The sequence below is a fragment of the Deinococcus hopiensis KR-140 genome (assembly GCF_900176165.1).
GTDB lineage: Bacteria > Deinococcota > Deinococci > Deinococcales > Deinococcaceae > Deinococcus > Deinococcus hopiensis.
In genome coordinates this window covers 173,015-215,207 of record NZ_FWWU01000010.1, presented here as the reverse complement: position 1 = coordinate 215,207, position 42,193 = coordinate 173,015, and the positions used below count along the sequence as shown (strand labels likewise).

Genomic DNA, 42,193 nt, shown 5'->3' with positions numbered 1-42,193 from the left:
CCGCCAAAACCATGCCGAAGGTCACGTGTTCGCGCACCCGGTCCAACTCCTGAAAAGCCAACGCCCATTTGGTCTGTGGCTGCTGGTGTTCCACTGGAACACCAGCAGCTTGAAGACGCACCGGATCACTGGTCCACTCCTGCGGGAGGAAGAGTCGTAGGGCCAGGGAAGGTCAGGGAGACCAGACACTGACAGGACGTGATCTTGCCCACCTGTCCTGAATATTGACGGGCCACGCCCACAGACTTCGTTCCAAACTTGGTCAGGCAGATATCGTCAATGATCAGGACAGCGTCTTTGCCTCCAAGCATCTGCTGGGCCCGCTCAGCCAGCAGCGTTTCGAGGGGATGAGTCGTCCAGGGACTGTCGGTGATGAAGTGCTGAACGTGGTCTTCTTTCCCAGGAGCGACCACGGCAGTCAGAGGATGCATGCTTTTCCGCGACGCAGCGCTGCACAATCCTCGGACGTACAACGGTGCCCAAGTCCGTTGTGCTGTGTGGCGAAAGTGCGTTAGAAAGGGCGCAAACCAAGTGGGAAAGTGTCGGACCCAGGGCGACATAGCACCTGGCATAGCTGGAGGCCAGCATCGGTCATGCTGGCCTCCCTGGTCCTACTCTGGATTTCCCCGAAGTACAGCTAAGGTTGAGTGAAAATATAAAGTAACTGCTCACCAGGATGCTGGGCGACGTAGTGAGTAATTATGACATGAGCAACTTGCCTGCCGCTCTATGCTGACGCCAACTGCGCGAGTACGGTCTACCGAACGATAAAGAGAGCGAGAACGGGCCATAGATAGGCAAGGGCGAGTGGAATGGGCATTCCAAGAAGTCCCCATGCTACTCCACGCATCACACCCCAGAATAACGACCCCAGAAAAAAGGCCAGAAGTGCCGTTCCGGTCCACAGGATGAAAGCATAGGAGATGCCTGGGCTCCCATCTTCTTGCAACCACATGCAGTTAAAGAACGCCATCAGGAGGAGAACCATGCCCCCAGTGCCCAGAAGTTGTCTCCGTTGTCCCCGACTCAACCCGCCGTTGAGGCCCAGGGCCAACCAGAGGAGGTAGAGCCCAAAAGGGGTGAGGACTTCCCAGGCCATGACGGCAACATACGTTCCACCCACGCAGGTGGGAACGCCATGACAAATCCCCCTCTCCGCGCTGGCTTCGGCCGCTGGGGGGAGGGATAGTCAGGGCGGCGACACCATGGTCACCGTCCTTGGGTCTGTCCTCTACACGCGAGTTTGGTTCTGCCGCCCCACGAGCCATAAGCTGCCAAACACCAGCAGCGCTACGATGAAGCCCACCGCTACCGCCACCTGCACAAAACGCACCGTCTTCAGCTGAAGAGGATAGATGTTCTGCGCTTTCAAATACGTGTCACTCACGTACCGGGCTCCCTCAGCCGTGCGGCCCTCCAAAAAAGCACCTGGATCGTGGATGACCATCTGCTGCGGCGAGCCGATCAGCGTACCTGGCCCACTGTTCCCAAACAGGGTATTGGAGGTTACACTCACCGGGGCAACCAACTGCACCAGCTGCGCTCCACGGCCAAACCACCAGCCGACCAGGAGCGTGGCCAGCAGTGCCAATAGGCAGAGCAGCGCCAGCATTCCCAGAAAACGGTGAAAACGGACGAGCATCTGGAGATCAGCTGCCGCTGCTGGCAACGAACTTCAGGTTGATGGTCAGGGTGTCGTTGACCTGGCCGCCGATCCTGCTATTTTTGACCCCGTACTCACTCAATTTCACCGGGAAGCTGGTGGTGACGGCCAGCACGTCTCCCTTCAGGCCTGCCGCCGCAGTAGCGCTGCCCGCTGGGGTCAGCTTGACGGTGGCAGTGCTGGTGACGTTCTTGGTCACGCCATTCATCGTGAGGGTACCGGTCACCGTGTATTTATTACCGCTGATAGGTTTTACAGCGCTGGTTTTGAAGGTAACGGTGGGGGTCTTGACAAAGTTCAGCCAGTCAGCGCTCTTCATATGGGTGTCGCGCATACCGTTGCCCGTGGTGATGCTCGCTCCATCTACGCTCACCGTGCCGCTGCCACTTTTCGTCACGGCGTCGTAACGGAGCGTACCGCTCACTTGACTGGTGCGGCCCGTGAAGTTCTCGACGCTCGTTTGGCTCTCGACCGTCATCAGGTTGAGCTGGGTGGCTCTGGTGACGACGGTGTAGGTCACGGGGGTGGCGCCGGCGACAGGCAGGGCAAGCAAGCCAATTGGGATAAACCGCTTCATAACGTCCTCCAGAAGATGTGCAACTGAGCAGAAGAAGACGGTCAGGCGGGTGCCCGTGGGGTCTCCTTCGCCTCACAGTAGATAGGCTGGCTGTGCAGACCCTGTGCAGTGCAGTGCGGGGCGCACAGGGTCCGCACAGCCACGCGTGCTATGCCAGGTAATGTGAGCCTGCCCCTCTCCCTCCCCCGCCTGCTGATCGTCGAAGACGACCCAGGCATCCGGGATTACCTGCAGATGGGGCTGCGCTACGAAGGCTTCGAGGTGAGTACGGCGCCCACCGCAGGGGAAGGTCTCAGCCGCTACGCCGAAGAAGGCGCGGACCTCATTATTCTGGACGTGATGCTGCCCGGTCCCGACGGGTTTGCCTTCCTCCGCGACTTGCGCAGCCGGACCCCAGTCCCCGTGCTTATGCTTACGGCGCGCGACAGTGTAGAAGACCGCATCCGGGGGTTGGAGGGCGGCGCCGACGACTACCTCGTGAAGCCCTTTGCTTTCGGGGAGTTGGTGGCCCGCATCCGTACCGTACTGCGCCGCGCCCGCCCCGACATCGTGGAGCTGGCACGCTACGCCGACCTGGAACTCAACGCAGCCACCCGTGAAGCGTTCCGCGCTGGACGGCGGCTGGACCTACGCCCCACCACTTTCGATCTTCTGCTCTTTTTAACCCGTCACAGTGAACGCGTGCTCCCCAAGCAGATCATCCTGGACGCGGTGTGGGGTCAGGGCTTCTTAGGAAGCGATAATGTCGTTGAACTCTACGTGGGGTACGCGCGCCGAGCGCTGGGTGATCCGCCACTGCTGCATACGTTACGCGGTGCGGGTTACCTGTTGCAGGAGCGGCAGTGACTTTACATCGGTTGAGGCGTGCCCTGCTGAGACTGCCGCTGGAGCTGCGGCTCTTCTTGGCGCTGCTCACCACGATTCTGATCGTGACCACCAGCATGTACGGCCTGGTGCTGCTGCAAGCCCGCAATTATGCTGAAGATCAACTGAGGCAAACGCTGCAGCAGGAACTGACGCACCTGGGTCCACCAGGCAGTCCGTTGGGCCACCGTCTGCGGGCCGCTGCACAGCTGGGGGGCGGCTGGGGCGTATGGGTGACGCCGGGCGAGCCGCCTCAATTCACTGATGGTCTACAGCACCCTGGGCCGCCCCCAGCCGCGGTGGAACGGGCGCGCCAGGGGCTCCCGGCGGAGTACCGTACCCCGCACGCGCTGGTGCGGCTGCGTGCGGTACCGGGCGGTGTGGTGGGCTTGTCGGCCGATCTCGATAGCATCTCAGACTTCGTGCTGCGTTTGTGTCGGCTGAACCTGCTGATCGCAGCCGTACTGGTGACGCTGGCTTGCAGCGTTGGTGTGATCCTGATCCGGCTGGGGCTGCGCCCCCTGCGCCGCATCACCGCTCAGGCCAGGGGGCTTTCGGCCAGCCGACTGCACCAGCGCCTCGCCGTGCCGGAGAGCCATGACGACGTGCGGGCACTTGCGCAGAGCCTGAACGGGATGCTGGACCGGTTGGATCAATCGTTCAGTGATTTGCAAGCGGAGGAGGCGCGCACCCGTGCTTTCGCGGCCGACGCCTCTCATGAGCTGCGAACACCCCTTACAGCGTTGAGCGGTTACCTGGAAGTCCTTGCCCGCGCCCCGGAGAACCAGCAGATGCGGCTGGAACTGCTGCTCTCCGCGCGGCGTGAAGCGGACCGAGCGGGCCGACTGGTGGAGGACCTCTTGACCCTGACCCGCCTGGATTCCGGTGAGACGTTTCGCCCAGAACCGCTGGAAGTGCGTGGCTGGCTGGTTCAACTGGTCGGGCGGGTACAACCCATCATGCCGGAGCACCGGGTGGTGATCGAGGTGCAGGGCCTGACGCAGCTCTGGGTGCACGCCGATCCGTTGCGACTCGAGCAGGCGCTCTGGAACCTTTTGAGAAACGCGGCCCGACATGCGCCGCACGGCTCCACCATCTCGGTGCAAGCGGTACAACAACTCGATGCGGTGACCTTTGAAGTGCAGGATGAGGGGCCGGGCTTTACCTCAGAGGGACTGCAGCGCGGTTTTGAGCGTTTCTACCGCGCCCAGCGCGACCCGATTGGGGCAGGACTGGGGCTTGCCATTGTTCAGAGCATCGCTCAGGCGCACGGCGGCTCGGCAGGGTTGGGAAATCGGCCGAACGGTGGGGCTTGGGTGCGCTTCACAGCCCCAGCATGGCCTCGTAGGAGCCGGTTGTCCAGCGGACAGTAGTGGGGGGGTTGGACTGACCGGTTATAGGCTGGGACATTCTCGCAGAGTGCAGCTGGAGGACTTGGCGGCGCATGCACAGCGTGTCCGGCCTCCCTAAGCCCCAGGCACTCTGACAGCAGCGAAGTATTCTCCGCGCCCCTGTCGGGAAGCGGGCGAGATCACACCGGTGACTCGGCGGAATTCCCCAAGGTCCATCCGATACGTCATCTGGCCCTCTTCAGCGGAGGGCCAGATCTGGTACACGTAAGGCGAATGCTTCATCACCCTTTTGCCAGCACCCACGTTACTGTTGAGCCCGTCACTTCAGACAACTGGAGAGCAGTCGTAGCGCTTCAGGTCAAAGCTGACCAGCGGGACTTTGTAAACCCACCCGTGTTCAACCTTGTTCTTTGCCGGTATAGCCCCATTGGCTGGTCACCGCTGGCAGTTCGGGCCGAGGGGCAAATCATTGGTTTTCTGATGTGGGCCATTGACCCTGAGGATGACAGTTGCTGGCTGGGTGGTGTGATGGTCGATGGCACCTTCCAGGGCCGTGGGTACGGCAAACAAGCCGTGGAGGCGGCTCTCGCAGCGATTGGGCAACAGCATGGACACCGCCGCTTCGCCTTGTCGTATCACCCGAGCAACACGGTGGCGCGCAGTTTGTACCTGGGGTTGGGATTCCAGGAGACAGGAGAAATGGAAGACGAAGAAGTGGTGGCCCGGTGGACAACAATGCAGTCGTCCATGTGAAGGTTGAATGCTGCACTCTAAAGTACGTTTGAAGACTCTGTCTCCTGGCGAGGAAAATCAGGGGAAGTCTACACTGGGACAGTACTTTCTTGTTTTAAATCTCGACATATGGGTTTCTTGCTCAATCTGAGAGCGTGCCGCCCACTGATACCCCTATTTAGCTCTAAAGACGCCAGGGAACGTTTTGCTGCCATGTCGTTTCGGCTCGAGAGCAGCCCGGTTTTCTTGCTGACGGATTTTTTCAGGCGCGCTTTGGCTGTAACTCGGGTAATTATTCGGCACGTAAGCAGACCGCATTCTGAATAATTACCTTGAAATTTAAGATGTGCAACCAATACACAAAATTTTACCAGAATTAATAGTATGCATATCCCACCTTTGTATGTAAGTGGCTAGCGGGAGAAGAAAGGGTCATATGGCGACGCCCCAGGCGGCCCCTCGAAGATTGGCTTTGGAAGTGTGATGTCGGTGTGGGAGGTCGTGGTATTTGAGCTTGCGCCACTGTCTCTCCATCGGGTTGAGTTCTGGGCTGTAGGGCGGAAGATAAGCGACGACCAGGCCCTGTTCTTTCCACCGCTGTCGATGTTGTCCCACCTCGGCACTGGTGTGAATGCTCGCTTGGTCCATCAGGAGCACCGTGGGGTAGGCCGCGCCCGGCCCGCTGGGCCAGAATATCCACAAAAGCGACGGTATCGGCAGCTTTGGTGTTGCCTTGGATCTCACGGTAGAGGACTTTGCCACTGGCAAAGTCCACACAGCCCATGAGGTTCAGACGCGCCGTAATACCGCGAGCCTTGCTCGTGGGCACTTCCATCGGACAGCCGATAGGCCGCCAAGTGTAGGTATGGGGTTGGGTCAGCCAGAGTGCGGCTTCACCGAGAAAGAGCAAGCGGTTCAGGTCGTTCAGCGCCCCTTTTTTACCGCCTCGAGGTCGTCTCGGAACGCTGCTTTCTGTTCGGGGTCCACTTGCCCAGCGACGACATATCGGGTCCGTTGCCAGCTCATCCCTGCTGCACGCCATTGGTCGCGCAAGGCGGTTCGACCGATGGTGACATCATACTTCTGGGCGATGTACTCGGCCAGGGTTCGTGAGTTCCAAGTCCGCTCGCCGCTCGCCAGTTGTGCCCGTATATCCGCCAGAATCCCTGGGGTCAAGCGGCTTTGTTGCCCTGGCTGGACGCGCTCTTTGAGCGCGTCCAGACCCCCTTGCTGGTAGAGCCGGCTTACACTGAGCAGGCCAAGGTCTTCGATCTGGAGCGCCGAGAGGCCCTGGTGGGCGTGCCATAGGGCGAGATACCTTTTCCGTTCGCAGGGCAACGAGGTCGAAGCCCACATCAAGCGCCGGAGCACTGTCACATCTTCAGGTCAGAGGGGGCAAGACGTCTGATGTCCCATTCTCCTCCCGCTCGCTACTTAGTCATGCTTGTATGTTGGATTCGGGACTGAGACTCGGCAGATCGCTTTCGTGCGAGGTCGAAAAGACCGTTACTCAGCTTTGATCGCCGGGTCACACCCGTTCCGCCTTCGACGCCGAACAATTGCTTGAACCCTGGAGTTCGCATGAGCAAGCCTGGCGATGGCCGGAACCTGTCCCACCTGACCGTGATGGAGGTGGATGCGTATGCCAGAACAGATGTTTGTCGGCATTGATGTCTCGAAAGCCCGCCTGGATGTGGCCGTGCTCCCCAGCGGTGAAATCTTCGCCGTAGAGAATACCGCTGCTGGACTCACCGAACTCCTGATTCGCCTTTCTGAAGTTCAGCCCCACCTGGTCGTCCTCGAAGCGACCGGCGGCCTGGAACAGGCTGCGATGTTGGCCCTGCATGATGCTGGATTGGCCGTGACGGTCTTGAATCCACGGCAGGTCCGTCATTTCTGTCGCGCGTTGGGCAAGCATGCGAAAACAGACCGAATGGATGCCGTGCTTTTGGCCAAGTTCGCTCAGACGCTGCAACCCCAAGCCCAAGTCCCCGGAGATGCCCCGCAACGTGCGCTTGAGGCGTTGCTCGCCCGTCGTCGTCAGATGGTCGATCTCCTGACCATGGAGCGCAACCGACTGCACAGCAGTCGGGATTCATATGTACAGCGTGATGTCCAAGAGGTCATCCAGTATCTCGAAGGGCGCCGAGAACAGCTGGATCAGGCTCTCCAGGAGGCCATTCTGAACAGTCCGAAGTTCCAGGGGACATACGCGCTGTTGACTTCAACCCCGGGGGTCGGTCCGGTCGTGGCCCTGACGTTGCTCGCCCAACTCCCGGAGTTGGGCTCGCTCTCGAGGCAGAAAGTTGCCAACCTGGTTGGGGTCGCCCCTCTGAACTGGGACAGTGGCAAATCAAGAGGTCACCGCTGTATCTGGGGTGGACGCGCTGAGGTGCGCCAAGTGCTGTATATGGCGGCTGTGACCGCTGTACGTTGGAATCCAACCTTGAAGACAGTGTTTAATCATTTGATTCAGAAGGGCAAACCGAAGAAGGTCGCGTTGGTCGCATGTATGCGCAAATTGCTCGTCTACCTCAATGCCATGGTGCGTGATCAGACCCCGTGGCATGCTCCATCCGCTGCCTAACCCATGCCTCCATGACCGCTTGCCTCCTTCTCAACCGAGGGGGTGGGCGTGCGTTGTACCGGCACGTTTTGTGTGTCGGTGCAACCACCGCTCATCCCCTCGGCCCTTACTCCCTTGACGACCAACACAATTGCTGAGTAGTTACCTCTTTTTGACTCATGCTCCAGGTGTATTCGTGCCCCTCGCCAACCGCGCGTTCTTGAAGGACGCACCTGAGCAAAGGCTGACTCGCTGGAGCTCTAAGCGGAGTGCGGCAGAAGCCGGCATCGACTGAGCAGGTGGGCCGCACGAGTGAAGAACTCTCGCTCGGCTTCATTCCATGCTCCGTATGTTGCTGATCTGCGCACCTCGAGGAGAAGCACACTTCCATCACTAAGGGGTATGGCCTCTGCACCGACCACTTCCTCCCCTGTGTCCTTTTCTGATTCCACCTGACTCCAGTGCTCGCCGATGAGTTCTGCTCCGCTGTTCTGAGGAGCGCGGGCGTTGTACACCACCGTCACCTCCATCTGATTCAGGTGGCTCACCTGGCAGGAGGAGGCGTGCAGGAACGCCAGGCACCGCTCACCTGTAATTGCTACAGCGTCCTTAAGAGAAGTCGCGGCCAGGAGGTGTTCAGAGAGTTGCAGAAGCAGGGGTAATGCTGAGGAGACTGCCGAAGCGCTTTGAATCGAGGTGGATTGCAGTGCGAGTTTTGGACAAGGCAGATTGCTCCCCATATGGCGGGGACAAATGTGGCCCCGCTGTTTGATGCCCTCGGCGAGTTCCTCTGTTTCCCGCATTGGGCTGTCACCCAAATCGTGCTGCAGGAAGCGTTTGAACTGACGGTAGTGCGCGACAGCTCCGTAGGAATCCCCCGTCGCGGCCATACAGCACATGAGGTCACGGTGCAATTGCTCATCAAGAAAGGGGTCAACTCGCAGCGCCTCTTTCAGCTGAGTGATGGCAGGGGTGCACTCCGCACTGTCGCAATGCAGGGCGGTGAGTTCGAGCAGGACTTGCACGTACTGTTGCCGGAAGTGTTCGCGCGTGTGGTCCGTCCAGCTGTGATGCATGTCCGGCAGGAAATCACCCCGGTATTGCGCAGCGGCATGCTGAAGCGCCGCCTTCTTGAGTGCGGGCTGGGCAGTGATCCGCGCACGGTGAACGCTGGTTAGAAAGGTTCCCAGGTCCGATTTGGAGACGATATCCGGATGCAAGTGGTATCGACCGTCGTGTTCCTGAATAACGGTGAGCCCCTTGAACAGGCTTTTGAGTCGGTGTAAGGTGACGCGGAGTCGGTTGAGAGCTGCGGCGTCTTCGTCCGCACCCCACACGTCTTGGATGATCTGCTGTCTTGTACGGCCTTCAGGAGCGCAGAGGAGATAGTAGAAGAGGTCATGGACTTGTCCGTCGGAAGTCAGCAGACGGGCACCATGACGTTGCACGTATCCGTGCCCGGTGCCGAGGGTAGAAATAGAGAGGGTAGCCGTCACGTTCGCCTCCTCAAGCGTAGGCGTACTCTCTCATCTTAATACTTTCTAAATTCTTTCATCATATCTAAAGGTCCTGAATGAGGAATATTAAAGCTTGATGGCGAGCTCGGAGGGCCCTGAACTGTGTGCCTGGGCACAACGAGGGCACCAAAAGTAGAGATCATCGGGGAATAGGTCACGGTTTTGGCTGGGAGTCGTGTGGAACGCAAAAAAGGTGCGATCGACAGGCGAGCCATGGTCCATCCTCGCTCCCTCCACCCGAAAGGCAAACCCAACGCGGATGTCTGCGTCGGGGAGCTAAAGAACGCCCCGAAGGCATGGAATGAGTGCTGAAAACAGGAGCGTAGTGGGCAGAATTTCCTCGCCCCGATTATCCACCTGGAGCATTTGTCCGAGTAGAGACGTGAGGGGCGCCCTTTCACTCACGTCTCCACTCTCCTCAATGCGCATTCAAGTTCATCTGCTGGGCTGAGTCAAAAAGAAGTCTCCTTCTTGACAAGTGCTCTAGAGTCTGGGCTTCATACGTTTGAATGCGTTTCGCCGTCAAGAAAAATCCCCTCTCTTCAGTATCCTATCGCAGCGCCTTCGCGGTGTCCTGGGAAATGTGCAAGAGACGGAACGCGCGTCAAAGATTAAGGTCTTGTACTAAGTGCACAGCTTATACCGCGCCATTGCCAAATTGGACTGGCCCTCGCTCAGTACCAAATACATGAACAGCTTCTTATCCGGTACGACGGACAGAATGCGATACTGCTCCTCCAGGCCAATGAGAATGTCCTCGATCCCGCCTGGAATGCCGAGCATCTCTATCGTGCGCATCAAGGCCCGCATCACTTCCGTATTCCCGGGGATGGCCATCTCTAAATCGGCGCCACCGCTGCCCAGACTCCCTAAGGCCGTCCCGCTCCCGTAGTGCAGCAGGGTGGCCGCCACCGCTCCATCAATCGTTCCGAGGGCTGAATCCAATGTGTCTCTGACGTTCTCCACGTTGTGCTTCTGTACAGCCACAGAGGAAAAATCATCTGTAGAAAGTAGGGGAGGCGCGGGGAACGGCGTGGTGGGCACGGCCCCCTGCGCGTGGCCCTTGTCAAGGATGAAGTCGTCCAGGCGGAGCGCCCCGGAGTGCTGGCCCTCGTCTCTGCGCTTCATGGCTTCCATCAGCAGGGACGTGAGGGGTTGACCGATCACGTCATGCTCGTTGCGGTAGGAACGCTCGATGGTCACCGCGGTGTCCTGCCAGTTCAGAATCTCGAACACGGCCGCTTCCCCGTACTGTTGTTGCCGGTGGACGTAGGCGTCCACCAGGCGGCCCTGCTTGAGGTGCAGCCGCCCCCAGTCGTGCTCAGACTGCACGCGAATCGCCAGGCTCCTGGCCTCCCACTCCATCATCTGCAGGAAACTGGGCAGCGACAGACCCCGCAGTGAACCGTGGCTGAGCGTGGTCACCTCGTGGGCAACCGCGGCGCACAGCGGCCCGGGATGGGGCGAGGCGAGGGGCATATCCCCATACCGGGAGAACAGCGGCTGCACGTCCTCGCGCGTGCAGGAGGTGCTCAGCAGGAAAAAGGTCTGCGGCCACACCTCCCGGGCGTACTCGAACAGCGGGTGGATCTCCGGAACAGGCGCCTCCACCTGCAGCACAACCAGATCGGGTGCCTGGGGGAGCCCCAACCCGATGGCGTCCTCCGGGCCGGCGGTGGGGTCGACTTTGATTCACCTCACGCTGCTGATGCACGTCGTCCCCTTCGCTGGTCCATGGTGATTTGCCCGCATGACCCCCGCCAGGAATGGCTCCGTCCCGCACCGGCAGGCGGAATGGGACCCGCCCAACACGGGTGGTTGAGGCGAAGCGGGGCCTGAAGTGAAGCCGAGGCGCCGTTGGTTTAGACCGTGAGGTTGTCGGCGAGGGCGCGGAGTTTGAAACGGGCCATCGCCAGGTTGGCCTGATCCTTGTTCAGCACCAGGTACATGAACAGCTTCTGACTCGGCAGGATAAACAGGATGTGGTACTGCTTGTCCAGCGTGATGAGGATGTCCTCGATGGACCCCGTAATGCCGAGCATCTCCATCGTGCGCATCTTGGCCCGCACGACTTCCGTGTTGCCCGCGGCGGCGATCTCCAGGTTGACACCGCTTCCCAGGGTGCCCAGGGCCATTCCACTGCTGTAGTCGACCAGGGCGGTCGCGATGGCCCCATCAATGGTGCGGAGGGCGGCGTCGAGTGTGTCTTTGACGTTGGTCATGGTGATCTCCTCAGGGAATGCAGCAGGCTCGGCCTCTGCGAAAAGGGGCGGGCGACGGTACTTCTCGGTTCCTCTGTGACTGCGGTTGTGCTTGAACAGAGACTGACAGGCCCCCATTACTTGAGCATTACACCTGGAAAGTGCGTCTGGCACTGCAAAAAGGCGTTCAAGACGAAGCGCTGTGCGCATGGTGGTTAACGCCTCAAGCGTGCACCTCCCCGATGTCGGTCATGGTTGTTTTCAGGAGGTGTTGGGCACGTACAGCCGTACGCCCTGCATCAAAGAGCGGAAGGCTGATCTGCTGAATGAAGTACCCCTGACGGACGGTTCTGCTCGGTGAACAGGCCGACCGAACATTCCCACCACCCCACACGACGACAGGAACGTCAGCAGCGGGGTTTCTCGGTCACGGCACCGGGCGCAACGTTTTATCACCTCCATGCCCGCATCGCCAATCTTCACCACCCGGCTCACTCCACCCTTCCTGCACGCCACGGCCGGCACCATCGACAAGCCGCCTGCCTTCCCACAGCCCCTCTGCCTTCTGAAGTCCAACCGAGGAAAGGTGATCTTGGACTTTGCTCCAGGCTTTCAGTCACCCACCGCGGTCAGGTGGCCTATTCCGTTGCGGTGACGGGCCAGCCCTTTCCCGCTTCTGCTGGGCGGCCAAAGAAGAAGCCCTGGCCATCCACGCAGCCCAATTCGCGTAACAGCCGCCACTCTTCTTTCGTCTCGATGCCTTCTGCAACCGTGCCCAGACCCAGGTGTTGCGCCAGCGCAACGATGGCCTTCACCACACCCAGGGCGCTTTCTACGCCGGACACTTGCTGGACGAAGGAACGGTCGATCTTCAAGACATTCAGCGGAAGGCGCTGAAGGTAGCTCAGACTGGAGTGCCCAGTTCCAAAATCATCGACGGCCAGCCTGACGCCCAAGGCGCGTAGGGCTGTCATTCGCGCGCTGGACTCCTGGATGTCTTGCATCACCACACTCTCCGTGAGTTCAAGTTCCAGCTGTTCAGGCTCAAGGCCACTGTCGTGCAGGCAAGCCGCCACAATGGAGACGAAGTCCGGCCGTTCAAATTGCAGGGCGGACACGTTCACGGCGATGCGGAGCGTCGCTCGGCTGGCGGCTGTCCACCTGACGGCTTGCCTACAGGCTTGTCGGAGCACCCACTCGCCCAGGGGAACGATCAGGCCCGTTTCCTCAGCCAATGGAATGAACTGTGCTGGGGAAACCATGCCCAGCTGTGGATGTCGCCAGCGGAGGAGCGCTTCTGCGCCCACCACCTGTCCTGCGGAAAGGTTGACTTGCGGCTGGTAGTGCAGTTCAAGTTCTTGGTTCTCAACGGCGTGGCGGAGGTCACTCGCGAGTTGCAGGCGCTCGAGCGTCCTCCGGTTCATTTCCTGCTCGAAGACGGCGTACCCCAACTTCCTGCTTTTTGCGCGGTACATGGCCAGATCCGCGTGACGCCGTAAGGAACTCGCGTCTCGTCCAGCTTGTGGAGAGACGCTGATGCCGACGGAGGCAGCAACGTACAGTTCGCGGCCATGCAACGCAAACGGCCGGCGGAGGACCCCCAGAACCTGCTGCGCCATGTCCACCGCTGCGCTTTGAGGTGTACCGGGCAGGACCAGGGAGAACTCATCCCCACCGGCGCGCGCGAGCAGGTCTCCTTCTCGGCAGCAAGTGCTCAACCTTCGGGCCACTTCAATGAGGACGTCGTCCCCCACCGTGTGTCCCAGGGTGTCGTTGATCGCTTTGAAATCATCGATGTCGACGAACAGCAGCGCCACGTCTCCCCCCCCGTCTTCCGCTTGCCGTAGGGCGTGGTCGAGGTACTCTGCCGCCAACGCCCGGTTCGGGAGCTGCGTGAGCGGGTCGTGCTGCGCCTGATGCGTGAGCTGCTGGTGAAGTCGGCGCTGCTCAATGGCAAGAGCCGTCAAGTGGCGGGCTTTTTCCATAAGCTCAATGTCTTTGGCCTGGATCTGCTTCGGTTGGCGCGCGTAGAGCGCAAAGGTTCCCAGCACTTCACCCGCGCCGTCGAGAATGGGCAGGGAGGCACAGGAATGGAGGCCACACAGGGCCGCAAGGGCGCGGAAGTTTTGCGTGGCCGGATGCGTGGCAACGTCATCAATCACCACGAGTTGCCGGGTGAACGCTGCGGTTCCGCAGACACCACTGTTCAAACCGACCCGCAGACCCTCCACGGCTTGCGTGAATACCGGGGGAAGGGTTGGACTGGCGCCCGTGTATAAGCGTCCGTCCCGGAGGAGCAGGACCGAGCACAGGGTACCCGGACGCTGCCGCTCAACCATGAGCGAAACCTCCGTCAGAATATCTGGGAGCGGCGCACCTTCCACCGTCATTTGCAGGATGCGAAGCCGGTCGCGTTCCAGCTGCTCGTGGACCTTTCGAGCAGTGATGTCCTGAATCACGACCGATAATCCCTGCGCTGAGGGGTACAGGTTAATCTCCCCCCACACCTGTAATGGGGGATACCAGGTCTCAAACGAGAAAGGTCGCTGCGTCTGAACCGCTTCACGGTACCGCTCTTCAATATCGGTGCCGACAGATTCCGGAAAGACCGTCCATTTGACTTGCCCGAGCAACTCCTGCGCGGGCCGAGCGAGCAGCGTGGCAGCGCGGTCATTCACGTAGGTGAAGCGCCAGGAGGAATCCAGGGAGTAGAAGGCGTCCGTGATGCTTTCGAGGAGGACAGCTTTCTCCTGACTGTGTTGTGCCAGGGCTTCCTGACTCTGCCGAATGAGCGTCACGTCCCGGGCAATGAGCATGTATCCGCGCACGTCAAAGTCATCAAGCAGATTGACCAGCGTCCCTTCCAGCCAGCGCCATGACCCGTCGGCATGCCGGACCCGGTGGGGGCTGAGGACGCTGGCTTCTCCGAACGATGATGCGTGACGCAGGGCTTTTTCAACGAGGGGACGGTCGTCCGGGTGGATCAGGTCAAAGGCGCGAACAGGAGGCGCGGACGGTGCGCAGGCGTAACCAAGCTGCTGGGTGGATGGACTGGCGTAAATCAACCCGCCGTGAGGATCAAAGACCACCACGATGTCACGAATAAATCTCGTGAGGATTTTGCAGCATCGCGGGGGTGGGAACGTCCGCCTGGGAAGTCAGGGGCATGTCCATAGGTTCAATCATGCACCACAGGGAGGGCGTCCGACCTTCTCAAAACGGTGAGGGAGGAACCCAGCACGCCCTCCGTCCTGCGCCGGTGGTGCCCAGCCGCGTCAGAGTATGCTGGCTTCACCTTTGCCCTGCCTATGACGGACCCTGCCTCCCCTCTGCGCTCTCCGCTCCTGACCCGGTTGCGGCTCCCGCTGTCGCGGCGGCCGGGGCCTCCTCAGGCTGTGTGAGGCCGGGGTGGAGAAACCGCACCTCGCGCGGAGCAGGTCCTGGCCGAACTCGGGTGCCGGACCCGCTCCATTGCGGCGTCGGTCCCAGACGCGGCCCTGGCCCAGCTGCTGAACGGCGGCAAGCGCCCCCCTGGGTGCGCGGCGTGATGAAGCGGGTCCGTGCGGGGGGGACGCTGTCTCCCCCGCTCCACAGGCGCTGGTCACCTCGCCTTTGAGCACGGCTTCAGGGTAATGCGGGGGGTTCCAGGGGGCGCACGTTGAGCAGGAGCCGGAGTGAGGGTTGCGTCCCCGCAGCACACCGGGAAACGGGGAACACCGCTCTCCAGGTGCTGCAGCCCGGATGAATCGCCTCTGGTCAGGCAGGTCTCTGGCAGGGGCCTGCCGACTTCACCCGGTGGGTTCTCTGGGGGGATAAACGGCGTGTACGGACAACCCGTACGGCCCACGTCCGCCAAAGGAATGAGGAGGTCGTCCTGGGCAGGCCGAGCGGTGCGGGCGTGTCAGTGGCGGGCGCGCACGGCGGCGACAATCAGGCAGGCCAGGCTGGCAAGAACACTCACGGCGAGGAGGGGAGCAGTGCGCAGGAGTGCAGCCAGGGGGAGTATGAGAGGAGAGGTGTACGCGCTCTGGTTAAGGGCAATGAAGCCTGCAGCGCTGAGGAGGGCAATGAGGATGAGGATGAGGACCCAGGGGGAGCGAACGTGGGGGTCCTGGAGGCTATACCCGGTGACCGCGAGGGTGGCGCTGAGGCTGGCGCAGAGGAGAACGAGGGCAATGTCGGAGAGCAAGGACGTCAAGTTCATAGGCACTCCTGTGGGGCGAGGCGAATTGCGGATGGCTGCCTCTGCCTGATTGAAGGCGAAATGGGGAAGCGATGGTGCTGGGTTTGCTCAACGTCCTTAGAGCATTTGTCAAAAAGGAGACTTTTTTCTGACCGGGTCCGGCGGGTGAACTTGAAGGCGCATGGGGAGACTGGGGCGCCGTGAGGGGTGCCCTTCCACGCGCGGCGCCCCAGTCGGACAACTGCGCCAGGGCTCTGAACGCAGCTGAAGAAGGTCCCTGAAAAAGCAAGGTGAAGCCCCCACGCTATGTCCCATCCGTGGAGGCTTCACCTTGCTTTTTCTTGTCAAGCTCTGGAGGCTTTACTTGCGCCAGACCGCGACGGTCACGCTCCCACAGGTATACGAGGAGGTCCGCTTGAAACCTTGCTGCGTCAGGGCGGCGTGACGTTCCGCCGCCACCGTGGCCGTCATCCCGTGATACGTCGCAAAATCACCTTGCTTGGGCACCCAGGTGGAGTTGTACGTTGCTCCGTTCGATGTACAAGTGATCAGGTTCGGCATCATGCCTGAATCTGCCAAGTGCTCCGCCAGACGCTGGTAGTCCTCACCTTTGATCCCGTTGAACGTCAGGTTCCCTGCCGGGCGTGCAGGCCAGATCAGAATGGACGATTCCGGCAGTGCATTCCCGGCCAGTGGCGTCCAAGGCCCATTCAAGCTCACTTTGCCTCCTGTAAAGGGGGTGGTGAGCCCGCGATCGAAGGCCATGGGCACGGGCTTGCCGCCCTTCTCCATATGAACGTGCAGGTGCGGGCCACTTTCAGATGAACCCGAGTTGCCCACACGACCCAGGAACTGCCCCGCGCTGATCCGCGCGCCGTTGGTCACCCGTGCCTCAGGCTCGATGTCGGGGCTTCCACCTTTCCCGCTGTTTCCCGTGAACAAGGGGGCGTTGTGGGGGCAGATATTTGCGGGAATGCTACCGGGTTGTGCATGTGCGTACAGGGCGTACGTACCGTCGTCCTGCAGGATCCAGAGGTGGTTGCCTCCGCCGGCGAACTTGAAGCCGGGCTTGTACTGCGGGTGCAGGCTGCCGGGGATGTTCTCGGGAGCGTTTCTCCAGCAGGCCACGACGGTTCCGGAGGCCATGGCGTAAAAGGGTTTGCCGTAGACCACCCAGCTGTTGAGGTCCTTGGGGTTGGTGGCGTCAGGTTTGAAGGCAGACCACTGGGTATCGGTGATGTACCGCCGAGCGCCGATGTCTTTGCCTTCGGCCTGAACACCGCCCGTGTGGACGAAGGTCAAGTAGCGTTCGTTTCCGGCGAGGTCGTCTCCGCGAACGGGGAGGACGGCGGCGGAAGCGGAGAGGGAGAGGGCAACGCTCGTTGCGAGGGTACCGATCAGCAGTCTGGTCTTGGTGTTCATGGTGTTCTCCTGGGGTGATTTGAAGGTGGAGGGGCGTGGCGTGGAAGTTGGAATGGCGGAAGTGTTCTCCCCTTGGGGTTGTGGCGGTGTGCTGCCTTCCCTTCTGCCTGAGAGAAGAGTAGGAAAGTGGCCGTGAACGACCGATGAACGGGAATGATCCGCATGGAGATTCCCAGGAGATGGCTGGCTCTGATACGGGTTCCGGTTCATCCATCATGAAATTACGGGCCAGCCCGAGCGGACGTGCAACGCTGCGCCGCAGAGGGGGCAGGAAAACCGGTGACACAGAGGCGTGGAATCACCGGAGCCCAGGGGACGGAACGGATAATCTCCAAACCGTAGGACTGTCCGTCTTAAAGGACGCTGCCTGGGGGATGCGAAAGTCTCCTCAGCAGGCGCTTGGGCATGTTGGGGACGGTGACGCCAAGCTCGTTTCTTCCGGGTGCAGCGGACCGCGCCGCATTCTGGAAAGCAGTGGCTGAACGGGTCCACTCGGACCATGTGCTCCTAACCTGACCCGGACTCGGGAATAAGCCGGCACATCCGGATGTGCGCGCTATGGAGGAGCCCGCTACGGTGGTGCTGCGTCACATGACGCAACTGGTCAACAGCCCAGTCCATGGGCGGGTTCGCGGCACTCAAAGTGGCGCTGGCGGCCTCATGAAGGTCAAACGGCCCGTGCTGCCCGCAACCTCGGGCGGTGTGCCTGTGGCCCATCTCGGCGGTTGAGCTTGGCCGTCGGCGTACTACCGCACGTATCCAGACGCGGCGCCGTGAATAAGCACGGTGAATAAGGACTTGTCGGCGCAACTTCCGCTCATCGTCGCGCCGACCCTCCTGCTTTGGGGGAGCACGACCCGATCAGTCCCGTCGCTGTTGGGGAGCGGTTGAGGGCCCGGTTGACCAACACCTCTCTGTCTGGAGCTGACCATGACCTTGCATCATATTGAGCTGGCAGCGACGTTGATCAAGCAGCATTGTGTGGAGAGCGTGGCCAATGAGGACGACACGCATCGTTTCCGTACCCCTTCACGACGGGGGTGGCCCTGATAAGGAGGGTTACGCGTGGTGTTACCGGGCTTGCTTGTGGGAGACGACGAGAGCTGACACAGGGCACTCGGGTTTGCAGTTGATTCAGGAGTGACGTCACTTCACCTGCAGAATGCAGCAGTGAGGCGGAAAGACCTTCTCTACATCCCAGGACGCAGTCAGAGCTCTCCTTCCACTTCAGCCATAGGGCCATCCCCCACGTACCCCGAGCGCTTATTGATATCGTCATGGGTCTGCATCTGCTGTGGTGCTTGACGTTTGTGTGCCACCCCAATCTCTTGTGACCCAATGGGGAATTGCCAGAAAAGCGGTCCTGCAGTCACCCAGTCTGGCCATCAGGGTAATGAGCAAAAAAGCATTTCTGGCGTTTGACCTGAAGGACCTAGTGAGACTCTCCGCCATGCCGTCAAAAATGCGTGTGGCGTGATTGACTTTGGGCGTGATGAAAAACACTGGCCTTTCCCCGATATGTACAGCATCCTCATCGGTATGTAAATCAAGAGGGTAAAAGTTCAAAGATAGTTGACTGGGGCACAGGCAAAAAACCTTCGCCCTCAAGACTTTATACAATCACTTGTGTTGGTGCTGGCTTAAAATTATTCACGAGTAGGAATGAATTTTTACGAAGATTTGGTCATCAATCGTTGCTGTTAAGCACGAGAGTGAATTTTATGTCCAACAGCCATGTCGTCTTAAGTAAAGGAAAAGGAAGAGCCTTATGCAAATAAAACTTCAGTACTCTGGCGAATTCGCCAGAGTACTGGTCTCTGTACTGAAAAAGGGCTTTGTCGGGCAGTGCAGGCAAGGAGGCGCGTTGCCTCACCCGCCTTCATGACTGTTCCCGCTCGAGAAGAGCAGCGTTGGTCACGAACTGTCCGCGCCGGTACGCCACAACCAGCAACGCTACGCTGGCCATCGCAAACACCACCAGGGTGACTACGGACGCCTCAACGCCGTATGCCCCGCCGGACAGCCAATCAGGACCGCTGAGGTGGCCCTGCAAGAACCCCCTGGCTGGATGACCCGAGGTGGGCACCGAGAAGATGGCGTCAGACATGGTATTCCAGGCGAAGTGCATCCCGACAGCCAGCCACAGGCGCCGCGTGACCATGTACGCCGCGCTGAACGTCAAGCCAGCAACGATGGTTGCAGCGATCGCGACGGGTCCGGCATGGGCGTTAGGAAGGTGGGCCAGTCCAAACAGGAGGGCCGAAACGGGGAGCGCCGCCCAACTGCCGAGCGCCCGCTCGAGATTCCGGAAGAGGACGCCGCGGAACAAGATCTCCTCAAACAGTGCCACCAGGACCATGCCAGACAGGGGGGCGAGCATCGCGGTCACACCACTATTTCCCGTAATCTGATATGCCCCAGCGGCCGTCAGTATCCCCATGACGGTGAGGAACAGGCCGCCGCCGACCAGAGCCCCCGCGCCTACCTCGGGGCCTGCGTACGCTCTGGAGAAAGCGTGCATGGGACGTTGCTCAGCCCAGCGCATATAGAGGCGGTACCCGGCGACGCAGAGCAAGGCTGCCAGGAGAGATGGCCAGGAAGCACGCAAGGGCTGGGGAATGAAGTGCTGGGCGAGGAACATGGTCAGAACGACAGGAAGGGTGACGGTCAGGGCACCCAGCAGGATGCGCAGGAGCGAGAAGCGGCGCCACGTATTGCGAACTGCGGGCGTGGCGGTGGGTGAAACAGTCAAGGTCTGCATGGTGCCTCCATAGGTGTTCGGGGAATGGGAATGAATAAAGCGATCGGTACGTCTTTGGCCCGTGACGTCCCCCTGCGACTTCCGGAGAAGGAAGCGGCAGAGCCCTGGGTACGCGGGACCACCGCGACCGCTCGGGAGACCGTGTTGAAAGAGGCTGACAGCCGGAGGAGGCCGGAAAGCGCGGACAGAAGCCAAAAAGGCCTACTTCAAAACCGCTCCGCAGAGGCGCAGGGTGAACTGCGAAGGTGACCAGACGATGAGGCGAGACCACCGCGACAAGGGGCGGTATTCCCGCAAGAGCCGGTGGGCCGCGGCTTCTTTCAGTCGGGCGGCATGCTGACGTGCGTCGTACGTGAGGCTCAAGGGCACCTCAGGTTGTGGGGTGACGTGCATCTGCCGCAGTGGAGCGTAGGCGGTGGTCATGCACGGAGTATGGAGAATTCAAAATTCAGTTAAAACCTGTATTTTTGAAAACTTTACCACGGGCTGCTGGCCCCTCCTCTGACTTCAGCAGCTGAATATCCTGCTCTAAAACTGTTGCCGACCGTCTCACACGGTGCGGGGATCATCCCCTATATCCGCTCTGGTAATTCCACACCTCTGCGTCACCGTTGTTCCTGCTCGCTTCACTGCGCCAGATGCACGTCCGCGCAGCTTGACCCGTTATCCCATCACGGCTGAACCGGAATCCCGATCAAGCCACGGCCGGGCAAGACAGGGCGCATGGCCCACCTCCCATCTGGGCGAGATAGATCGGCCGGGTCCTCTGCTGCGGCTGTTTCTCTACAAAAGACTCAAAGTTCAGACTTCAATTGAACTTTGAAGATTGCATAATTCAGGTATGACTGCTCCCTCCCCCACCCCGTTCCAGGTGAAGACGCTCGCACAGGCCGAAGCCCTGCTGGACTTCGCCTATGGCGCACGCCTGTTGGAGAAGTTTATGGAACCAAGCACCTCCAGCCAGGCGGCGCATGCCCTGGCAGAACCCGCCAACCGGGTTGCGTACCACGTCCGCAAACTCACGGAGGCGGGTCTTCTGCGCGTCGCTGGACGTCAAGGAAAACGCGTCCTGTACCAGGTGACTGCCCAGACGTTCCACGTTCCACGCGCCCTCGTCCAGCTGGATGAGCCTCTCACGCTGATTGAACCTGCCATGCGAGACATCACGACCGCCTATGCACACGCCATCCTGGAGTGGCAGACGCGGAATGCGGCAGACACCCTCGCTGGCGACGGCTCACATCTCATCGTGCAGCTTGATGGTCAGCCGCAGGCTGACCAGGGTGAGGCCCAACCCCAGACTCCCGAGGGGCCATACGCTCCAGCCATGCGCATGCGCACCCTCCAGATCACACCCGAGCAGTACCGGCGGGCGCAGGCAGCCATGGACCGCATCCTGACAGATCTCACTTCGGAGGAAGACACCTCCTGTGCGAGAAGATGCACCTTTGTCATCATGGGCTTCGCTGGCGACCTGCACGACATCTAACCAGGGATACGCGAACCTTGACTTGCGGGCCAAGCTCAGCGCTCTTGACGGCGCGCTGCGCAACAGGGGTAAAGGGAAAAACAGAGGGCGCTGCGCGTCGAGCGACTGAGCCAGCGGCCCCGTCGTTCCTTTGAATACTTGTGTGGGTTGAGCCCATGATTTCATGATGGATGATCCGGAATCCTTATACGGACTCCGAATAGATCATTTACAATAGAGGGATCAAACAGTCCGCCTTTACTCAACCCCTCCAACATTCCGCCGAAGAATTTTGGGGCATCTTTCAAGCCAGTACCTGCGCGGTGGAACGTCGCCGGGCCCAGTTCTTCGCGCTGCTCGCAGAGCAGCGCCCCCTCAAGGAGGTGCTGTCGTTGAGTCGCTATAGCCGCGTCACGGCCTACCACCTCCTCGGGCGGTATCGGGAACTGGGCCTCGCCGCGTTACGAGACGGGCGACAGACGAACCGCGGTGCCCCGACCCTCTTCACTCCGGAAGAACAGCAACGTCTGGCGGCCCGGATCCACCAGGATTTCGAGCAAGGCATCGTGTGGGAAGGCAAGCAGGTACAGGCCTGGATCAAGCAAGAATTCGGCAAAGACGTCTACCTCAGCCGAACCTACGAATTCATGCGTGCTGCTGGGTTCTCGCCCCAGAAACCACGCCCCCGACACGTCAAGGGAGACGAGGAGGCCAAGGAGGCGTTCAGAACAAAGCGTGAGTGGAGAAGCTCCGCCGTGCGGAGCTTCTCCACTCACGCGTTTCTTTGTGGGCAATGGACGAACATCGTCTGGGCTTGCAACCCATTCTCCGTACCGTCTGGGCACCAACCGGGCAGCCACTAGTCCGTCCTGTCCACCCGCGCGACGAGTGACTCTACATCTACGCTTTCGTCAACCCGGAGAGCGGGGAAAGCCGATTCTGGCTGGTTCCGGTTCTGAATAAGGAGGCTGATCAAGCCGTGATGGCGGCCTTCGCTCAGCGTGTAGGAGCGGGTGAGAACCTCCTTGTCCTGGTCGTTCAGGATGGAGGAGGTTTTCATGTCCCTGCACCGCAGGGACAGCCAGAGGGGATCGAAACGGTGACCTTACCGCCGTATTCCCCGGAATTGCAGCCTGTCGAGCGGCTCTGGGCTTTGACCGATCACACCGTTGCCAATCGCTGCTTTGACACCCGACAAGATTTCACCGAGACCCTCGCTCAGCAGTGCGCTTGGTTGGAGACGCAGCCCGATCTTCTCTCACAACACACCCTCTTTCACTGGTGGCCTTTGTTAAGGAATGAGTCGGAGTCCGTATTAGGAGAGATGCCGCAGCTGGACAGGTCTTCTTCGAGGAAGGAATACCGCGGGCGTTTCAAACTTGCGCCGGTATCAATAAAGTGCGACTGAAAAACGTGCTGGAGCGGGTTTTACCTGCGTAGAGGATGGAGGGATGATGGGGCGGAGGTGGTGCCCGCATGACGCGGGCGTGACCTCCCAAACGACCTCACCGATGCCGGGTGGAACGTCCTCCAGCCGCTGACCCCACCTGAATTGCTTGTGGGTCGACCGCGCAAGTGGTCTTTGCAAGAAATTCTGGAGAGCATCTTCTCCGTCCTCCGCGGAGGTCGTGGCCTGGCGGGCGACGGCCTCACGATCTTTCCCCCTGGCAAACAACCGACCACGCGCACAGGATGTGGAGGCGGCAAGGCGTGTGGGAAGCGTTGCAGACCAAATTGCGTGAAGGTCGTCCGAGTGCGAGAAGGACGCCCTGAGACACCAAGTGCTGGAATGATTGACAGCCAATCGGTCATAACCACCGAGGTGGGGGGGCCACGTGGTGACGACGGCGGTCAGAAGGTCAATGGAAGGAAGCGTGATCTGCTCGTGGATACGCCCTGCCTCGTCATGGCGATCAAAGTGCATGAAGCGGATATCCTTCCCCCGCGCGGGCGCGGTCCTCCTCCTGCGAGGGGGCGCCAAATGTTTTTCCCCGAAATGAAGCACCTGTGGGCGGATGCAGGACACACCGGAAAATTGGCAGGAGAACAGGGAACGTTTCTCGGCTGGACGCTGGAATCCCTGGTCAGGCCGGCAGACCACCTGGGCACCGAAGGGCGCACCTCCACGACGTGTGGAGGTGCCTGCGGGATTTGTGGTGCTGAAACGCCGCCGGGTCGTGGAGCGGACCTCTGCCTGGCCCTGGAAATCCAGGCGCATGGCCAGGGACGATGAAGCGCTGCCGGAGACGGCTGAAAACCTTGTCTACGAGGTGAGGATCCGCTTGATGGTCCGCCGTTTGGCCAAAGGTCCACCCTGACCTTTTTCAGACGCACTGAAACATCGCTCAGCCTTAAACCACGTTTCTGCGGTGTAAATGCCGTAGCGCCCCTCACTGCTCCTGCAGAGCACCGCATGGCATGGCTGGGGAAGGCTTAACTTGACGCCTACATACATGTAGGTATACAGTCTGGCCATGAAAGGCAGCACCACGGTTCAAGACATCCTCGACAGCGCTCAGGCCCTTGTGCAGCGCCAGGGCTACAACGCCTTCGCTTACAAGGACATCGCTCAGGACGTCGGCATCCGTGGAGCAAGCATCCATTATCACTTCCCCACCAAAGCAGACTTGGGCGTCGCCCTCGTCCGCCGGTACCGGAATGTGGTGGACGTTCAGCTGGAGCACCTCAACTCTCTACCCGCCCCCGAGGCGCTGCGGCGATTTGGGCGACTGTACCAGAGCGTAACGACCGAGGATGGTCGGGTCTGCCTCAACCTCATGCTTGCGGCCGATCTCCCGACGCTCCCTGAACCCGTCGCCAATGAGCTGCGCCGTTCCCTGGAGGCGCAGGAAGCCTGGCTTGAAGCGGTCATGGAGGAGGGGGCCCGCTCGAATACCCTGACGCTCCGAACCTCACCGCGGGAGGAGGCGCGCTCCCTCCTCGCCCTGACAGAAGGAGCCATGCTCCTGGCCCGGGTGGCGGGTGATCCCCTGCGCTTCTCGGCTGTCTATGACCATGTCCTCTCGGCCCTTATTGTCTGATCGCGTTTTCGTTGTCCAATGTCTACATACGCGTAGATACAGTGCTCAGAACCCACTGCCGTTGCCGCCCTCTCACTGCGGGGAGCCAGCCATGTCCCGTATCCCCGCTGCTGATCCCACCACCGCTGAACCTCAGGTCCAGGATATGGCCAGCGCCGCGCAGGTCAGACTTAGCCTGACGCCTAACCCCTACCGCACGGTTGCGCAGCCTTCCGCAGCGAAGACTTGCTGGGTCTGAGCGAGGCCCACACCAAAGGAAAATTGTCCGTTATGTTGCGTGAGCAGCTGGCGCTGGTCATCGCTCAGGAGAACAACTGCGGCTGCTGTTTCGCCGCCCACACCCTGATCGGAGGACTGCTCAAGGTCCCTGCCGATGAACTCCAGCGCAATCGCGTCGGCCAATTGGGTAATCCCAAGGGCGTGGGCGGCTTGCGCTTCGCCCGCGCCTTGCCGCAGCGCTATGGGGTTACCACCGACGCCGAACTCGCTTTTGCCTCGGCCCGGTTGATCCGGCGGTGGTTGTGGCGACGGACGCAGGCGCGGTGGTTGCCAGCAACAGTGTGGGCGGCACCCCATCACCCCCGTGCAGGGTCGGCAGACGCGCGGCGTCCTGCGGGCGGACGAGAACGCGAGCGGTTGACCGAGGGGGCGCGGCTGGGGGACCGGGTGTACCTTGCCGACGCTGCCCGGCAGCGGGAGCTGGAGGTGCAGACTTCGCCGCCGCGTGCGGTCTGCAGCGTTTCGGTGCTCCGGGAGACGTGGCCAGGCTGACCGCCACTTCCGAACCTGAAGGCATGCGGGTGTACGTCAGGAGCTCAGGCGGCGTGCTGGGAGGCCAGCAAATCACCATCGCGCGCAAGGCAAGGCGGGGATGCCCTGGCCAGCGGGCTGCTGAGGGTCACGCCTCATCCCAAACGGTGAGGTCAGCGCGTCCGCCCCGGGGACCCTGGCTGTGCGGCGCCACTACGCGCTGGGCAGCGCGCGTCGCCCTCGTGGCGGTGCGGGGGGCGCTTTGGTGTGGCCGTCTGCTGCGTTTGGACGCGGACGGGTGATCCGGCTCTGGGCGCTGCCCGGCACACCTGGCAAGCTCACGGTAAGCGCCTCCACCACGCGGGACGTGAACCTGGACGCGGAGCGCGTGACCCACCCACCTGCCAACCATACGGCGGACGTGGCGGCACTGCCGGACGGCACCTTCATGCTCGCTGGGGGCGGACGGGGTGCGCGGGCATACCTCGCTTCAGACCTGCGAGCGGCTGGAACACGGATCCTCCCGACCGCTAAACCCCGGCCCACGGTGAAGAGTTATACGGTTTCCGGACAGGCTGTTACGTCCCCTGGGCTCCGCCTCGGTGATCCCACGCCTCTGTGTCACCGTTTTTCCTGCTCACTCCGCTCAGTTGAATCCGTTATTTGGTGGCTAATTCAGCGCAATCCTTATTGGGGCTTTAAAGAGTTGCCGTGAATGGGCCAACGTGCCAGAGTCCACAGAGGAGATTTATGACCCACGTGACCCCCACCTGGATGAGTTTCGCCCCTCGTTACGACGCCCTTGCGACCGAGCCGCTCGAAGAGCAGGACATCCCCGCCTGGCTGCAGCGCTGGAGCGATCTTGAAAAAGACGTCATGGAGGTCCAGGCTCAGCTGACATGGGCCAAGGACGCCAACCCTTCGGATACCGATGCTGAACACGCCTTCCTCCGCTTCATCCAGGAGGTCCAGCCCGAGTCCATGCGGGCCGAGCAGCGTCTCCGGGACCGCCTGCTCGCGTTCACCCACTGGCAGCCGACAGGACCCCACGTGCAGATGCTCCGGCGGCTTCGCTGCGAAGCCGCCCTGTTCCGGGAGGAGAATCTCCCCCTGATCAATGAGCTCACCATCCTCGCCAACGAATTCAACAAGATCACCGGAGCCCAGCGCGCCACCGTCAACGGCGAAGAGATGACCCTTCCCGAAGCACAACGGCTCCTTCTGGACCCGAACCGGACTGTACGGGAAGCGGCCTGGCGCGGCATTGCCACGGCGAATCTTCAGGCGGCCCCGCAACTCGATGCCCTGTTCCTCAAACTGCTGCACCTGCGCCGGAAGGTGGCCCACAACGCAGGCCTCGAGAATTACCGGGACTTTACCTGGCAGGCCATGAACCGCTTCGATTACACACCGCAAGGAATTCAGGAACTCCACCAGGCCGTGGAAGCGCACGTCGTGCCGCTTCAGTTGCAGTTGCACGATGAACGGCGACGCAACCTGGGAGTGGATGTCCTCCGGCCCTGGGATACCGCCGTGGACCCTCAGGGCCGCCCACCACTGCGGCCGTTTCAAAGTACCGACGAATACATTACCGGAGCAGAACGGATCTTCCACGCCCTCGACCCTGAACTGGGCGCGCAGTTCAGTGCGATGCGCGAAGGTGGATTCCTGGATCTGGAGCCGCGTTCAGGAAAGGTACCCGGGTATGGGTACTGCAATTACCTGCCGCGCACGGGTTCTCCGTACATCTACTGGAGCGCTGTGGGGACAGACGGGGACGTCCGGGTCTTGATGCACGAGGCCGGTCATGCATTTCACTTCCTGGCGTCTGGAACGCCGGACGACCTGGTGTGGAATCAACTCGCTTCCATGGAGTTCGCGGAAGTGGGAAGTCAGGCGATGGAGCTGCTGACGCTGCCGCTGCTTGAGCGGCCCACGGGCTATTACGACGCCGAAGACGCCGCTCGGGCGAAGAAGGGCAAGATTGAGACGGTGCTGCGGCAGTTCACGGGCCAGGCATTGGGAGACGCTTTTCAGCAGTGGCTGTACGCCGACGCGCCTGAGAACGTCACCACCGCTGAGATCGACGCGAAGTGGCTGGAGTGTTCCGAGCGCTTCAGCCCCGGCGTGAACTGGGAAGGGCTGGAGGATGTGCGGGCCAAAGGGTGGCAGTTCGTGCATATCTTTGCTTACCCCTTGTACCTGATTGAGTATTCGCTCGCTTGGATTGGCGCACTACAAATTTGGCAAAACGCCCGACAGGACCCGGGTCTGGCCCTGAAGCAGTACAAACAGGCGCTCTCGCTCGGCAACACTCGGCCCCTCCCGGAACTCTTCGAGACGGCCGGCGCACGCTTCGCCCTCGACGCACCGACCGTGGGCCAGCTGATGACCTTCCTTCAGGAGCAATTGACTGCCTCCACATAAAGAGTTGCCGCTGTGTTTTACAAAATGCATCCCGGCAGACCTGACCCCCTGAACGACACGCCCGGTACACTAAGGGCCCTGTGAGAGCCCTGTGTTTGGTGCATGCTCCAAGAGGGTGGTCAAGATGAGCCGCCCCCCCCGAAAGGCGGCTGTGACCCCTGTGAAAATGAGCAAGGATGTGCCCTTGCCCTTGCGCCTCAGTGACGACAATCACAACGGGCACGATGAGATCAACGTGGCGCGCTTATCCCTGATCAGTGCCCAGTCTCGCGTCCCGGCCAGTTACACGGGGTGGACCCGCACCTACCAGAGTGGCGACCGCACCGTTACCGTCACCTGTACGGCCCTCACAGGGCATGTGGTGCCTCACGGTCTGGACAACGACGTGATGGTGGCCATCATCAATCTCTATCTCGAAGACGGCTGTCCGGAGGACGGCACCGTCCGCGTCTCCATGCACCGCCTCCTCCTGGCCGCCGGCCTGCACGCCAGCGCCCATTACTACCGCGAAGTTCGGCAATGCCTGCGCCGCTTGCAGAGCACGAGTTACCAGATTACGCAGGGTTGGTGGGCCCAGGGTCGGCAGCGGCACGTCGACGCCACGTTTAACTACCTGTGGTAAGGTCACGGCGACCCGCGAGGACGAATACGACTCGAGCAGCGTGCTGGAAATTCGCTTGCCGGACGAGGTCGCTCAGAGCATCCGTGAGGGATACGTCAAGCCTCTGGACCTCACGCTCTACCGAGAGCTGAGCAGCCCTCCCGTTCGGGCGGTCTACCGGGTTCTGGACGCCTTACGGTGGGACTCTGGATCTGCGCAGGACCGGGTCACCATTAACCTGCTGGAGTGGGGCGAGCGGTTGAGCATCTACAGCACTGAACCGGACAAGATCCGCCGCGTCCTCCAGCCGGCCCATGAAGAACTGCGCGAGCGGGGCATTCTGCTGGACGTAGAAGTGACCGGTCGGGGCAAGGTCCAGGAATTAACGTACATATTTGCCCCAACCGATCGCCTGCCCAACGAAGAGTTGTTACGCGCGCTCACGAAACGCGGCATGTACCCGGCTGTGGCCGGCAAATACCTGACAGAACATCTGGACCCAGCTCCTGTGCACCTCGCCATCCGGCGATTTGACGCCTATCCGGGGCGCAAGCAGAACGCCGGCGCTCTCCTGCGCGACATGCTGGTTCATCCAGAACGGTACGCCGAAGTGTTGCCCTTGCCGGCGGATGCCGAAGCCAAAAAGACAGTGGCTGTGCAGTCCATCACGGAAACGGAGACGGCAGAGATTGAGGCGCGGCAGCTTCAGGAGCTTCAGGAGCTTTCGCCTGAGCGCCAGCTCACACGCCTGGAGACCATGCTGACCTTTGCCAAGGTCACCCCCCTGCTTTCGGTGTTGGACCGTGACCGCTTGCGTACCGCTGTACTGACCGGTCGCCTGGAGGTGACCGAAGTGATCAGGCTGCTCACCAAAGGGATTCACCAGCCCCCAGGAGATAAGGTCATCGCGCTGCAAGCGCTCTTGTCGGATTAGGTTCGTCAAGTTTGGGGGAACGCTTCGTCAAGTTTGGGGGAAGTCTTCGTCAAGTTTGGGGGAAGTCTTCGTCAAGTTTGGGGGAAGGCCACTTTTGCGGCGCCAGGAGGGGTTCCAGCAAGCCTCTGGTACCTGTTCGTCAAGTTTGGGGGAAGTCGGAACAAGGTTCGTCAAGTTTGGGGGAAACGCCCGTCAAGTTTGGGGGAAACCCCCGATTCTCTTCGTCAAGTTTGGGGGAAATCTTCGTCAAGTTTGGGGGAAATAAGGACCTCTAGAATAGAAAAACTATGTCCTGGACGCGAAGTGGTCTCTAAATTCGGGGGACAATGATGAAGTGATGATTCTTTTTCTTTTTTAAAAGATCATCTTAAAAGCGAGTCAGCCCCTACGCCTCCTGCTCCCCGGGCCCCGCTGCTGGGTGGGAGGAGGGGCCCGCAGTTGCGAGACTTCCCCTAGACTGTCCGTCCCGTGTCCCGTTCAGACGCTTCTCCCCCGCCTGAAATCCACGTCAGCAGCCTGTGGATCTATCCCCTCAAGTCCGCTGCTGGAATTGCCCTGTCCACCGTTGCCCTGACGGACCGGGGCCTCAGCCTCGACCGGCGTTGGATGCTCATCGATGCTGACGGCGAAGCCCTCACCCAGCGTGAATCCCCAACTCTACGTCTCGTCACGCCAGCCCTTCACCCCTCCGAATTGACCTTCTCTGCACCGGGCATGCCTCAACTTACGGTGGACCTTGATCCTGACGGCCCACCTGTTCAGGCCACCATGTGGAAGCGCCCCGTCTCTGTGGTTCTGGCGTCACCCTGGGCAAGCACCTGGTTCTCTACCTTCTTGCAACGGCCCTGCACCCTGGTCTATCAACCGGACACATCCCACCGCCACCGGGGGCCACCGATGAACGGGGTCCTCCTGAACCTCTCGGACGGCAATCCGGTCCATCTGATTGGCGAAGCGTCACTGGACGACCTGAATACCCGTCTGGCACAGCCGGTGGAAGCTTGGCGCTTCCGCCCAAACATCGTCGTGCGGGGAAGCGCAGCGTATGCGGAGGATTACTGGCAGCGGATACGTATCGGGGACATTGACTTCAAGGTCGTGGAAAGTTGCGCACGGTGCAGCGTCGTCAACGTCGGTGAACAGGGAAAGAGATCCGGGACAGTGTTGAAGGCCCTCGCTTCCTACCGGCAGAGGGGGAAAGCGATTCCGTTTGGACAGCATTTGGAACACCAGCAGCTCGGGCGCTTCGCAGTGGGGGACGCGGTGCAGGTGTTGCAGCAGGGAGACTCTCCCAACCCGGTGAACTGACCACATACAGATGAAGACCGCAACTGCTCGGCAGTGGGGGCGTCACGCGCGGCGACAAAGCTCGAGCACCCAGACACCGCTCGCGTTGAAGACCAGGCCTCATACGCTTTCCGGATCATCCGTTATGTCCCCTCTGCTGCGGAGCTTTGCAAGTCCGCTCCGGTGATTCCACCGCCTCTGTGTCACCGTTTTTTCTGCTCGCTCCGCTCGGGTTGATCAGGGATGAAATCCCTGATCAACCCGAATCCTTCCCCGCACCTGTTCATAGCGTTTCTCCCGTCGTTTGAGGGAGAGGCGACTGGGCTGTTGCTTTGGGCGGTTGACCTTTGCCCACGTGCCGGGCCCGTCCTGGCGAGTGCTTTTGCAGAACGAGTGTTGGCAAAGTGCGTGGGTCTCCTCACTTCCTCACCTGAAAGGACGGTGGTCAACGCCCCCATGCCCGGTAAGTTGCCTGAAACAGACCACTTGGAAAGACACGGCTGTTCGTTAAAGTCCAGCGTTGTTCAGGGAGTCCGCGGTCAAACAGGGCGATTCCAGAACCCAGGATGACCGGAACCCACGAAAGCGTCAGGTCGCTGACGAGTCCCCTTTGCAGTCCTTGACGAACAACGTTTCCGCCGTCGAGGTAGACGTGCTGATGTCCCTCTCGTCCAAGTCGTTCAATCAGGTATTCCAGTGGGCCTTCAAATGCTTCCTCACCGTGTTCCGGTTCGAGCCTCCGGTGCGTAAGGACCACGACCCGCTTTCCAACGAAGGGCCAGCTAGGGAATGTGAGGGCAACGTCGTATGTTTGACGGCCCATCACGAGGACGTCAATGGATGACATGAGGGTGGTATAGCCCGTGTCCTCAGGAGGATCTGTCTGTACGAGACTGAGCCAATCGAGGGTGTGATCCTCACGGGCAAGGTAGCCATCGAGGCTGAGACCGAGAAATACCGTGACGCGGGGTAGGGTCATCCAGTCCTCCTTAATTCTGCACCGTAGAAATATTACACAACAGGCAGGCACAATGAAAGGCATGACGCACCCACCAGCAAAGCGGGGACGCGGCCGTCCAAGGCGAGGTCAAGGACTGACGGAGCGCGCCATCATTGACGCGGCCCTTGTTCTGCTGGAAGCCGACCGGTCCACGTTCTCTATGCGCGCCGTGGCCCGAGCGCTCAACACAGACGTCATGGCGGTCTACCACCACTTCCCCACAAAACAGGCTTTGCTCGGTGCGGCAGTCTCGGCGGCCTTTGCCCCCTTGGAGGAGAGCGACTCCCCCTTCGGTCCCCCGGAGAACTTGTCTGTGTACCTCCAGGCGCTTTCTGAGCTGTACCTGGGCGTTGTGCGCCGATTCCCTGGTCTCACGCTCGAGATCGCGTCAGGACGTTTACCTGCAGGACCTGCCGAGCTGCACTTCGACGCGTTGTTCGCTCAAGTCGTCCAACCGCTGCATCTCGAACAGGAAGACCAACGAAAGGCGGGACATGTTCTCGTCGACTACCTCCACGGCTTTGCATTGGGAAGAACAGAGGACGACGCCTGGCGCTTTGGCGTTCATCTTCTGGCTCAAGGGCTTCTTCACCGTATCCAGGGCCCTCCGCAAAACGCCAGCCGAAGCTGCAACTCGACCCGAGCCGAGGTATCTCAGCCCCGCACTGGCCACGTTCCAGCGCCGAAGAAAAGCCAATAGTGTCTCCTCAGGCCGTCTAGACGGGGCACGAGAGAAACGGTCGCCTTCACCACATGGCTGCAGTGCACCCGCAAAAGGGTGCGCCCTACCATGCTCCACGTCGACAGCCTCGCAGGGAAAGGGTTCGACTGGGCTTGCGGCCGTCCGCATCTCGCGGGTCAACCCGCCTTTCGGCACCTGTAAGCGCCGTTCCGGTAGGGTGGCGGTCCGTGTGTCTGACATGCGGCGGATGTGCCCCGTCGGGACGGGCAGGCTCGCAAAGAGCTCCACCGGTTCGTGCAACACCGTACGGATCCGTTTGGGCCGGTCCTTCGGGTGGGAGATGGCGGCTTTGCCGAGCAAGGCCCTCCTGGCGATATTCACCACCGCCATGACGTCGCGTCCACCGCTCAATCCACACCCTGGACAGGCGGCGGAGCGGTACCCCTCGGGTCCTTCCAAGGCAGCACCCCACCCGGCGCAGCGGGCGGACGTGCCCCTGTGCGGAACTTGCACCACCTCGGTGCCAGACCAGGCGGCCAGCTGTTGCGCAGCAGGTGTGGACCTGACTGGGCGCTGCGGTTGTTCTGAAAGGCAGCTCGACCCCGAGTATCCAGATCACGTAAATCCTTGAAGGCCAGCAGGGAAGCCCCGGTGCGCCGGGCCACGTCGACGAGGTGGTTCGCGGTGTGCCGGGCCAGGTCCAGGTTCATCTGGGTGCGTTTACGGGACAGGTGTGGGAGCTGGACTTCGGGGGTCTGGTGTTTGGCCTTGAGCGCCTCGTCTGCTTGATCGTCAGCGCAGCCGTGCAGTCCAAGGAGGGCGTCCAGATGCTCAGCATTCCACCATGACGGGGAGGTGAGGTTGCTCACCTCCTGCATGTCCAGGAAAAACTCCCAACGTTTCTCGAACATCGCCAGCGGCACTTCAGTGCCGTTGTCGTCCTCAGGAGGCGCCTGTGTGGTGTTGAGGTGCGTTTTGCGTTGATTCACCTGCGAGCTCAGGCGATAGAAGCGTCCAGCGAACGGCGCGAGCAGCGACGTGAAGTCTGGCACCAGCTCCTCGTGCAGCGTGACGTCACCTTTGTCATTGAGCATTTCCACAGTGACGCCGGATAAGGCCAGGCAGCGTTCCAGAGACCGCACCCTGAAGCGGGCCAGACGGTCTTGGTGCGTCACGCCAACCACAGCGAACTTCCCTTCAGCAGCGTCACTCAGAAAGGCATTCAGACCCTTGCGGCGTTTGTTGAGCCCACTGGCCTGATCGGTGTAGACCCGCGGGAGGGGGCCGGTGGACGAAGCCCGGAGGGTCTGTTGCTGATGGACCAGCCTGCTGGCCTGATCTTCACTGCCGGAGGTGCGGCAGTACAGCGCTTCAACCCGTGGTTTCGGAGCGTCCTGGGTGGGGGCATCCCGAGGTGGGCATCGAGATCGGCAGGCCGGAAGATCCGCTGGCCAGAGGGGGTAATGAAACACGGAAGGCGTCCCTGGTCGGCGGCGAGGCGCACGCCGACCAGAGACATGTTCAGTAGCGGGCCGCCTCACCGGTGCGCAACCGCTCTGAAGTTGTCGCAGGAACTGGAGCCATACAACAGAAACGATAAGAGAGAGAATCGACTGTTAACCCCCCTATTCAGAAGGGAAAGGGAGGGCATTTTCCTGCTTGCGCCCAGCTGAGACCCTTTCAACCCACGGGGCACGCGCGCTGATCGCGCTCACCGAGCGCCGCGCCCGTCAGGTATGGTGCCGAACGGTCTTCCGGGGGCACTCTTCAGGGTGCCCCCGGAAGACCTCAGCTCAAAACCGTATGGGGCTCCCCGAACCGATGTAAGCTTAAACCGAGTTCAAATTCAAGTTTCGCTCCCGGAGTACCCATGTACGATGCCGTCCGCGCGCCGCTGATCCGGTCCGTTCACTTCGCCGCCGGACATACCGGCAGCACCCCGACCGACCTCCGGTACGGCCGCGCGGCCGCGGTGCTGCCCGGGGCTCCCCGCCTCCTTGACCACGTCGGGATGCAGCACGCTGCCCGGTTCGACGTCGCCGAACGCGCCGAGAACCTGCGGGGGGCACAAGGCCGCGGCCTCCTCCGAAGGGCACGTCCCGCACTCCCGCTGACCAGCGACGTATTGTGGAGACGTTCCCCCATCAGGAGGCCGACATGACCGCCCCATCCGGACCGACCATCCATTACCGCGCCTGCAACCTGTGCGAGGCCATCTGCGGCCTGAAGATTACCGTTGAGGACGGGCGCGTCACCGACATCCGCGGCGATGAGCACGACCCGCTCTCGCGCGGCCACCTCTGCCCGAAGGGCAGCGCCCTCGCGGACCTGCACGCCGACCCGGACCGCCTTACGAAGCCCGTGCGCCGCGAGGGCGACGCCTGGGTCGAGATGGAGTGGGAAGAGGCCCTCAACCTCGTCGCCGCTCGCCTGCGCGAGGTGCAAGAACAGCACGGCCGCGACGCTGTCGCCGTCTACCAGGGCAACCCAAGCGTTCACAATTCCGGTACGCTCCTCAGTGCGGGCGGCGTGTGGCGCGCCCTCGGGACGCGCAACCGCTTCTCCGCGACGAGCGTGGACCAGCTTCCGCACCACCTCGCCGCCCTGTTCATGTTCGGGCACCCCCTCCTGATGCCGATTCCGGATGTGGACCGCACCGACTACCTCCTGATGCTCGGCGCAAACCCGCTCGCCTCCAATGGCAGCATCCTCACCGCGCCTGGCATGCGTGGGCGTCTCAAGGCGATTCGGGCGCGCGGCGGGCGCGTTGTGCTGCTCGACCCGCGCCGCACCGAGACGGCCGACCTCGCCGACCACCTCTTCATCCGCCCCGGGACCGACGCCTTCTTCCTTCTCGGGGTGCTGCACACTGTCTTCGAGGAGGGTCTCGCGCGCCCGGGACGCGTCGCCGGGTTTGCCGACGGCCTCGGCGCCCTGCGCGCCGCGAGCGCCGACTTCTCCCCTGAGGTGACCGCCGCCACGACCGGCGTCCCCGCCGAGGTCACGCGTGAAATCGCCCGCGGATTTGCCCGCGCCGAGCGCGCCGTCGCCTACGGCCGGATGGGCCTGAGTACCCAGGCCTTTGGCGGGCTGTGCCAGTGGCTCCTCAACGCCCTGAACGCCGCGACCGGCAACCTCGACCGCGAGGGCGGCATGATGTTCCCCCTGCCCGCCTTCGATCTCCTCACGCGCGCCAAGAAAGGCGAGGTGCCCTTCGGCCGCTTCGCGAGCCGCGTGCGCGGCCTCCCCGAGTTTGACGGCGAACTGCCCACCGCGGCGCTCGCCGAGGAGATGGAGACGCCCGGAGAAGGGCAGATCCGCGCGCTTGTGACGAGTTGCGGCAACCCCGTACTGTCCACCCCGAACGGCGTGCGCCTCAACGCGGCGCTCGCCGGGCTCGATTTCATGGTGTCGGTCGACATCTACGTCAACGAGACGACCCGGCACGCGCACGTCATCCTGCCGCCTACAACCGGTCTGGAGACCGAGCACTACGACGTGATCTTCCACCACTTCGCCGTGCGCGACACCGCGCGCCTCAACGCCCCCGTCTTCGCGGCCGCCGCGCACCAGCGGCATGACTGGCAGATCTTCGAGGGCCTACGCGCCCGACTGGCCGGGGAGCCGGGCGAGAAGAGGCACTCCACGCCCGCCGCGCGCCTCGACCTCGGACTGCGGCACGGCCCGCGCCGCGTAAGCCTCGACGACGTACGCGCCGCGCCGCACGGGCTCGACTTTGGCCCGATGGCGCCCCGCCTGCCCGAACGTCTCCTTACCGCGAATGGCCGCGCTGACCTCGCGCCCGCCTTTTTCCTCTCCGACCTGCCGCGCCTGCGCGCCGCCCTTGGGGAGGAGCCCGGCGGCTTCGTCCTTATCGGGCGGCGCGGCCTGCGTGACAACAACTCGTGGATGCACAACGCCCCGCGCCTCGCGCGCGGCCCGGACCGCTGCACCCTGCACGTTCACCCCGATGACGCCGCCCGCATCGGCGCGAAGGACGGCGACCGCGTGGAGGTCGAGTCGCGCGTCGGGCGAATTACCGTGCCCGTACAGGTCACGCCAAACGTCATGCCGGGCGTCGTCAGCCTCCCCCACGGCTACGGCCACGGCCGCTCCGGCGTGAGGCTCCGGGTGGCACGCCAACGGGCAGGCGCGAGCGTCAACGACCTCACCGACGAGACGCGCCTTGATGTCCTCACCGGCAACGCCGCCGTGAACGGCGTCCCCGTGACCGTGCGCCTCGCGGCGCCCATCGCGGAAACGGCCGCTGACTGATCACGCCGCTCAGCCGACACAGCGGTTCGTGCTCCGGGACGCCCTACAGCATTTGTCAAAAAGAAGTTCCCTTTTTGACCGAGCAGGGCGAGTGAAAGTGAACGATCATCGGGGAGAATGGAACCGTGAGGGGCGCCCTTCCACTCGCGGCGGAATTCAGATAAATACTTTAAAGCCTGGTCGCCCAGTACGGGCAGGCGGTTCGGTCTAATGAGAATCTTGACCTTGCGGCTTAGGGCGTTTGCCAAAAGGAGGACTTCTTTTTGACCGAGCAGGGCGAACTTGAATGCGCATGGAGGAGAATGGTGCCGTGAGGAATGCCCTTCCACGCGCGGCCCAATTCGGACAAATGCTCTAGACCCCCTTTTCCCCACTGGGGCTTTGACCATGCGCCCGTCGGCGGCTTGCCCCATTCCCAATCGGTGCCCAACTCCGGGTCGTCCTCTTCGAGGACGGTGGCCCACGCCGCGCGGAAACTTCTCCCCAGGCGCACAACCGCCCATAGACCGTGGATTTCGGGCTGTTTCTGCGGGGGAGCTGACTCCACGGACTGCCGGGTTCAGGCCAGGGGATGAGGCCGCTGAAGACCGAGCGGGCGTCCGGTCTGGGACGCCCGCTCTTTTTCCTGGGTGTGTTGATCACCAGCACGGGGATCAGACGCAGCCTGTCCGGTACCTCCCACGACCCGATTTTGATGCCCTTGCGTCCTCATTGGCTTATGGGAGAACAGCATCTTCCGGAGAGGTTCTTGCCAGAAGGAGCAGGGGTCTTTTACGATCTCGAATGTCTTTCCTGTGGACTCAAGGAGGTTTCCCCGACAACCACCGATACGGGCAGGGTAATGAGTATGTCTGAGGCTGGTGGATTCACCAGGTAATGTACTCCTTGAGATCCCAGGGCCTCTTGATCAGCCTACCCTCCCGTACCGGCTGTATACCCCGACCACAGCGCCGACAACCAGCAAACTGCCGCTCATGATTCACCTCCACGGCTCAGGCGAAGCGGGCACCGACAACGAAAACAGATGCTCCAGGGAACCCGGTACGGTCCGCAGCACTTCACCCTTCCCGAAAACCAGCAGTTGCAAGCGGCGTACGTACTGGCCCCACAGACTCCCGTGGAGATCCACTGGGTCAGTACCGGTATTCCGGAGTACAACCTGGATACCACCCCTGAAACGGTATCTATGACGGCCCTGATCGCGTTGCTCTCCCAGCTCCTACAGGTTCATCCAGACATTGATCCGGACCGGGTGTATCTCGTTGGACTCTCACGGGGCTGGAAAGGGGTATGGAACGCAATCACGAAATAGCCAGATCTGTTCGCGGCCGCCGTACCAATCAGCGGCTCCGGCAGCCCAGCGCATGGGGGGCGCCTCAGGAACCTCGCCATTTGGGCATTCCACGCCCCGGACGACCGTACAACCAAAGTGGAGTACACCCGCAATATGGTTGACGCCATCTTTCGTGCTGGTGGACAGACCCGCCTGCTGAGGTACACCGAGGTGGAATACGGTGACCATCAGGCCGAGTGGGACACGGCCTACAAGAACAGCGAAGTCTTCCGCTGGCTCATCAAATGGCGACGTTGCTCAACAGCCAACTTTCCAGGGCGTCGCGTCCACTTGCCCTCCACCGCTGCGTTTTGCGTCGATGACTCGGTGGATACTGGTACTCCGTTGACTGGCGGGAACCTGATGGATGGCGCCCGTGTTTCTGGGGTCAGCGCGGTACGCAAAGAGTGGGAATCCCCCGTGTTCTTCGCCAGCAGTTACAGACTCAACGGAGTACCAATACGTGGGCATACGCATCTGGCTCCCTCCAGGGTAAAAGTCAGGTGCGGTTGACGGCGTGGGCCTTTGATCCTCCTGGTCTCCCACAACTCATAGTTTGCGGTCCTCATTCTTAGGTTTTGGCGGAGAGTAAGGACAGCTCGGCTTCGTCCGCTTTAACCCTCCCTGCCGTTTTGCAAAAGGATCAACCACTGACGTATACCGCGGCGGCACACAATGCTGCGGTTCAGGGGACGACCGCTTTGGTTGCCGTTGAGATGTCCATTTCCGCTTCAGACTCCTTGGGAGAGCTCTGGCATAAGGATTTCGGTTCATCCGTAATGAAATAACGGATGAACCCGAGCGGAGGTGCAACGCTGCGCAGCAGGGCGAGCGGGAAAAACGGTGACATAGAGGCGTGGAATTGCCGGAGCGGAGGATCCGGAAACCGGTTCAGAGGCGGAGACGATGCTGGAAACGCCCGGGAAATCCACGTGTTCATCGTGGACGGGTGACCAGCCGCTGGGCAGGTCCTGCGTGGGACGAACCGGCAGACGTGGCTGCGCCGAAATTTCTCTGTAACTTGCGGCGCGTCGCCTCCGCCAGCGCTTTGAAATCCACCAGTCCCGCCTCAATGTTCTCCACCGTCACCTCGATGGGCTTGGTCGGTGCAGGACGCGGTACAGGCGCCGGGAGGAGGCGGTACAGGGCGACTTCCCGGCAGAGCGCCTCATACGCCGCGTCCACCCTCAGGACCTGAACATCAGGATGCAGCTGGCGGATCAGCAGATACTCCAGCCACGACGGCTCCCGGCGCTCGAAGACCGGCAGCACGCCGCTTCCGAACACCCGGCTGTACGCTCGCCACGCCGCTGCCAAGGAGCCGTTTGGCCAGTGCGCAATCTCGGGATGATGTGCCCGCAGCTTCTGCAGGTCCCCCTGAGGCAGGGCCCGGCGCCCATACCGCTCTGCACTCAGCAGGAGGGCCGGGCGCACGAGGTCGTACAGTCCCCTCGCAAAGCAGGTGACGCGTCCCTGGGTTTCCCAACGCTGTAAGAGCCGCCGGGCTTTGTGCTGCTCACCTGCAGACCGCGTTCCATACACGGCGTCCGCGAGGCGTTCGGCGGTCATCGGCCAGGCGGCTTGCCTCGCCAACGCCCAGTCCACGTCCACGGACTTCGCTTTGGGTTCTGACGCCGGGGTGGCGTTGGGCCGCTCACCCGCTGTGAACCGGGGCAGGTACTCGAAAAGCGCATGGACCGTTCCAAAAGGGTGCGCAGCGCCCGCTGGATGTGCCTCCAGGTACCGCTGGGCATCCACCAGTCGGATCATCATGGGCGTCCCTTTTCCCTGGCCTGTTCGTCGCCTGCACTCAATCTGCTCCTGTTGTACCCAGCGTTTCAGCTCGGTCTTGTTTGCCCCGCACAAGCAGACCATATCGGGCAGGCTGACCCAGGTGTGCTGCTCGGCGCGTGTGCCGTACAGGTGCTCGGCGGCCTCGTTGAGGCTGCAGCCGAGTTCTTCAGCCGCAAACGCTGGACCGATCGGTCCGTAGACGCGTTGTAATTGACGGAGGTGTTCCTCTACCGAGAGAGGGCAGGAAGGGTTGAACATCAAATCTCCATCTGGGCGTGAGAAGTAAGGTGCGAATGACGCTCCCCGGCCTCTTGCGAGTACGGCAGGAACGCGCTGGAGACCTTTGGCTGGTCACAGCATACAGACAACCGCGCTACTCACCCATACGCGCCGTGCGTGGAGGCCGCGCCGAGTCGGTGGGGCTGAAAGTGGAAGGGTGTAACGTGTGAGGTTCAGGGGATGGGAACGCATTGTGCGCGTTCGTAGAGGGCGGAGAGGCTTTCGCGTTCAACACTTTTGTGCAGGAAGAGGGCAGCGGGAAGTTGATCTGGGGCCGGCTTAAGGCCTTGCGCTCCGAGGGTCGCAGCGGTGGCGAGGTGCGGTGGGTGGATTTGCTCGTACTTTGGAATGTCTCGCTTTTTGCTCATGGGTGGTGCTCCTACGCCCGCTTCGGCCGTGTGCTGGGTCAAGTAGGATAGCGTAGGAACGTGAGGTCACAGGGTGTTGGCAAAGGAACTTTACCATCCTGCCAATTTACAGCGCGGCCCATCGTCACTCCACTTGGCGTAGATGTGCGCAGTTTTCAGAGCGAGGTGCCCAAGACGTCCCGAGACATTGTTGAGGGAGGCCCCTTCCCGCATCAAACGGGTGCCTGCAGTGCGCCGAAGGGCGTGATGGACCTTTATAGGAAAGGTTTGCCGGGGTACAGAGCCGTTGCAAGCGTTCGACTGCGGCTGGGGAACTGCTCCCCATCGCCAGCCCTCCTTTCTTTACAATGAGCAGCGGTGCTGAGGGTTTCTCCGAACACGCCCCTTCTCTGTTTGCCACCTTTGCCGTACTTGACGAGCGAGTCCCTCGTTTCCAAGCTCACTTCATCCCCGCCAACGCTGCGCTGATGCGACGTCGCCTGTGCGCGCACAGCAGGACGAGGGCGCGCATCCGAGGCTCGGCGGCTCCCCAGGCAACTGGTGAACTTCAGCGTCACTGGGGGGAGACCGCTTATCCCACGCCGCAGTGTTGTCCCTCATGTGCTTTGCGGGACCATCCGCTCCGGCAATTGCGCGCCGCTGGGTCACCGTTTTTCCCGCCCGCTCCGCCTGGGTGGGCCCCTCGGTTTACAATGGACTCGCCGGCATCCTTGTCCGGTCCGCAGTTTTGACCGTGCGTCGAAAACGGACGCTGTCCCTGTGCTGGCGAGCAGCAGATTTACAGTCTGTATAGAGCTGTACCCCAGCAATTTCGCCGTGACCCACTTGTAGGCCTTCAGGGTGCGGGGGCTGGTGGCCGCGTCCCGTTTGCCCCAGCACCACCGCCCACCTGGTCAGAGATTTCGCTGACGTCCGGGAAACCCGGATACCGGCGCCACCGCCGGGACCACCCGCGCCGGTGACCTCCGGTTGACGGAGGCACCGCGTGGCGCGACAAGGGGGTGCGCCGCGCGGTATACCCCTGGTGTGCGGTGAGCCAGGCGTCCGGGAGAGGGCGCTGCCGGACGCGTCGGGTGCAGCCACGCTGTCATTCTGGCAGGGGCGGCCACGCCACTTTACGGCGTCTTGCCGCCAGGGCTTTTCGCCCGCGCTGCCCGCTTCCTCACCAAGACGCCCTTGGTCGCTGACGCCTTGACGCGCAGCGGGGCGCCTCCCCGCTGCCGCTCGGTCCTTCAGCGCCTGACGCAGCTGCCTCTGCCGAACAAAGACCGCTCAGGTCTTCTCCCCTCCCCTGCTCGCCCATCGCCGCAGGAAGCAGGTTGCAGTCAACTTCAGGAGGCTGGGAGTGTCTACGGTGGAACGCGCACACAGCACCTGGGCGCCAACACCCACACCGTGGCCTTCGTACACGGGTGGACAACGCCCGTGGTTTCACCTTGGTCGCCTGTACCGCGTGCTCCACGTTGCGTCATGTGAACCTGAAATCCTGAAAACTTGAAAACAGGTTTTCTTGAAAGATGGAAAGGAGGAAAAAGGGATAACGGGAAAACCAGATTTCAGTACACTGTAGGTGTGTACCAGATTGCGATTGCCAATGACAAAGGGGGCGTGGGAAAAACCACGACCGCCGTGAACCTCGCCAGCCTCCTGGCCCAGAAAGGACAGACGATCCTGATTGATGCAGACGAAAAGACCGCGGGGGCGAGTGAGTACGCAGCGGCGGGTCCAGGGTTGCCGTGTACCGTGATCACCATTGAGAATCTGGACGCAGCGGACCTCAGTCCGTACAGCTTCGTCCTGCTGGATACGAAGGCCGGGGAGGAGACGGGGGACCTGCTGCAGCTTGCCGAGCGCGTGGACCTGTTGATCGTTCCCACGAAGCCGGACGCCCTGTCGTTGCGGGCCCTGGTCCGGACCCTGACGCCCCTGATCGAGCACGACGTCACGAACTACCGGGTGCTGCTGACGGACGTGCCTCCCGCGCCGAGCACGGACGGGCATGAGGCGCGGAGTTCTCTGATGGATGCGGGCGTTCCCCTCTTCACCAAGGACATTAGGCGCGCCGCGGCCTTTGCCAAGGCCGCGCTCGCTGGCTTCCCGGTGGGGGACATCAAGG

Annotated in this window: 36 protein-coding genes and 3 pseudogenes; 19 read left to right on the top strand and 20 right to left on the bottom strand. The window is 61.6% G+C overall.

Going from position 1 to position 42,193, the window contains the following annotated elements; all coding sequences use genetic code 11:
* From B9A95_RS29650 to B9A95_RS29635, 3 genes and pseudogenes are all read right to left on the bottom strand, one after another.
* Positions 1-572: pseudogene (locus B9A95_RS29650) on the bottom strand (IS701 family transposase); the annotation flags it as partial.
* Between the two features lie 659 nt (positions 573-1,231).
* Positions 1,232-1,642 (bottom strand): hypothetical protein, encoded by a 411-nt coding sequence (locus tag B9A95_RS29640; protein WP_084051202.1) that lies wholly within the window; start codon positions 1,640-1,642, stop codon positions 1,232-1,234.
* Between the two features lie 7 nt (positions 1,643-1,649).
* Entirely contained in the window at positions 1,650-2,240 is a 591-nt protein-coding gene (locus tag B9A95_RS29635; RefSeq protein ID WP_084051201.1) for a YceI family protein, read from the bottom strand.
* A 162-nt stretch (positions 2,241-2,402) separates the two neighbouring features.
* Here B9A95_RS29635 and B9A95_RS29630 point away from each other — a divergent pair, with 162 nt between their 5' ends.
* The 3 genes from B9A95_RS29630 (at position 2,403) to B9A95_RS29620 (ending at position 5,209) form a co-directional block, all read left to right on the top strand.
* Positions 2,403-3,086 (top strand): response regulator transcription factor, encoded by a 684-nt coding sequence (locus B9A95_RS29630; RefSeq protein ID WP_245808582.1) that lies wholly within the window; start codon positions 2,403-2,405, stop codon positions 3,084-3,086.
* Positions 3,083-4,477: a sensor histidine kinase gene (locus B9A95_RS29625; protein WP_245808581.1), complete on the top strand. Its 1,395-nt coding sequence runs from the start codon at positions 3,083-3,085 to the stop codon at positions 4,475-4,477. Before B9A95_RS29630 ends, B9A95_RS29625 begins: the two co-directional genes overlap by 4 nt.
* A 252-nt stretch (positions 4,478-4,729) precedes the next feature.
* Complete coding sequence (locus B9A95_RS29620) at positions 4,730-5,209, top strand: GNAT family N-acetyltransferase (RefSeq protein WP_084051199.1); 480 nt, start codon at positions 4,730-4,732, stop codon at positions 5,207-5,209.
* Between the two features lie 411 nt (positions 5,210-5,620).
* On the opposite strand, the gene B9A95_RS29615 is transcribed toward B9A95_RS29620, so the two are convergent.
* Both B9A95_RS29615 and B9A95_RS29610 read right to left on the bottom strand, forming a co-directional pair.
* Positions 5,621-5,890 carry a transposase gene (locus tag B9A95_RS29615; RefSeq protein WP_084051198.1) on the bottom strand — a complete coding sequence of 90 codons (270 nt, stop codon included), beginning with the start codon at positions 5,888-5,890 and terminating at the stop codon, positions 5,621-5,623.
* Between the two features lie 222 nt (positions 5,891-6,112).
* A complete protein-coding gene (locus tag B9A95_RS29610) occupies positions 6,113-6,565 on the bottom strand; it encodes a winged helix-turn-helix domain-containing protein (RefSeq protein WP_084051197.1) in 453 nt (150 codons plus the stop codon).
* Positions 6,566-6,830: 265 nt separating this feature from the next.
* On the opposite strand from B9A95_RS29610, the gene B9A95_RS29605 reads away from it, so the two are divergent.
* The gene (locus tag B9A95_RS29605) at positions 6,831-7,775 is read left to right on the top strand and encodes an IS110 family RNA-guided transposase (RefSeq protein WP_245808580.1); all 945 of its coding nucleotides are present in this window, start codon (positions 6,831-6,833) and stop codon (positions 7,773-7,775) included.
* Between the two features lie 239 nt (positions 7,776-8,014).
* On the opposite strand, the gene B9A95_RS29600 is transcribed toward B9A95_RS29605, so the two are convergent.
* The 6 genes from B9A95_RS29600 to B9A95_RS32920 all read right to left on the bottom strand — a co-directional run bounded on the left by B9A95_RS29600 (position 8,015) and on the right by B9A95_RS32920 (position 17,077).
* On the bottom strand, positions 8,015-9,250 hold the full coding sequence (locus B9A95_RS29600; protein ID WP_084051195.1) for an AfsR/SARP family transcriptional regulator: 1,236 nt from the start codon (positions 9,248-9,250) through the stop codon (positions 8,015-8,017).
* Positions 9,251-9,895: 645 nt separating this feature from the next.
* Positions 9,896-10,921, bottom strand: coding sequence for a DUF4388 domain-containing protein (locus B9A95_RS29595; protein ID WP_084051194.1), 1,026 nt, complete (start codon positions 10,919-10,921; stop codon positions 9,896-9,898).
* Between the two features lie 212 nt (positions 10,922-11,133).
* Positions 11,134-11,493: a hypothetical protein gene (locus B9A95_RS29590; RefSeq protein ID WP_084051193.1), complete on the bottom strand. Its 360-nt coding sequence runs from the start codon at positions 11,491-11,493 to the stop codon at positions 11,134-11,136.
* Positions 11,494-12,110: 617 nt separating this feature from the next.
* Complete coding sequence (locus B9A95_RS29585; protein ID WP_084051192.1) at positions 12,111-14,564, bottom strand: sensor domain-containing protein; 2,454 nt, start codon at positions 14,562-14,564, stop codon at positions 12,111-12,113.
* Between the two features lie 809 nt (positions 14,565-15,373).
* Complete coding sequence (locus B9A95_RS29580) at positions 15,374-15,676, bottom strand: hypothetical protein (RefSeq protein WP_084051191.1); 303 nt, start codon at positions 15,674-15,676, stop codon at positions 15,374-15,376.
* Between the two features lie 339 nt (positions 15,677-16,015).
* Positions 16,016-17,077 carry a M23 family metallopeptidase gene (locus tag B9A95_RS32920; RefSeq protein ID WP_170928858.1) on the bottom strand — a complete coding sequence of 354 codons (1,062 nt, stop codon included), beginning with the start codon at positions 17,075-17,077 and terminating at the stop codon, positions 16,016-16,018.
* Positions 17,078-17,635: 558 nt separating this feature from the next.
* Here B9A95_RS32920 and B9A95_RS34850 point away from each other — a divergent pair.
* The gene (locus tag B9A95_RS34850; RefSeq protein WP_212648420.1) at positions 17,636-17,806 is read left to right on the top strand and encodes a hypothetical protein; all 171 of its coding nucleotides are present in this window, start codon (positions 17,636-17,638) and stop codon (positions 17,804-17,806) included.
* A gap of 1,150 nt (positions 17,807-18,956) precedes the next feature.
* Here the strand turns inward: B9A95_RS34850 and B9A95_RS29565 are convergent.
* A complete protein-coding gene (locus tag B9A95_RS29565; RefSeq protein ID WP_084051190.1) occupies positions 18,957-19,838 on the bottom strand; it encodes a CPBP family intramembrane glutamic endopeptidase in 882 nt (293 codons plus the stop codon).
* A 201-nt stretch (positions 19,839-20,039) separates the two neighbouring features.
* Positions 20,040-20,261, bottom strand: a complete 222-nt coding sequence (locus tag B9A95_RS29560; RefSeq protein ID WP_084051189.1) for a hypothetical protein — start codon at positions 20,259-20,261, stop codon at positions 20,040-20,042.
* Positions 20,262-20,679: 418 nt separating this feature from the next.
* Here B9A95_RS29560 and B9A95_RS29555 point away from each other — a divergent pair, with 418 nt between their 5' ends.
* The 9 genes from B9A95_RS29555 (at position 20,680) to B9A95_RS29515 (ending at position 30,367) form a co-directional block, all read left to right on the top strand.
* Positions 20,680-21,327, top strand: coding sequence for a helix-turn-helix domain-containing protein (locus B9A95_RS29555; protein ID WP_084051188.1), 648 nt, complete (start codon positions 20,680-20,682; stop codon positions 21,325-21,327).
* 302 nt (positions 21,328-21,629) lie between these two features.
* Positions 21,630-22,169 carry a winged helix-turn-helix domain-containing protein gene (locus B9A95_RS29550; RefSeq protein WP_170928857.1) on the top strand — a complete coding sequence of 180 codons (540 nt, stop codon included), beginning with the start codon at positions 21,630-21,632 and terminating at the stop codon, positions 22,167-22,169.
* Between the two features lie 35 nt (positions 22,170-22,204).
* A complete protein-coding gene (locus tag B9A95_RS37400; protein ID WP_425429989.1) occupies positions 22,205-22,714 on the top strand; it encodes a transposase in 510 nt (169 codons plus the stop codon).
* A gap of 1,066 nt (positions 22,715-23,780) precedes the next feature.
* The gene (locus B9A95_RS29535) at positions 23,781-24,347 is read left to right on the top strand and encodes a TetR/AcrR family transcriptional regulator (protein ID WP_084051186.1); all 567 of its coding nucleotides are present in this window, start codon (positions 23,781-23,783) and stop codon (positions 24,345-24,347) included.
* A gap of 270 nt (positions 24,348-24,617) precedes the next feature.
* Entirely contained in the window at positions 24,618-25,118 is a 501-nt protein-coding gene (locus B9A95_RS29530; RefSeq protein WP_084051185.1) for a carboxymuconolactone decarboxylase family protein, read from the top strand.
* Between the two features lie 729 nt (positions 25,119-25,847).
* On the top strand, positions 25,848-27,524 hold the full coding sequence (locus tag B9A95_RS29525) for a M3 family oligoendopeptidase (RefSeq protein WP_084051184.1): 1,677 nt from the start codon (positions 25,848-25,850) through the stop codon (positions 27,522-27,524).
* 151 nt (positions 27,525-27,675) lie between these two features.
* Entirely contained in the window at positions 27,676-28,146 is a 471-nt protein-coding gene (locus B9A95_RS35900; RefSeq protein ID WP_245808579.1) for a replication initiator protein A, read from the top strand.
* 40 nt (positions 28,147-28,186) lie between these two features.
* A complete protein-coding gene (locus tag B9A95_RS35895; protein ID WP_245808578.1) occupies positions 28,187-29,059 on the top strand; it encodes a hypothetical protein in 873 nt (290 codons plus the stop codon).
* 468 nt (positions 29,060-29,527) lie between these two features.
* Positions 29,528-30,367, top strand: a complete 840-nt coding sequence (locus B9A95_RS29515) for an MOSC domain-containing protein (RefSeq protein WP_212648419.1) — start codon at positions 29,528-29,530, stop codon at positions 30,365-30,367.
* A gap of 424 nt (positions 30,368-30,791) precedes the next feature.
* Here B9A95_RS29515 and B9A95_RS29510 read toward each other — a convergent pair whose 3' ends face one another.
* Positions 30,792-31,325, bottom strand: a complete 534-nt coding sequence (locus B9A95_RS29510; protein ID WP_084051183.1) for a dihydrofolate reductase family protein — start codon at positions 31,323-31,325, stop codon at positions 30,792-30,794.
* 52 nt (positions 31,326-31,377) lie between these two features.
* On the opposite strand from B9A95_RS29510, the pseudogene B9A95_RS37395 reads away from it, so the two are divergent.
* A pseudogene (locus B9A95_RS37395) lies at positions 31,378-31,578 on the top strand (TetR family transcriptional regulator); the annotation flags it as partial.
* A gap of 165 nt (positions 31,579-31,743) precedes the next feature.
* Here the strand turns inward: B9A95_RS37395 and B9A95_RS37390 are convergent.
* Complete coding sequence (locus B9A95_RS37390; RefSeq protein ID WP_425429988.1) at positions 31,744-32,541, bottom strand: hypothetical protein; 798 nt, start codon at positions 32,539-32,541, stop codon at positions 31,744-31,746.
* Positions 32,436-33,500: a recombinase family protein gene (locus B9A95_RS34840; protein WP_212648417.1), complete on the bottom strand. Its 1,065-nt coding sequence runs from the start codon at positions 33,498-33,500 to the stop codon at positions 32,436-32,438. The genes B9A95_RS37390 and B9A95_RS34840 overlap by 106 nt, the downstream gene beginning before the upstream one ends.
* Before the next feature lie 398 nt (positions 33,501-33,898).
* On the opposite strand from B9A95_RS34840, the gene B9A95_RS29490 reads away from it, so the two are divergent.
* Together B9A95_RS29490 and B9A95_RS29485 are read left to right on the top strand one after the other, a co-directional pair.
* A complete protein-coding gene (locus B9A95_RS29490) occupies positions 33,899-34,189 on the top strand; it encodes a hypothetical protein (protein ID WP_084051181.1) in 291 nt (96 codons plus the stop codon).
* A complete protein-coding gene (locus B9A95_RS29485; RefSeq protein ID WP_084051180.1) occupies positions 34,186-36,303 on the top strand; it encodes a molybdopterin-dependent oxidoreductase in 2,118 nt (705 codons plus the stop codon). Before B9A95_RS29490 ends, B9A95_RS29485 begins: the two co-directional genes overlap by 4 nt.
* A 354-nt stretch (positions 36,304-36,657) precedes the next feature.
* On the opposite strand, the gene B9A95_RS37385 is transcribed toward B9A95_RS29485, so the two are convergent.
* Entirely contained in the window at positions 36,658-36,945 is a 288-nt protein-coding gene (locus tag B9A95_RS37385; RefSeq protein WP_425429987.1) for a transposase, read from the bottom strand.
* A 382-nt stretch (positions 36,946-37,327) separates the two neighbouring features.
* Here B9A95_RS37385 and B9A95_RS29475 point away from each other — a divergent pair, with 382 nt between their 5' ends.
* Positions 37,328-37,615: a hypothetical protein gene (locus tag B9A95_RS29475; protein WP_084051178.1), complete on the top strand. Its 288-nt coding sequence runs from the start codon at positions 37,328-37,330 to the stop codon at positions 37,613-37,615.
* Positions 37,616-38,572: 957 nt separating this feature from the next.
* Here B9A95_RS29475 and B9A95_RS29470 read toward each other — a convergent pair.
* The 3 genes from B9A95_RS29470 to B9A95_RS37380 all read right to left on the bottom strand — a co-directional run bounded on the left by B9A95_RS29470 (position 38,573) and on the right by B9A95_RS37380 (position 40,335).
* Entirely contained in the window at positions 38,573-39,688 is a 1,116-nt protein-coding gene (locus B9A95_RS29470) for a hypothetical protein (protein WP_084051177.1), read from the bottom strand.
* A gap of 194 nt (positions 39,689-39,882) precedes the next feature.
* A complete protein-coding gene (locus B9A95_RS29465; protein ID WP_084051176.1) occupies positions 39,883-40,077 on the bottom strand; it encodes a hypothetical protein in 195 nt (64 codons plus the stop codon).
* A 90-nt stretch (positions 40,078-40,167) separates the two neighbouring features.
* Complete coding sequence (locus B9A95_RS37380; protein WP_425429986.1) at positions 40,168-40,335, bottom strand: tyrosine-type recombinase/integrase; 168 nt, start codon at positions 40,333-40,335, stop codon at positions 40,168-40,170.
* Between the two features lie 1,314 nt (positions 40,336-41,649).
* Between B9A95_RS37380 and B9A95_RS29455 the strand changes: the two are divergent.
* Positions 41,650-42,111, top strand: a pseudogene (locus B9A95_RS29455) (ParA family protein); the annotation flags it as partial.
* Positions 42,112-42,193 lie beyond the last annotated feature (82 nt).

What these genes read in the sequence shown, in the direction of transcription:
- B9A95_RS29640 (WP_084051202.1), bottom strand. Translation starts at nt 1,642, where the DNA reads ATGCTCGTCCGTTTTCACCGTTTTCTGGGAATGCTGGCGCTGCTCTGC.
- B9A95_RS29635 (WP_084051201.1), bottom strand. Translation starts at nt 2,240, where the DNA reads ATGAAGCGGTTTATCCCAATTGGCTTGCTTGCCCTGCCTGTCGCCGGC.
- B9A95_RS29620 (WP_084051199.1), top strand. Translation starts at nt 4,730, where the DNA reads ATGCTTCATCACCCTTTTGCCAGCACCCACGTTACTGTTGAGCCCGTC.
- B9A95_RS29605 (WP_245808580.1), top strand. Translation starts at nt 6,831, where the DNA reads ATGCCAGAACAGATGTTTGTCGGCATTGATGTCTCGAAAGCCCGCCTG.
- B9A95_RS29590 (WP_084051193.1), bottom strand. Translation starts at nt 11,493, where the DNA reads ATGACCAACGTCAAAGACACACTCGACGCCGCCCTCCGCACCATTGAT.
- B9A95_RS29580 (WP_084051191.1), bottom strand. Translation starts at nt 15,676, where the DNA reads ATGAACTTGACGTCCTTGCTCTCCGACATTGCCCTCGTTCTCCTCTGC.
- B9A95_RS32920 (WP_170928858.1), bottom strand. Translation starts at nt 17,077, where the DNA reads ATGAACACCAAGACCAGACTGCTGATCGGTACCCTCGCAACGAGCGTT.
- B9A95_RS34850 (WP_212648420.1), top strand. Translation starts at nt 17,636, where the DNA reads ATGGAGGAGCCCGCTACGGTGGTGCTGCGTCACATGACGCAACTGGTC.
- B9A95_RS29565 (WP_084051190.1), bottom strand. Translation starts at nt 19,838, where the DNA reads ATGCAGACCTTGACTGTTTCACCCACCGCCACGCCCGCAGTTCGCAAT.
- B9A95_RS29560 (WP_084051189.1), bottom strand. Translation starts at nt 20,261, where the DNA reads ATGACCACCGCCTACGCTCCACTGCGGCAGATGCACGTCACCCCACAA.
- B9A95_RS29555 (WP_084051188.1), top strand. Translation starts at nt 20,680, where the DNA reads ATGACTGCTCCCTCCCCCACCCCGTTCCAGGTGAAGACGCTCGCACAG.
- B9A95_RS29535 (WP_084051186.1), top strand. Translation starts at nt 23,781, where the DNA reads ATGAAAGGCAGCACCACGGTTCAAGACATCCTCGACAGCGCTCAGGCC.
- B9A95_RS29530 (WP_084051185.1), top strand. Translation starts at nt 24,618, where the DNA reads ATGTTGCGTGAGCAGCTGGCGCTGGTCATCGCTCAGGAGAACAACTGC.
- B9A95_RS29525 (WP_084051184.1), top strand. Translation starts at nt 25,848, where the DNA reads ATGACCCACGTGACCCCCACCTGGATGAGTTTCGCCCCTCGTTACGAC.
- B9A95_RS29510 (WP_084051183.1), bottom strand. Translation starts at nt 31,325, where the DNA reads ATGACCCTACCCCGCGTCACGGTATTTCTCGGTCTCAGCCTCGATGGC.
- B9A95_RS29490 (WP_084051181.1), top strand. Translation starts at nt 33,899, where the DNA reads ATGTACGATGCCGTCCGCGCGCCGCTGATCCGGTCCGTTCACTTCGCC.
- B9A95_RS29485 (WP_084051180.1), top strand. Translation starts at nt 34,186, where the DNA reads ATGACCGCCCCATCCGGACCGACCATCCATTACCGCGCCTGCAACCTG.
- B9A95_RS29475 (WP_084051178.1), top strand. Translation starts at nt 37,328, where the DNA reads ATGCTCCAGGGAACCCGGTACGGTCCGCAGCACTTCACCCTTCCCGAA.
- B9A95_RS29470 (WP_084051177.1), bottom strand. Translation starts at nt 39,688, where the DNA reads ATGTTCAACCCTTCCTGCCCTCTCTCGGTAGAGGAACACCTCCGTCAA.
- B9A95_RS29465 (WP_084051176.1), bottom strand. Translation starts at nt 40,077, where the DNA reads ATGAGCAAAAAGCGAGACATTCCAAAGTACGAGCAAATCCACCCACCG.